This window comes from Maledivibacter halophilus (assembly GCF_900167445.1).
Taxonomy (GTDB): domain Bacteria; phylum Bacillota; class Clostridia; order Peptostreptococcales; family Caminicellaceae; genus Maledivibacter; species Maledivibacter halophilus.
Genome location: NZ_FUZT01000003.1, coordinates 173,014 through 230,684 on the forward strand (window position 1 = coordinate 173,014; position 57,671 = coordinate 230,684).

A 57,671-nucleotide genomic window follows, 5' to 3' on the forward strand; every position below is an offset into this window, starting at 1 on the left:
TTGTCGATTTATTCCCCGTAATATTATATGATATATCCCAGTTTTACTTTTCTTCCTTGCTGTTCTTGGCATATTAATCACCCTATTAATTATACTAAAATTCTGAAATTGGTTTGATACAGATTTTTAAAAGCAACAACCCCGTCCCCTTGCTTCTATGGTAACAAAAAATGAGTCGATACCCTATATATATTGCGTCCTGCAAATTATATAGATAATATCAACTCGTCCCTGAGTCAATTATATTTATTTTTTTCTTACTCATTATATTTATCGGAGCCCTTATGTAAATACTTTAATCTTTTTTGAACAATTTATTTAAATCTTTTAAATTCAATTTTCCTACTGCAGCCTTCCTATTTTCTTCCTGAATTTGTAAATATATTTCCTTCCGATGAATTTCAACATCTTTAGGGGCAGATATGCCTAGCCTTACTTTGCCTTCTTCTATATCTATAACTTTTATTTCTATTTTTTCATCTATCATAATGCTTTCATCTTTTTTTCGCGATAGTATAAGCACGGCTACCCCTCCTTATTTTGTTTTTTTAGATGTATCAAATATCTTATACTTTAAAGGATATTTATTACTTTCCAATACAATTTGTTTTGCCCTCTTATTCTCCCAGTTTATTATTATAGGTCCCCTTAAATTCAATGTCATTTCCTCAATACTTTCAGGAACTACAGCTATAGAATATATTATTAGTTCCTTATGGTCTTTTAATTCTAATTCCTTCACTATTTTATCGGGAATATCAAATTCATAATTATTTATAAATAGAAAGGGATTTGCTATAACAAAAGCTAAATCTGGCTTATCTACTGATTGAAGCCAACAAAAGGGAACTTCTGGGTCTGGATTATTAATAACAGCATATTTTTTTATTTTCTCAAAGCCTAAAAGACCTTCATTAAAATGTATTATTTTGCTTTCATCTATTTGAATTTCACCAAAATGGCGAGTATTTAGCTTCATTGTAGAACCCCCTTTTTTCTAATTATTCATTGCTTTTTATATTTTTCGGTCAACATTCTCTCCTATATATTGAATATCAATGCTGTTTTTTTGTCTTAGGTAAATTTCTACTTTTCCTCTGGTATAGTCAACCTGGGGTCTATTTATTTTTACATCCATGTTTGCTTTGCCTTCATGGACTTTTATATCTACATTTCCTTCTATTATATCTATTTTAGGTCTGCTTTTTGGTATTAGTCCAAAGTTAAATTCTCTATTGAATAGTTCGAAGGCATTGTAGTCTGCCATTTCTGCTATTGGATTATAATCCTTGTGAATATCTGCCATTTGGTTGCCCTGACTAACTCTTCTCTCTATCCCCTTAAGGGCAGCCTGCTTACTTATCTGGGCTGTTTCCCTGGTCAAGTCCAAAATGTTTTTAAGCCCTGCTTCTGCAAAGCATTGATACTGGTCTATGATAACCTTAGGATTTTCACTATTTATTTCAACCTTTGCATGCTCCGTATGCATGTTTAAATCAGCCTTAGGCTGGGATATATCAAGTTTTGCATTTATTGTATTGATTCCTATTAATGCAGGGGTTGTAGTTATTTTCAGCATGGGAATCACCTCAGATATATATAGTTAAAAGTTAAGAATTTTTTATTAATTCTTAACTTTTAACTCTTAATTCTTAACTAGATTTTCTTCGACTTTATCGAAGAAAATCTAAAAGTGTTGGCTGTATAACTCTAGCTCCTACCGATAGTGAAGCTCGATATACATTTTCCTGGTTTTTGAGGTTCATAATAACTTCTGCCATATCGACATCTTCATTTTGAGTCAAAAGCTTTGTGAAGCTTAGGTTATCGTCTTCAATCCTGGATTTTACTAATTCCATTCTATTAACCCTTGCTCCTATATCGGCTCTTATAGACAATACTCTATCAATATGGGCATCGGCTTTTTCTAAAAAATCATCTATTTTATCTTCATCTCCGGCATTCATTGCATCTATAACATCCTGAAAATCCTCTAAAAGCGTGCTTTCCTCAGCTCTAACAACATCCACCTTTAAATTGGGCTTGGTCCCATCCAAAGGGGTATCTTTAGTAGTATATCTAATCGTATAGTCGGGTCCAGTTCCTTCCTTCGTAGCTACAATAGATTGATTTGGAGGTGGATATGCTGCATCAAAGGCTGTATTGATAGCAGTCACAAGACCATCCACATCGTCTGATGGCAAGGCTCCTATGGTTATTCTTTTAGACTCTCCATTTAAATCAACTAATATTTCAGCACCTTCAAAAATGGACCCTACAATATCCCCATCATTTAAAGTCCCTGTACTCTCTATATATGCTTCAGAGCCATTCACAATGGTTCCATCGCTAATGCCAAAGGCTCCTTCTAAATCTGCAACAGAAATGCCTGCTGATCCTGTAAAATCAACCTGAATCTCAGCATTCTCTCCATAGCTCTTACTTTCCAATTGTAAATTATTTGAGCTGTCAAAATAAACAGCTGCCCCATCTCTAAGCTTATTTCCAGAGCCGTCTTCTGCATCCTTTAATATCTCAAGTATTTCATTTTTATCAATGGGATCATTAGGAGCTTCTCCATTAAGGGCCCCTAGCTTAGCACTGTCGACTTTATAAACAGTTCCATCAACAGTTATTTGAACTGCATTGGGGTCAAGCCCAGTTGTAAAGTTAAAATTCAAATCAACGGGTGATGTAGCACTAAGATTAGCCCTCTTTGCCTCTTCAACGCCACTACCACTATAGGGAAGTTTACTTAATGAAAATCCTATATCCTCATATCCAAAAATATCCAGTCCATTTGTGCTGACCTGTATATCTTCACCAATGCTTATCTCATAGCTGCTTGAAGGTTTATTTTCCAATTTAAAGGAAGTAATATCTATATTGTATTTACCATCTTCGTCAAAAAGCTTTGTATCGGTATTATATCCGGAAAAAACATATCTTCCGGCATATGTAGTATTTCCCGAGGATATAAGCTGTTTTTTAAGCTGCTCCATCTCCGAAGATATCTTTTCCTTATCCTCAGTTGTTAAACTGCCTGTTGCTGCCCTTACTGTAAGTTCTCTAGCTCTTTGCAAGACATCTCCTATATCCGCCACTGCCGCTTCTGTAATCTCCAGCCATGACAAAGCGTCGTTGTTATTCTTCTCATATTGCTCAAGCTCAGCTAAATCAGTTTTAAGCTTTAAAACCCTTGAAGCAACTATAGGATCGTCAGAGGGAAACCTAATCTTCTTTCCAGTTGCATTTTGAGTCTGAAGCTTGTCTAAACGTCTTAAGTTATTATTTAAATTCCACATCATATTTCCAATAAGCATATTATTAGTAACACGCACAAAATCACCCACTCATTATTAATTATTCACCATTCATTATTAATTATCTCCCAACTAGTCCCATTCTGCTAATAATTGTATCTATCATTTCATCCATTGCCGTTATCATTCTAGAATTGGCATTAAAGGAATGTTGGAATTTTATCATATTTGACATTTCTTCATCTAAGGATACTCCTGATATGGACTGCCTGTTTGTTTCCACCTGATTTAGCAGAACCATTTGATTGTCCCGCATTCTAATGGCCTCCTGGCCATCTACACCAAGGTTAGAAATAAGGGACTTGACATAATCATCGGGACTTCCCCATTCATACATGTTTACATCATGCCTCATCTGGGACATCTTGAGTGCATTATCACCATCTCCTGGAACTCCATCTGGTGTGGCGGATGCTGCTATTTTATTCAATCCGTCTTCTCCCTCTAGGTCAGAGGCAATAGTTAGCTTATCTGCAGGTATCCTGTCCACTATATAAAATCCGCCATTTATTTCTTTAACGGTTTTATATTTATATTTTGATGGATCAGCAGAAATTTTATTTTTCAGCTCTTCTTTGGCCTCTTCCATATTGTCGGCTGCAACCATTTCGGCCTCACCATTATCCAATCCTCTGGTCAATAAATAATTTTCATATTCTGCTGTTGACATACCATTGATTGTAAATAAATTCGTTCCTAAATTGCCATCCAAATCGTATCCACTTTTATGCATGCTGTTTAAAGTTTCGCTTAAGACATCGGTGAAATTATTTAGTCTTTCCATATAATAGGGTATACCTTTATCACTGCCGGATATATTATCCCTCATATCTATAAGGCCCTTTATTTTCCCCCCTTTTGGAGTAAATGTAGACCCATCTTCCCATTTTATATCATGTAATTTCCCTGCATCAACATCATTGAGCTTATCTACTCTTTCTTCATATTTTAAGCTGCTATTTCTGAAGTGAGATACAAGGGGCTTCCCATTTATAAGTACATGAAATCTATTGTTATTATCTTCATAATAATCTATATTAGTGAGCTGAGAAAGCTTGTCTACAATCAAGTTTCTCTGATCTCTTAAATCATTGGCATTACTTCCATCGAGCTCCGCCTCATATATTTGTCTATTGAGCTTTTTAATCTGTTCTGAATATCCATTTATCTGGTCTACGGTTGTTCTCACTTCAAAATCTGTATCGCTTTGCATCTTTGTAAACTGCTCTGCCATATGATTGATATTCTTGGCTAAAGCGATACTTCTTTGTCTTACCAAGGCCCTTACAGTAAGGCTTTCAGGTGTTTTATTCAGCTCATGGAGGGAACTAAAAAATTCATCTAAAACTTTTCTAATTCCCGCATCAGAGGGTTCATTAAATATAGCTTCAATATTCTGAAGGGCATCAGCCTTTGTTTGCCACTCTCCCAAATCAGTATTTCCCCCTCTATATTTAAAATCCAAAAACTCATGTCTTATTTGAACTATACTGTCGGTATCTACTCCAGTTCCAAGCATACCTTGACCGTTTGGCAGAGTCATTGGACTTGACTGCAATATATTAAGCCTTTGTCTTGTATAGCCTGCAGTATTAACATTGGAAATATTATGTCCTGTTATATTCAAAGCTCTCTGACTAGCAAAAAGTCCAGAACGAGCTATATTGAATCCAAAAAACGTAGAAGTCATTTTTCATCCCACCCCTATATTTTAGCATCAAATAAATTTTTGTTTATATTTACATCTTTTTCCTTTGCACCACTTCCATAGGTGCTCCCCTGATTTTCTAAGCTTGTAAGTAAATTTTTATTGAATTCTATATACTCAAGGGACTGCTTTATAAGCTTATTGTTTAGTTCATTTTTATCTTTAATTGTTTCTAATATATCATTAAATTTATCCTTTATTGCCAATACCTTTTCTTTGTTTTCTTCATCTAAATGCTGTATAAGCTTAGAAATATTTTCAGCTTTATCAAGACTCAGCTCATGAGCTATATTTTTTAATATAGCTGTCCTTATATTTTCAAGCTTACCTATACTAATTATCATAGTCTGTTCTTTACTTGTGATATCATCTAAGTCCTTTATTTTGCCTTCGATAATAATTCGCTTTTTCTTTTCAGCAATTTCCAATACTCTTTCATAAATTTCATACTCTTTGTTTAAAGCTTGTATCAGCTGCTCTACAGACTTATTCATATTATTGACCCCCGTACTCTCCTTCAACCTATGGTTGAAGAGTAATGAATAATGAATAATTAATAATTTTTAAAACCTCTTATTCATTATTTACTATAAAATTATTCACCTTAATTTCTAAATTTTTTTGTCAAAACGTACCTTTTCGGACATTTTACTGACAATTTCTTCAGCTGATGGATTGTATGTTCCTGAGGTTATTGCATTATTTATTTCTTCAACCTTTTCTTTCCTGATTTCTGGCAATTTTTTAAAGGCATTAAGTGCCACTTGAAATTCTCTAGCCTTTGATGAAATTTCAATTTTATCCTTTGAAGCACCTACTTTATTAATTTTTTGTGGTTTTGTGACTTTACTCTTATAGGTTCCCAAAGCCTTTTGTATATTGGGATTATTAAATATCTTCATTAAAAACACCTCATCTTTACCGATATTACTAATTATATTATCGGCAAAGGTGAGGTGTTTATTAAGAAATTTTTTATTTTCTTTTATTTTTCATCTGTGCTATATGCATTCTTTCCCTTGTAGATCTTTCTTGAGGCTTTCTTTCTTTTTCTCTTTCGCCATCACCTTTAAAGCCTCTTTCTAGGGCGCGGGCACATTGTTCACAATACCTTCCTGTTCTAATGCTTTTCCCACAGCTTTCACAGTCCAGCAATATCCCCGGATTTTCTCCTACTATCTCCAGCTTTCCTTCTCTAAGATAGCGTAAAATTTTATCTTCAGGAACCTGAGTTTCTTCAGACACTACTGTTATTGTCTCTTTAGGATTTTCATACAAATATTCTTTAACTTTTCTAAAGTCCTCATCATCTTTCTTTCTGCATCTATAGCAAAGCTTGCTAATACCATCATACTGAAATAATTTACCACACTCTTTACAATTTCTTACTTTCAAACAAATCGCTCCTTTACGTTTTATTCCTATAATTATATAAAATAACTACCAACAATCATTCCGTCCTGTGGCAAAGGTTGCAGCATATATATTTTGTGCTCCATTTTCAATCAATACTCTGCTGCATTGATTTATAGTTGCTCCTGTTGTATAAATATCATCAATAATAAGTATATTCTTATTAATTATACCATTTCTCTTTGCTACCTTAAATGCATCTTCCAAATTTTTTCTTCGTTCCTCTTTTGTCAGCTTGTTTTGCGTTATTGTATGTTTTGACCTTATTAAAGTTTTGTTATCTAAATCTATATTGGCCATGCGGCTTAAATGCCTTCCAATAATATTGACCTGATTGAAGGATCTAGCCCTTTCCTTAGCAGGATGAAGGGGTACCGGTATAATCATATCAATGGAATTGATTTTCTCATCCACGAGTCTATCATAGATAATTTCAGCAATATGATATGCAATATATCTTTTTTTATTATACTTTAAATCATATATAATTTTTTTGGATAAGTCATCATATTCAATACATGAAATAGCCTTTGTGAAAAAATGTAAATTGCTGATGCATTCATGACATATCTCATCTATATAAAGATCATTTATGGGCTTTCCACATTTATTACAGGTTTTTCCACCGATAAACTTCAGCTTAAGTTTACATTTATGACAGATCGAATATTCCTCATCTCTATCTATGGGTCTACCGCATAATATACAATATATATTCCTTGGAAATATAAAATTTAATAGGGTGTCTATACATTCATATGAAATTTTTATATAATTCATAGGATACACCTCAATGGTTATTATTTGAAGAAATAAGCCGAAGAGAAAAAATAACCATTAAACAACTTCTGTATTCTCCATATAAACCACAGTATCTCCACCATTTTTTTTGCCCCAGTACATTCGTATATCCGCTTCCTTTATTAAATTCATAATTCCCTTTGCACAATATGGATATGAAGATATTCCTATACTAACTGTAATCTTAACATCTTCCGCTTTAAGTTCATCGATATAATTTTTTGCACCCTTTATTTTTTCCTTTATCCTTTCAGCAATTTTACAAGCTGAAGTTAAGTCTGAATTTGGTATAATTATAGCAAACTCTTCTCCTCCATATCTAAAGGCTATATCCGATTCTCTGATATTATCCTTAATTATTTTTGAAATGGTAATAAGCACCTTATCTCCAACTATATGACCATATATATCATTGAATTTCTTAAATTTATCTATATCGATTAAAAGCAAAAATAAATTATTATTAAGTTCATTGACATTTTCGACCTTTTCTTTCAACGTCTTATAAAAACACCTATAATTATAGAGTTTTGTTAGTCCATCGGTAAATGAATTGATCTTCATTCTATTGTATAAATTACTATTTTCCAGCACACTACAAATCCTCGATGCAATCATATATAACAGTTCCACAGTATTTTCACAAAATTTATATTTTTCCTTAGAACAAACTGCAATAACCCCTATACCCTTTTTATTAAAAATCAATGGTATTATTGCACATGCTTGTATTGGAAAATCGTATTTAAATGTTTCTTTTATATTATAATCTGATATCAAATCTGAACTCACAATACTATCTAGTGTTTTTAATACTTTGCCGGCAGCACCTTCTCCCATTGAAAAGATTATATCCCTTGGGTTAACATATATGCTGCCATAGTGGGCCTTTGTAGAAAGTATATCCCTATCTTTATCATAAAGCATTATTAAGCAATCATCTATACATAGGGTTTTAGCAACTATTTCAGCTATTCCTTCCAACACTACTTGATTATCTGGAAAAGAATCTATTAATTTACTTATTTTATATAGGGCTTCAAATTCTTTTACCTTTTTATCCAGCTCTTCACTTTTCATATTATGGAGCATTACAAATCTTCCAAATAGGACTGCTGCCAATGTTATGTACAAAAAAAACAGGTATTTATCCATAAAATTCAAATTATTAGCTGAAAATGAAATATAAAATATATTTGAAAGAGCAAATAGAACTATACCATAAGATCTCGATATATATATTGTTGCAGTTAAAATAATAAATGGGAAAAACACATGATAAGATATATTATTTACTCCATTTAAATACCAAAGTAGTATAGGTATCAGAAAAAAATTACCTAGAACCTTTATTTTAAGATTTTTATTTTTTAATGAAAATAATATATTGAATATGACTATAAATAAAGTAAGAGGAATAATTTTCATATAGCTCCATCTATGATAATTATTAATATTAGCTATTATTAATAAGACAAAAGTAACTACTTTAAACAATATATAATTTTGTTTAATACTTTTTCTTATTTTCATTTGTCTCCTCACCATTCGAGCTATGGTAAAACAAATTAAAAGGTCAATCTATACATATGGATAAATCCTAGTTGCATAAATATCTTAAAGATGTATAAATTGAAATCTGACATTGTTTCACCATAATAATTTTGGAAATATTGTTACTTTTGTAAAAATTATATCATATTTATAAGGCTTAACATAGAATATTTATAGGTTAAATTTGTTCTAATAGCTTTTCATCTATAATTCTCTTTAATCTAAAGCTAAGACCAGAATTTCTATTTGAATTCTTCTCGTTTTTTATCATCATATGTAAATATTTCTCCATACCAACTAAAACCACCAGCTCCTTTGCCCGGGTCACAGCAGTATATAGCAGGTTCCTATTCAAAAGCATTGGAGGTCCCCAGCACATGGGAATTACAATTACAGGAAATTCACTGCCCTGGCTTTTATGAATAGTTATGGAATATGCAAGCTCTATTTCATCTAGGGAGGAAAAATCATAATCTACATATTTTTCATCATCAAAGCAAACCGATAAAAGTTTTTCTTCATCGTCTATATCAGTAACATATCCAATGTCTCCATTAAAAACTCCTTCTCCTTCCTTAAAACCGTTTTTACTCTTCCATTTAATATTGTAATTGTTTTTTATCTGCATTATCTTGTCTCCAACCCTAAAAAGCTTGTCTCCAAAAACCCTCTCCCTCTTTTCCTTACTCTTAGGATTTAGTATGCTTTGCAGTTCTCTATTCATATTGATTGTCCCAACCTTACTATTTTTCATGGGAGTTAGAACCTGAATATCCTTCCTTGAATCATAATCCTTAAATTTTGGTAATCTTCTTATACACAATTCCTTAATAGTATGAAGTATCTCATTTGGATTTCTCTTGGACAAGAAAAAGAAGTCTTTTTCCTTTATATTAACTCTTGGCTTTAGACCTTCATTTATCCTATGGGCATTAACTACTATCATGCTTTCCCTTGCCTGTCTAAATATTTCAGTTAGTCTCACAACTGTTACAAGGCCGCTTTCTATTATATCCTGAAGAACATTTCCAGGTCCTACAGAAGGAAGCTGATCAGCGTCTCCCACTAATATTAGTCTGGTTCCCGGTATTATAGCCTTGAGCAAATGATACATAAGAAGAATATCCACCATAGAAACCTCATCAATAATAATCACATCGAAGCTTAAGGGTTCTTCACCATTTTTCATAAAGGCCATACCTGTATTATCATCAGAAAATGAATATTCCAAAAGCCTGTGAATGGTTTTGGCTTCTCTTCCTGTTGTCTCTGTAAGCCTCTTTGCTGCCCTCCCTGTAGGCGCTGCTAATCCAATCTTAAGGCTCTGATCTTCAAATAGCTTTATAATACTGTTTACAATGGTAGTTTTCCCCGTTCCCGGTCCACCGGTTATAACCGTAACACCATTCTTGAAGGCTTCTTCTATGGCCTCTTTTTGCTTTTCCTCTAATATAATATCCTGTTCTTTTTCAATCCCATGAATTTCCTTTTTAAAGTCAAGCTTTGAATCACCAAAAGCTGTATGTGACAATTCGATTAGCTTTTTACAGACACCGGTTTCTGCATAAAAAAAAGCCATTGGAAATACTGCTATATCTCCATTAATATTTTCCTGGTGAATATCTCCATTGATTGTTAAAGTCGTAATACCGTCTTCAACCATATCTCTTTCGACTGCTAAAATTTCAGAAGCCCTTAAAATAAGTTCTTCCTTGATTGCATAGGTATGCCCCTCAAGATTATATCGGGTTAAAGCATATTTTATACCACACATTATCCTATAGGGTGATTTGGGATCTATTCCCATTTTTTTAGCAATGGTATCAGCCATTTTAAAACCGATTCCTATAATATCATCGGCTAATCTATAGGGATTTTCCCTTAAAAGCTCCACCGTCTTATCTCCATATTTTTTAAATATTTTAATTGCATAGGCCATAGATACACCAAATTCACTTAAAAAAAGCATTACTTCTTTAATTTCTCTTTGCTCTTCATAGGCCTGGGCAATTGCCTTAGCTTTCTTATCGCCTATTCCACTGATTTCTATTAGACGCTCAGGATTATACTGAATAATATCAAGGGAATCCTTTCCAAACTTTTCTACAATTCTTTCTGCCATTTTAGGCCCGATTCCCTTAATCAAACCAGAAGCCAGATATTTTATAATCCCCTCTAAATCCGCTGGGGGAATTTGCTTACTGCTTATAACATGAAGCTGCTCACCATATATTGGATGAACAGTTATACTGCCGGTAAAGGACATGGTTTCACCTACATTTATAATAGGTATATATCCTACAACTACCCTTTCTTCTTCTCCAGTATCTATTTCAGCCACCACATATCCGTTTTCTTCATTTCTAAATATAATTTCTCTTACTGTACCTTTAATTTCTATAGACATAAAATCACCACAATAAATAGTTTTTTAGCTCGAACCTAATTAACCCCTTTGCTAGTAAATCAAATTTTTTGTTCTAAAATATTAAAATTCCCGATATAGGAACTAGCACAACAAGTTAATGATTAATTCAATTATATCATAAATAAATATCAAGCTATTTACTCATAGTAATTTAAATAAAGATTATCGATTTCCATTTTTTGTATTTAGAGTTATATTTTTATATGTTTTTTTATATTTAAAATTGGAATAATAATACTTGAAACAAGTTAAAGTATATCAAAATATACTGTCTGATTAAAGATAAACAACTTCAAGGTTTAATAAATTTTGTTTATCTATAGATGTTCCAGTAAAACAATTAATTTATACATATGAAAAATCCCCTAGATGCATTGGATATTTTCATAGGAATATTCATAGGAATAAATTAAGTTTTACTATTGGAAATCTATATAGATACTGGTTTTGAATATACTTATAAAGGAGAGATGAATTTATGGACAGATTAGCTCTTGTATTAGTAATAATAGGTGCTCTTAACTGGTTATTAGTAGGTCTATTTGGATACGATTTAGTAGCAGCTTTATTAGGAGGTTCAGGTGCTATATCTGCAGGACAGGCTTCTGGAATTAGTCGAGTAGTCTATGCTTTGGTTGGTATAGCGGGCGCCTATGCAGTAAGCTTCCTATTTAGAAATAGAGAAGTAAGAGATTAAAAAAAGCGTCTTTACGACGCTTTTTTTGCTGTAATTAAAATCAGAAATCTTATCAGGCAGTTTTCTCTTTATTCTCCCAGAGCTTCCTTTCTTAAAAGATCAGCTTTGTCTGTTTTTTCCCAGGACAAATCTATATCTGTTCTACCAAAATGACCATATGCGGCAGTTTGTTTGAATATAGGTCTTCTTAGATTCAAATCCTTTATAATAGCTGCCGGTCTTAAATCAAAGTTTTTCTTAACAAGCTCTACAAGCTTTTCTTCACAGACCTTTCCTGTTCCAAAGGTTTCAACCAGTATAGAAACAGGCTGTGCTACTCCAATGGCATAGGCAAGCTCTATTTCACATTTATCTGCAAGACCTGCTGCAACTATATTTTTTGCCACATATCTTGCAGCATATGCAGCAGACCTGTCCACCTTAGTTGGATCTTTACCTGAAAAAGCTCCTCCACCATGTCTTGCATAGCCGCCGTATGTGTCAACTATGATTTTTCTTCCTGTCAAGCCTGTATCCCCCTGGGGTCCACCTATAACAAACCTACCTGTAGGGTTTATTAAATATCTCGTACTTCCATCCAATAAATTCTGAGGTGCAATTTTATTTATTACGTGTTGAATAATATCTCTTTGGATTTGTACCTGGTTAACCTCCGGGCTGTGCTGGGTAGAAATAACAACGGTGTCAATTCTAACGGGCTTATCATCCTTATATTCTACCGTAACTTGAGTCTTCCCATCGGGACGAAGGTAAGGTAGCATTCCGTTTTTTCTTACCTCTGAAAGTCTTCTTGCAAGCCTATGGGCAAGGGAAATTGGCAGTGGCATTAATTCTGGAGTCTCATTGCAGGCAAAACCAAACATAATACCTTGATCGCCAGCACCTATGGCCTCTATTCCATTTTCCATTTCTCCCATTTTGTGTTCCAATGCTTTATCTACTCCCATGGCTATATCTGGAGACTGTTCATCAATTGCAGTAAGCACAGCACATGTATCACAATCAAATCCATATTTTGCCCTTGTATATCCAATTTCTTCAATAGTTTTTCTAACTACCTTTGGTATATCAACATAACAGGAAGTAGAAATTTCTCCGGCAACTAATACCAGTCCTGTTGTAACGGTTGTTTCACATGCCACACGAGCATTTGGGTCATGGGCAAATATTTCATCTAAAATAGCATCTGAAACCTGGTCACATATTTTATCCGGATGTCCTTCAGTAACAGATTCTGATGTAAAAAGTCTTTTCAATATTATCTCCTCCTCTTTTAAGTTCCTATGATCAAAAGCGTTTTAGGCCGCGTTTGCAGTTATATATTCTATTATACCCTTACTAATAATGTCAGATACTAAGAAAACCTCTTCTGCAAAGAAGAGGTTTTTATCTTTATTCCTCATCTACCAGAATATATTATTCCGTAGGACTTGGCACCGTGTACTTTATACCGGTTGCCGGACTTCACAGGGCCTATTCCCTCCGTCGCTCTTGATAAGGTGAAACACATTATTGAATTTGTCATAGAAATAGTATCACATAAATCCAAAACAGTCAATATTTTTTATATATTCATTGCTGCCAATTGACTTAAAAATGTTATTATAGTAGCAGCTATTATATTACCAATAAATATGGCTAAAAAGGCATTTCTAATCCTAAAATTAAACAAGGCTGCTGCTACAGATCCAGTCCAAACACCGGTTGAAGGCAAGGGTATAGCAACAAATAAAATAAGTCCAAGAAGACTATATTTTTTTATATTCTTGGCCTTTCTCTCTGTTCTATTTATTAGCCAAACCTCAAGCCTTCTTATTATGGAAATTCTCCTCAGCTTTGCGAAAAAAGGTTTTAAAAAAAATAATAAAAATGGCACGGGAATCATACTTCCAATTATACATAAAACAGCAGCATGAATTGGATTCATTCCCATAGCAATGGCAAAAGGAATCCCTCCACGTAGTTCAACTACCGGTAAAGCTGAAATAAATAGTACTTTAAACTCCCTTGAAATAAAGTCCAAAAAATCCATTTCTCATATCCACCTACCACTTTATAAATATATAGCAAAATAATCTTAATAATGTTTATTATATATAACAAGCTTATGAAATACTTTATAGAATAATTCATAATAAAAAATAAAATAATTTCTTACCCAGTCCTTAATAGAATAATTAAATTAACTTACCAATATCTAACCCTTTAAAATGCAATTAAAGTATATATTTAAAGCTGGTCTTTGTCAATAATATACCAAGGCCTCATATATGTCGAAACATGGAATCTTAGCCCCTATATAAATTAACTCATTGTGCTAGTTCCTATATAGGGAGTTTTAATATTTCCTTTTGGTTTATGTTATAAATTGAAATGTATTTGTAACACTTTCTTAATTATGATAAGTATTATCAATGGAGTATAATGTACATTAGGAGGGGATATAGCTTGAGAAAAATTTTAGGATGCATTAAAAAAGCTGTAAATGATTTTAATATGATACAAGAGGGAGACATAATTGGTGTTGGAGTTTCTGGTGGAAAAGACAGCGTCACACTTTTATATGGATTAAAGCTTTTTCAAAATTTTTCACCGGTAAAATATAAACTCAAGGCCCTATCCTTAACACTTGGATTTGATGATTTTGATTTAAGCCCTATACAAAAGTTTTGTAATGAAATAGATGTGGAGTATATGATTAAACCCACGCAAATTGGAAAAATAGTATTTGAAGAAAGGGAGGAGAAAAATCCATGCTCACTTTGTTCCAGATTTAAAAGGGCCGCCCTTCATAACCTTTGTAAAGAAAACTCTATAACTAAATTAGCTTTGGGGCATCACATAGACGATGGTATAGAAACCCTATTTTTAAGTATGTTTTACGAAGGTAGGATTAGCACCTTCAATCCTGTAACATATCTTAGCAGAAAAGACCTTACAATGATAAGACCTATGATATATGTAGAAGAAAAAGATATAGAAAAGGCAGTGAAAAAGCACTCCCTTCCTATAGTTAAAAGTCCATGTCCAGCAGATGGCAATACAAAAAGGGAGTATATGAAGCAGGCACTTTTAAAATTTTATAGGGATATACCACCAGCCAAACAAAATCTTTTAAATTCTTTAATGGGTACTGATCAATTAAATATATGGGGTATGCAAAAATAAGATTGGAGGATACAAATGTTAAATAAGAAATCGAATAAGAAAAAAATTCTTACTGGACTATTGACTGCTGCTTTGGCATTCAATATTTTTATTACCTTTTCCGCAGCTGAGTTTATAGATATTTATGAGGAAAGGACATCGGAGAATATATCCAAGGGAGTAGTCCATGAAAATATAATGAGATTTACTAATGAGGGTTGGTTAAATATAAATGTTATGAGAATTGACCTTGAGGACAAATATACTTCACTTGAGGTTCTTACCCATGAAGATGGAATATCCAATAGAGATTCCTTGACCAATCTTGCTTCAAAAAATGAATTGGCCAATGAAATTATAGGGGCTATTAATGGTGATTTCTACGATACAAATGCCTTTGCAACAGTAGGACCCATAGTTAAAGATGGTAATCTCCTGACATCATCAAAAAATCATCCTGACTTTGCCACATTTAATATAGACTCAGATAATAATCCATTTATTGATTATTGGAGCAAGAACACCTTAAACATTAGTAATACTAGAAATAACGCTATAATTAACATAGGCCATAAAAATAAGTCCTACATAGACAACAGCGTTATACTTTTGGATAAAAACTGGGGAAATTTATCCTTTGGAATTGAGAAACATGAAAATATAGTAGAAATGATTATTTTAGAAAATAGAGTAGTGGAAATTCGCAACAATTTAGAAGCCATAGAAATTCCTGAAGATGGATTTGTTATAGCTGCAACTGGTCCTTCAAAGGAATATATATTAAATAATTTTTCAGTAAACGACATAGTGTTATTAAATACATCAACACAGCCAGACTTTGAAAAACTTTCTTTAGCAATAGGTGGGGGAGCTGTTATATTAAAAGATGGAAATATCCCCAATGAATTCTCCCTAAAAATCCCTGGGAGACATCCTAGAACCAGTATTGGAATCAGTAAAGATAGAGAAGAAATAATCCTGGTAACAATCGATGGAAGAACATCTTCCTATACCGGTGTAACCCAGAGAGAATTAGCTGAAATATTGCTTGAACTAGGAGCCCATGATGGAATCAATCTTGATGGCGGTGGATCCACTGAAATGGTAGTAAAACCCTTAGGTGAAAATGATATTAATATAGCAAATAATCCATCGGGAGGATTTGAAAGAAGAATAATGAATGGTCTTGCCGTGCTAAACAATAGTCCCAAGTCTTCCCTAAAGGATATTATTATTCAGTGTGAAGATAAAAACATATTCTTAGAATCCTCTAGAGTATTTGAATTAAAGGGATACGATAAAAATTACAACCCAATAGAAATAGATTTAGAAGATGCAAAATGGACGGTAGAAGGTATAGAGGGAGAATTTGATGATAATAAATTTTTCCCCAAAACTACAGGAAATGGAACAATTAAAGCATCCTATAAAGGAAAAACTGCATCTATGGATATAAAAGTAATAAGCAATCCAATAGATCTTTCAATATCTCCTTCAAAAATATTTGCACAGGAAAAAAAGGAAGTCCCCCTATATGCAGAAGCTGTAAACGATGAAGGTTATAGGGCAAAGGTTGAACTGGATGATCTAAATTGGTCTATTCCAGGCAATATTGGTAAAATCCAGGATAATGCTTTTATAGCCTCTGATAAGGTAAGTGCCGATATTATAAAAGCCTCCTTAAATAGAATTAACTCATATATCCAAGTATCAACAGGTTATCGAAAGGTTCAATTGGAAAATTTCGAGGGAAAAAATGGGAGCTTTTTACCATATCCCAATGAAGCAACAGGAAATTATGACATTTCTTCCAAGGAAAAGGAAGGGAACTCATCAGGTAAGCTGAGCTATGATTTTTCTAATATCATTGGCACTAAGGCAGCCTATATTGTTTTCAATAATGGAGGACTTTATATGGCAGAGAAACCTGAAAAATTGGGCTTATGGGTATATGGTGACAAGGGAAATAGTCATTGGCTTAGAGGACAATTAAAAGACTCAGCTGGCAGCTCCTTTAATATAAACTTTGCAAGAAATGTTGACTGGGAAGGATGGAGATTTGTAGAAGCTCCTATTCCCAATAACGCAGTTGCTCCACTAAATCTTGAAAGATTATATTTAGTTGAAACACAGCCAACCTTTGAAGACTCTGGATATATTTATGTAGATGATATGACTGCCTTTTATAAATCTAAGCTTGACAAAGAAATACCAAAGGATAATACCATTTTTACTGACAAAAGAAATATTCCCTCTGAGCTTAATAATGAAAATTCCTTTAGATTCTTAGCCCATGGAAATATTAGTGATATGGATACATTATTAGATAAACTTGTAATAAGGGATCTTTCAACTATTTCTAATGCTATGGATTTAAATGTCTTTACAAATCATATTGATAAAGAATTTGAAGATAAGCTGTCAGATAATTATATAGTTGGAGCTTCAGGTCCCTCACTTTTAACCCATAATAACAGCTCTTTTATTAGGCTTGACAATAGTAATAACGGTATTAGAGCCACAGATTATAAACAGTGGACATGGCTTTTAGATACCCTTAGAAACATAAAATCAGATAGTCTATTTGTAATATTACCGAATCCATTAAACTTCAATGATAAACTTGAAGAAAAATTATTTCTTGATACTTTTAAAAGTCTAAAGGAAGAAAAAAATATGGATATATGGATTCTTACTGGAGGTAATAACGATAACTTTGATATAAAAGTAATAGATGGCATAAGATTTGTCAAATTGAAATCATATCCTCAAAATAACAATATCGATGTATTTGACCAGCTTAAATATATGGTATTTACAGTTAATGATGGATATGTGACATATGAAATCAAAGATATGTACGAAAAAAATAATTAAGATAATTTTATGCTTTAACTTATTATACTAATTTCTATCTGGGGAGTTTTAATATTTTCTTTTTGTTCATTTCATATAAATAAACCTATTTTTATATGAAATGAGGGAAATAATGAAATATTAAAGCTCCCTTAAACATTTCAAAAACTATAAATTAGCAGCTATTTCTTACTCAACATTTCATTTAAAAGCGTAAGCTGCTCATCAAATAAGTTTTCTCTTAAAATTTTATAAATCTCCCTTTCTTTTTTAATGGAATTGTTCATAAGAAGTTTTTTCAATTTCTTTGTATTGTACTTCCCCATACTTTCCAATATATATCTTATTTCCTCTTTGTCATGAATTTCAAAATCACTTATGCTTTTATTGCTATAATATCTCAAAAAATTATCTAATACTTCATCATTAATTATATGAACATTAATCTCTTCATTTAAATCCTTAATTTTCACATTGGATATAAAACCTGCTAGCTGGGGATATCTTTCTGATACGGAAATCATATTTATAGAAGGATGAAAACTCATTATTAATGCTGTTGATCCAAGGGTTATTATAATTATTGATGTTAAATATATTTTTTTAATAGTTTCACCTCCAAAATATAAGAATTATATGTCTCTTTTTGATATTTTTCTCAAAATATTTTTTTCTATTCCTATAGATGACTACTATATATGTAATTCTGTTGAAATTGGTATAGCATTATCATATAATTTAATTAAGGTGATTTAATATATTTATATATTTATTTAATAGTCATAACCACGAAAAGAGGTTTTATTATGGATAATAAGGACAACTTAAGTTGTAAAATTGAAAAACTTAGAAATGAAATTTCAAAAAAAATAAATGAGAATCTAGATAATATAACCATCGATGATATCATTGATAAAAGCAATGAACTTAATAATTTAATAGTTGAGTATTATAGAGAAACAAATAAAAATCATTAATTAAAAACCTGACCCCTTCATATACATCATATGAGGGGGTGTTTTTTCTTTTGATCATAAAAAATATCGACTTAATAAGTGAAATTAAAATTAACTTTCAAGATAAACATGCAATTAAACTTTTATCTGAAAATTTATCTGAAAAATTAGAGGATAATACAGTAATAGTTTGTATTGGCACTGACAGATGTATTGGAGATACTTTAGGTCCATTAGTAGGAACATTTCTAGCAAAGTCAAACTTTAAGTACCCTTTTTATGGAACACTAAAAAATCCAATACATGCAGTTAATCTTAAAGAAGAAATTAGAAAAATAAATAATTTACATAAAGATCCAAGTATTATAGCTATTGATGCATGTCTGGGAGAAGAAAAGTATATTGGTAGTATTCAGATAAGGCATAGTCCTATCTTCCCAGGAAAGGGTGTAGGCAAAAACCTTCCTTCCGTTGGAGATATTTCTGTAGTTGGTATAGTAGACAAATTCACAATTGATGATTTCTTTCAAATTCGCAACATCAGACTTAATTTGGTAATGGAAATGGCTGAAGTGATTGGAAAAAGCTTGATAAAAGCTGCTAAATGCTATTAGCTAAAGGCAGCAGCCAGTGACTATCAAAACAATTAAAGGAATAGTAAATACCGAGAAAAATGTTGATAAAAATACCATCTTGGAGGCCAGATGATAATCATTATTAAATTTAGCTGCCATTATCGCTGCATTAGCAGCAACTGGCATAGAAATAATTATTGCCGGTATAGCCAGTAAATAATTACCAAGTCCTATGCTTTTTAAAATAACTATTACTAAAATTGGTAGTATTACCAACCTTATTCCACATATCATGAAATTTTTCCTTGTAGTAAATACATCTGTAATTTTTACATCTGCTAAAATTGAACCTATAAATATCATAGCCAATGGGGTGGTTAGGCTTCCAACAAGTTCTAAGGTTCTAAATATTGAATAAGGTAAATTTATAGAAAATAAAAAAAGAATAAATCCAATAATTACAGCAATCATACCTGGATTTATAAATTTTTTTACATCTAAACTTTTTTTGCTATCTAATTCATTTTGGATAGTTTTTTTGTTATTCCTTGTTAAAATATGTACCCCCAAAGTCCATATCAAAATATTAAAGGGGAGATTATAAAGAGCCGCATAGAATACCCCTTCATCCCCCATTAAAGCTCTAATTACTGGATAACCCATATATCCAACATTTGAAAATATTATAGCATATTGAAATATATCTCTATCTGTGCCCTTTATTCCCATAAATTTTGTTAATCCAAAAGAAGAAAGTATAACCAATATATAAACTCCCACTGAAATAATAATTAATTTACCGCTTTTAATCAAAACTTCAGGGGAAAAAGAAAAATTCATGGCTGTAATAATAAAAGCAGGCAGGGCCACATTCATTACTAGATTACTCAAGTCCTTATTCATATCATTAGATATTACTTTCATTTTTTTTATAACATAGCCTATAACAATTAGCAAGAATAGTACAATTACCTGATCCAATATAGCCATAATTTATCTCCTTTATATATAAAACCTGTTATCCTTCATCATCGAGAAAATCGAAAAAATCTTCATATCCACTATGAACAAATTCATATAAAAGGGGAGCATCTGTCTTAAACTCACCTTCAAAATCGATTAGCAGCTTAAAATCTTCTCCTCTAAAATATTCCTTAAGCTTTTTTAAATTTTCCTCACAAAAAGTACTTACAGCCAACTGTCCTGATGTGGTAACAAAATATACAGCAAAAATATCGCTATTGAGATAATATAATGGATTCTTTACATGATCATTGTTTGGATGAAATTCAGTATATAAAAACCCCGTTTGGTGAACATTTTGCATAGCATTGGGCTTATCTCTATCTAAAATTTCAACAAGCTCTATAAGTTCATCTGTTGAATATATCAAAATATATTCAGGTCTCTTGAGCTGAAAAGTGGCTTCTATAGAAGATATTTTCATTTTATCGTTAATACGAGCATCAACTACCTTAGGTATTCCATCAATTTCCTTAACTGCAATTTCAGAAATTATTAACTGATATCCTTTATCCAAATCTATCAAAGATTCTACATTATAGTAATTAACGTCATCATCGGAATGTGAGAAATTCACTACATTTTTAATTAAAGTCAAAGATTTATTGGTTGGATCAAACTCTTTCATTTGATCCTCTGCCCATAGAAATCTTTGTGCTTTTTTATCATTTCCAACAGCCCTCATTATGAAATAATTTACCATTTGATAATCATTAACTATTTCTTCGCAAACCTTATGCCATAATTTAGATTCAATATCTTCATCAATTTTGGCATCCTTATTCAGTAAAAATTCATATTCTTCTAAACTCTGGGGTAGTTCTTCATCATTTCTAATATTAAGCTTAAAGCTTTGATTAAGTATATATATGACTTCCCTTTTATATATACGTACAAATTTTCCCCCAAGACCGCCCATCATTTTGGATGAAATAAAGTTTATTTCTTCTTCACTTGCATTCATCATACTTTCATATCCGTCAATACCATACTCCTCAAAGTCAAGGTGAAAAAATTGAACATACTCGTTACCTTCTTCAGTTTCCCAATAAAGCTTCATTCCAACTACACCCATAAGTCTAGTATTTGTAACAAATCCCTTTTTAAATTTATATTTGGGCTTGGAGGTTTTTCCCCCTCCTCCCTTTATAACCTTAAATTTATCTTTTTTCATCTAATTACTCCTTATTTTTCAGTATCTACTTCATTATATTCTAACATATATTTTTGTGAATATATAGTGAAACAAATTAAAAGGTAAATTTATACACAATAAAGAAACCCAAAAGTATCAATATTTTAAGACAATATTTAAATTGTAGGATTCGAAATAAAGTCCTTAAACAACTCGTTTATTATTTCATCCAGAACATCATCCTTAACAGTTTTCATTAATAAATCGCTTTGCTTGAAAAACCTTGGTATTATTTTAGATACATTACTTGTTGATGGCTTAAATCTAGTCAGAACTTTACCCTTAAAATCTTCAAAATTATATATCTCAAATCTTTTAACACCATGTTTCTCTGCTATTCTTTCATATATTGCTAAAATAATGTCTTCATACTCCCCATCTCTTCCTATATTTAAAAATTCACTAAGCTTTGGAATTATATATTCAAATAACATTCTTCTATAGGGCATATCTTCTATTCCCAAGATCCTCCCAATCCTCAATACCTTCTCCTTATCTAGATTTATAAAATAATTTATAAAATAATCTTCATCTTTTTTAGGCTCAATATAATATTTATTTCCCTTTAGTTTATTAAAGGCTTTCAAAGTATCAAAATAGCCAAGCTTTAAATTTCTTCTTGCCCTCTCAGTAGTAAAATCCAAAGTCATGCCAAGATCATCGGAGGGAGTTATATAGGTAATATTAAATCCCTTCTCCCTAACCCGCCTCATCCTTCCAATTCCATAGAGCCTAACTGCTATCAAATTCCTATATCCCTTGGATAACAACAGCCTTATAGGTAAATTATCGTAAAATCCGCCATCCAAATAAAGCTTTCCTCTTATTTTTTCCATCTTAAATACAGGTAAATGTGCGCTGGCAATCAGATAATTTATTAACTGTCCATTAGGTATATCTTCTATATAAAGCTCTAGGGGCTTTAAATCTGTTAAAGAAACAGTTACCATTCCAAAATCTTTTTTTGAGCTCCTAATAATATCTTCATTAATATATTCCTTTAAAAGAGTCTTTAGTGGTGTTATATCAAGCCCTCTATTGCCCAATAATTTCTTTAGCTGATTTATAATATAATGGAAATTATCCGGTGTAATATCAAATTTTAAAAGCTTTTCTAAAAGCTCATCTTCTATATTTATAACCTTTGAAGGGGACATATTGTACCATATATCATAGCATCTTTCTAATTCATCCTGAGCAATTATAGCGCCATTTAATGCTCCAACAGATGTTCCAGATATGCCATCTATATCTATTCCCATCTCCTTAAGAGCCTTCCAGGCTCCTATTTGAAATGCTCCCTTTGCTCCTCCACCTTCTAATACTAATCCGTACATAGAATCACCTCACTTTTGGCCTACAGTTAATAGCCAGGAGTTAGTTTTACTGGAATATCTATCTCTCTATATAGTATAACTAAAACCTAATAAATTGACTACAATAATTATAAACCATTTTTCCCTTTATATAATTATATGCTCTTTCCATGATAATTGCTAAAAATATTAATGAAGCTATTTTCAGAGGGTATAAAGGGCAAAATTATAACGTGACAAAAGACCGATCCTTGTCACGTTATTAATAAGTTTAAATGGGCAAAGGGGATTTATTACCTTGCCCCTATTTATCAACTAAAGCAAACTTAATTACCGCTTTGCATGCCACCTTGTCCCCAACATAGGCCACAGCCTCTCCTTTTCCTATTCCCCTTCTTAAGCTCACCATTTCCACTTCCATTCTAAGTGTATCTCCAGGGACAACCTGTTCTCTAAATTTAACATTATCCATGCCTGTAAATAAAGCAAGCTTATCCTTATACTCCTCCATAGATAATACTGCCACTGCTCCCACCTGGGCCATTGCCTCCACCTGAAGCACTCCGGGCATTATTGGGTTACCTGGAAAATGCCCCTGGAAAAATGGTTCATTTACTGTAACACTCTTTATTCCAACAGCCTTTTTTCCCGGCTCCATTTCTATGATTTTATCTACCAGTAAAAAAGGATATCTATGGGGAATGATCTTTTGTATTTCTACACTATTTAACATTATTACTACTCCTTTTTCTCTTTTAAATTATTCTGCCTTGTTTTTATATACTATATTCTTCTATGAATAACTAACATTAGAATTTAATATAAATTTCTTAATCAAATATCCACAAACATCTTCCTATTTATTATTTTTAGATAATTGCTCATACATCAGATTTGATAATCCTATTCCCTGTCCTTTAGACACTTCCCTTGCTATTTCTTCATCAAGCTTTTCTTCAAATATTTCTCTCGCATAGCTTTTCTCCAAAAGTTCACCATCTATAACTGTTCTTCGCATGTTTTTCAAAAGAATATTTGTGAAGATTTCTTCAAAACTATTACATGCTTCTTTGAGCTTTTCAGTATCATTGGATTTTTCAACCGATTCAAGTATTTTTTTGAATTCGTCGGTTTTATTAGTATCAATGGTATTTTTAGCTTGATTTATAGGATTTATATTTAAATTTGATATTTTCATGGAGCTTACCTCCTAAGATTATTGGCCATTTGCAACATCTCATCAGCAGTTTGGATAGATTTGGAGTTGACTTCATAGGCCCTTTGGGCTGTTATTAATTTTATCATTTCCTCTACCACTTGAACATTTGAAGTTTCTAAAAATCCTTGTAAAACTTCTCCTGCATCACCCTCAAAGGATTCTACAAATTCTCCTGAAGCCGTTGTTTCCTTCAGCAGGTTCTTTCCTACGCTTTCAAGCCCTGCAGGATTTGCAAATTTTACTATTTCAAGCATTGCAATTTCTTCTATTTCTTCATCATCTGTTCTTTTAACACTTACCATCCCATCGGAACTTACATAAATATCAGATATATCTCCACCAAGCTCCACATCTCCCATGTCACTTTGAACATAATATCCATCTGCAGTAGTTATTCTTGCTTCTCCATCTTCTATACTGAGTTTAAAGCTCCCATCCTTTGTAAAGAATAAATTATCATTATTATCCCTTACCATAAAGAAGCCTTGTCCATCTATTGCAAGGTCTAAATCATTATCAGTTTGTTCAAAACTCCCGGATGTAAATGAACGTACTGAAGCAGCCGGCGTTACTCCATGGCCTACTTCGAGATTAACAGGCTTTCCATTTCCCTGATTAAAATCTGTTCTTCTTAATTTCTCATACATAAGATCCTTAAATTCTATTCTCTGCTTTTTATATCCCGTTGTATTTACATTGGAAAGGTTGTTTGAAATAGTATCTATATTCAATTGCTGTGCCTTCATACCAGAAGCTGCCGTCCAAAGAGCTCTCATAGTTATTAATTCCTCCAATACAATCTAATTATATATAGATATACGCCAATAAAACTTAAGAAAGGATTCTCAGTGGCTACAACCGCAAACTAAACTTTTAAAAGCATACATTTATAAATTTCCCATAGTAAAACTTAACTATCTACATTAATCATTCATTATTAATTTCCTAGACTTTCCCCACTTCATTCACTACTTTTCCTATTGTTTCATCATAGGTTTTTATAACCCTTTGACTTGATTCATAACCCCTATATAAAGTCATCATTTCTATCATTTCTTTAATTGGATTTACATTTGATTTTTCTAATCGTCCTTGAAATACCTGACCCTCAAAAATTTCTTCTTCTAATTCTATGTTTTCTTCTATTTTGTAAAGTCCTCTTTCTGTTTTTCTCAAATCCCTAAGATTTTCTATACTAACAATATCTAGCTTATCAATTATTTCTCCATCCATCATAATCTCTCCAGCTGGGGTTAAGGATATCTCTTCACCATCTAATATGATATTCCCATACATTCCCTGAACTCTATGACCCTCTGAGGTTACGAGTTCTTTATCACTATTGAGTTTAAATGATCCATCCCTAGTATATCTAATGCCTTCATCGGTTTCTACTGTGAAAAATCCACTTCCCTTTATAGCAAAATCTAATGGATTTTCAGTTTGTATAAGCTGCCCCTGCTGAAAATTAGTTTCTATTCTTTCTAATTTAACACCGGAATTCATCGTTCCTATTACAGATGGATGAGTAAATGTTATTAAACTATCTACCATTTCCCCATCTACAAAAACTCTTCCATTTTCATCTATATTTAATTCGCCTTCACCAACATAAATTGATCCACTATTACCTAATATTTCATACCCATAATCACTATTTATTCTTCCTTCTCTATCCTTATAAAATGTCCTTAAAAAGCCATCCTCCCCAACAGTAAATCTAGCCTTATCATGATAGCTTATTCCAGTTGGAGTCTTTACCCGCATATATCCAGTATCTGATTTCACTTCAAAATAACCATTTTTATCATTTACCTCTACCTCATGAAATTTCGTCAAATTTTCAGGTATAATATTTCCATCCATTTTGCTGATTAAGGCATCTTCAAATGACTCTAAAAGAACCAAATCCTTTTTAAACCCTGTTGTATTTACATTTGCAATATTATTACTCACTACATCTATTTTTCTGTTATTTGTTATGAGAGATGATGATCCCATATATAATCCACGAAACATGCTCTACCTCCTTGTGTTGACTATTCGACCATAACTAATAGCCACTTAACTCCTAGGTTTTTAGGCCTAATCTTTGTTAGTAAAATATAGTTCCGAATACAATATCCCTAAACATTTTATCGGTTATTTTGAGGATATTCTTTAAATTTTTATTTAATTTTTTAATTTTTATATGATAATTATGCAATTTGCTCATTTAATAAAAGTCTTTAAAAAATCTTAAAAAGATCGCTAATCATAAATTTAGCGATCTAGTGCATTATATAAAACACTTATCTCCTTCTTCTATTTCTTCTATTTGTCATCATGCTCTTTTCAAGTACATCAAGATGATTCAATGACATCCCCGTACCAGTTGCAACACATGATACCGGATCTTCTGCTATATAAGTTGGAATACCTGTTCTATTCTCAATAAGCTTGTTTAATCCATTAAGTAATGCTCCTCCACCTGTCATTACAATACCTCTTGTACTAATATCTGAAGCCAGTTCTGGAGGAGTCTTTTCAAGAACTGAGTGGACTGCATCTGCTATTACACTTACGGTTTCATTAAGGGCCTCAAGCATATCCTCAGTAGTAACCGTTATTGTCCTTGGAAGCCCTGTAATTAAATCTCTTCCTCTACAATCCATTTTTATTGCTTCTGTCTTTGGAAATGCCGTACCAATATTTATTTTTAATTCTTCAGCAGTTCTTTCTCCTATAAGTATATTTTTGGTCTTTCTCATATATTTAATAATAGATTCATCAAATTTATCCCCAGCTATTTTTATTGACTCACTAACTACTATACCTCCCAATGATATTACAGCTATATCTGAGGTTCCTCCTCCTACATCTAAAACCATATTCCCATCGGGCTTAGTTATATCCAGTCCCGCCCCAACTGCAGCAGCAATAGGCTCTTCTATAAGATAGGTCTTCCCACCACCTGCTTCAGTTGTGGCATCTATAACTGCTCTCTTTTCAACTTCTGTAACACCACTTGGAACACAAACTATTATTTTAGGCTTAATAAAGAATTTTCTGCCGCAGGTTTTATTAATAAAATATCTAAGCATTCTTTCAGTAACCTCATAATCGGAAATAACCCCATCTTTAAGGGGTCTGATAGCCACTATATTCCCGGGGGTTCTTCCTAGCATTTGTCTAGCCTCTGAGCCTACTGCAAGTATCTCATCTGTATTTCTATCTATTGCCACCACAGATGGTTCCTGTAGAACTATCCCTTTACCTTTAATGTATACCAATACGCTGGCTGTTCCTAAATCAATACCTATTTCTGTTCCAAACATTATTTCACACCTTTCATCTTTATCTAACTGCTTATCTTTAGCTTTTTCTTTTTTTCTTTTATAGTGAATCCAATATAATCTTGAAATTATTTTAATTTTAAAATAGAGCTAAAGTTCTAATTTGTTTTAAAAATACCCATAAATTTACCATTCTATACTTTTTTACAAATTCCTCTATATTTTTCATCATTTTTAGTATAAAAAATATTTGAATTTAAAACTGTCAAATTTAAGTAGACCTTTGTATTCTATACCTATTTATAACATAATATTGCCCTCTTTACAATGGCTATATAAAATAATAATATTTTATTATTAGACTTTTTTCTTCTTTAAAAAAATTACAAAATAAAACAAAGGTTTTACCTTTTTAAAGCCATATTTTCAAGTCATTATAAAGGCTTAATCTACATTTTAATTTTTTAATCTATATCGATTTTTAGGTCTGCCTAGTTTTCCATAAATATGAATAATCTCAAGTTGTTCCTGTTCTAGCATATATTGTAAATAACGATGGACAGTTTGATATGCTAAATGAAGACCCTTTGTAATATCACTTATGGTAACATCCCTATCCTGCTTTTTTATATAGTCCTTAATTAAATTTAATGTGGCCACACTAATACCTTTTTCCAGGTATACCCTCTCTCTTTTTTCATTGAGTTCCCTATGCATATCGTATATATGAAGATTTACTTTTATCCTTGCAATTAGGTCTGGGGCCTTTATGGGCTTAATTGCAAAGTCCGTTGCTCCAACAGCCATAAATTTATCGGATATCTCCTGCCTCTCATCTACTGTTAACACAAGTATAACCAATTCTGGCACTAATTCCTTAAGCCTTTTTACAGTAGTTAGACCATTGAGTCCCGGCATGTGATAATCCACAATAACCAACTTGGGTCTAATTTCTTTAACCAGTTTTATTCCTTCTTCGCCGCTATCAGCAGTATAAGCTTCATATCCGGAAAATTCACATATTTCCTTTATTGTAAATAGTATATCCTCCTCATCGTCAATAACAACAATTTTCACCTTATCATCCATTATCCTGCCCCCTGTCTTCTATATTTGCAATTGGTAATTTAACAATTACAGTGGTCCCAAATCCATATTGGCTTTCTATTGCTATTATTCCATTATTCTCCTCTATAATCTGCCTGGCAAATGGAAGTCCCAAACCGGAAGTGTTATTTGTTGAATGTCCGATTTTCCAAATATCATCCAGTTCATTTGGAGGAATGCCAATACCATTATCAATAATCTTTAAAACAATCTCATGCTCTTCCCTTTCTATCTTTAGCAGTATTCTCTTCTCCGGTTCTGTATTTTCTGCTATGATAGCATTTTGTATTAAATTTATTATAGCCCTTGACACTCTAATTTTATTTACAATAATCGGCGGAAGATCCTTCTCATATTGAATCTCAAACTTAAGAGATTCATCTTCTATTGGTATCTGGGATCGTATATAATTAATCAGTACAGAGATATCTATAACTTGTCTGGATTTTCCATAAAGAAAGCTGGAAATCATTTCACTCATCTTTTCTACAGCACTTTCAATTCTTTTACTGTAGGTAGATAATTTATCCAAATCCTTGGATAACAGAAGCAAAGAATTAAGTCCTCTTATAGTTACAAGTGGTGTTTTAAGATCATGGGCCAAAGCATTGATTTCATGATATATTTTGTTTTCCATCACCTTAGCCTGCATACTTTCCAATTCTCTAGCCTTTTGATAATTTTCCTCCACCACAATAATATGCCTATGATGAAAACTATATAGAAGCGCCGTCATGATAGATGAAAACAATAGGGGAATTAAAAAAGCAATACCTACAGTATTAAGTATAGATTCACTTTCTAAATAAAATCCAACAATCTTAATACTTACAGAAATATCACCGGCTCCAACTCCAAGACTCGATAAAGCTGGCATAATATTAATCCACTGCACAGCAAAAAAAACTTGAATACTAACGATTATATTAGAAACTAAATTCATTTCTTCTTTAGAAATTATCATTAAAAATGTGATAAATATCAGGGATAAAAAATCCGTCAAAGGTTCCCAGGGTAAAATCAGCCATCGATGATATATTCCTTTAATCAATAGAAATACAAGAATAAATAAGAGTCGGTTCTTGCCATGACTAAAGGACTTTAATGGTTTTAGTTGTCCTATGATAAGTAATATACTTATATATAATAATATATTATGTACAGTGAAAAAAATATTTGCAGAAGCAGATGCCAACACTAAATTCCCACTGTCTCCTGAATTAATGGCTTCACGGATCCATACTATAATATTAAATAAATAGGATTTTGACATCAAGGTAATAACAGTTAATATGACAAATAACATATACCCCATCATAATATTTAAATTGACATGATATTTTTTGTTTAACATAAATTCACCTCAACGATACAAGGAAGCAAAGGGCGCTTTTATTTCTTGAATATCCTTAACCAGTGACAATGGTGTATTATTTTTTGAAGATATACTACTGATAAATTCATCATAATCACCATCATGGGTACTAATAATAAATGAAGATGCCTCACCTACTATTTCCAATAAATAATCTGTTTTTGAATTTCTTCTTGCTTTGCCTCCTATATATACCATAACTATTGGCATATCTAATTTTTCAACACTATCGATAAATCTTTCAATACGATGAATTTCATCCTTGTATGAGGTATCATTTATCACTTCTCCAATTCTACTATAACCTACAACTATAACAACAGAACGTACAAGCTCTAAATCTACCCTTTCAGCCTTAGGCATGAAATAATTGTGCAGCATCAGTTCATTGGCTATATCTTTGATTATATAAGTATCTGTACTTTGACCTGCCGATGTGATTAAGATTTTTTCATCGGCAATAGGATTTGGAAGATAAATATTAGTTTTATGTTCTTTGTATGACGATGATTTAAACCAATTTAGAATTGTTAAAGTTATAATTGTCCCCAGAAAAATTAGTGCAATTCTTTTTATGATTATTTTTCTTTTCATATTATTCCCCATTCTCTATATAAACCTTATTTAATACTTCCTGACCACTAATACTTGGTATATAGCCAATAACATTTTTTCTCACTCCTATAAATGTCATTGTATGTACCAATGGTATTGCTGGGGTATCTTCATGAATCAACTCCTGCAGAGTTCTATATAAATTGGCACGAAAATCCCGGTCGGTTGCTTGTCTAGCTTGATTCAGAAGAATATCCACCTGTGAATCCCTATAATAGGAATAATTCCTTGATACTCCCTGCTTTAAATTTTCCGAGGCAAAAATTGTATACAGAAAATTATCAGGATCAAATATATCTCCATTCCATCCTGCCAGCACCATATCATAGTCTCCTTTATTTCTTCTTTTAATAACCTCTGCCCAAGGAACTATTGATAGCTTAACCTCTATATTAGCTTTAGAAAGACTGCTTTTAATGTATTCTGCTAATGCAATGGGTCTAGGAAAGTATTTTCTTGGTAAATCCATAACTAAAAGTTCCAACTCAAAACCATCAGATAACCCTACCGATTGCAGCATTTTTTTTGCTTTATACACATCATAATCTAAGGCCTTTATAGTTTCATTATGTCCCCAAATTACTGGCGGTAAAAAAGAATTTGCGGATTTTGCCAGCTCATCAAAGGCCTCAGTCATCATTTTATCACGATCGAATAAATGTCCAACAGCCCTACGTACTTCCCTTAGCTTGAAATAGTCTTTATTCATATTCATAGATAAGTATCCTATGTTAAAATAAGGGCGACTTATAAGTGATATATTTCTATCTTCTTCCAGTTTCTCAATCTCATTTTTAGTTAGCAAATCAACAACATGAATTTTTCCAGACTTAAGGGCTCTTAGCCTTTCCTCTTTATTAGCTATGGTCTTAAACATAACTTTATCTACCTTAGCTTTCTCTCCCCAATAATTATCATTTCTTTCTAATACTATAGTATCATCATCCCTCCATGATTGGAAAACAAAGGGACCGCTTCCTACTGGATGTTGCTTTAAATTTTCATTAAAGGTCATGATAGCATCAGGGCTAGCAATTCCAAAGGCTGGCATTGTTAATATATTTAAAAAAGGAGAATAAGGCTCTTTTAGTCTTATTTCTAAAACCTCATCGGATAATGCCGTCACTTGCTCCACAATTCCAGGAAAACCTCCAAAGCTCATATTCCAATAGGTAAAATAACCTGTATGATAAGGACTGCTTTCGTCCATCCATCGAGTAAAGTTAAAGGCTATAGCTTTTGCATTTAAAGGACTTCCATCATGGAAAAAAACATTTTTCCTTATTTTAAACTGCCAAATCAATCCATTCTCACTGATATTCCAGCTTTCTGCCAGTGAAGGTACAATTTTACTACTATTATCATCATATCGAACTAAATTGTCATAGATATTTACAGTCACCTTAAAGGAATCATGATCTGTCAAAACCGCTGGATCTAGCCCAAGGGAAGAATTAGCCCTTCCCATGACAAGAATTTTTTCTTCTTTATCATCACTAAGTAATTCCTTTCCCTTATCTATTAAACCATCTATTTGAAAGTGGAAGGCTGTAAGTAAAATCCACAAAACAATTGCTATTCCACTACCTATTAAAATCCATTTAAGCTCTCTCATATTTCCACACTCCTCGTACTTATTTTATCAGAAAAATAGTAATTTTGTATTTTTTTCAGAGAAATAAGTGATAAAAAAACAATTTATTCTATGTTTCACTTATACTTATATATGTAATATTTCAAAATTTAATAATTTTAATTTAAAAGGAGGATGCTAACACATGGAAACAAATTCAAAGCAACGCTCAGGAAAAGGTTTTTTCAACTTCTTTCTTGATGGAATTGAAAAAATAGGTAATAAACTACCTCATCCTGTAACATTATTTGCATTATTCGCCCTTGCAGTTATTATTATTTCAGAAATTTCTTCCCGTGCAGGATTAACAGTTGATTTTTACGATGCAAAGTCTAAGGCTCAAAAAACAGTAGAGGCTGTATCTCTGTTAAATGCTGAAGGTTTAAGGTACATGATCAACTCTGCAACACAAAACTTCACAAGTTTCCATCCATTGGGAACTGTATTGGTTGCAATGCTTGGAGTAGGTGTTGCTGAAGGAACAGGACTTATTAATGCTTCATTAAAAAAACTAGTACTTAGTACTCCAAAAAAGCTTATAACTGCCGTAGTTGTATTTGCTGGTGTAATGTCAAATATAGCTTCAGATGCAGGATATGTTGTATTAGTTCCCCTTGGAGCCATAGTATTCTTAAGCTTTAAACGTCATCCACTGGCAGGTTTAGCAGCTGCCTTTGCAGGGGTGTCCGGCGGTTTTTCTGCCAATTTACTATTGGGTACATTAGATCCTTTGCTAGCGGGTATTACAAATGAAGCCCTTTCTGCCGGTGGTATAGACGCATCAATATTACCAACTTCCAATTACTATTTTATGGTTGCATCTACAGTATTAATAACTTTCCTTGGAACCATAGTAACAGAAAAGATAGTAGAGCCACGACTGGGAGAGTACAAAGGTCAAAACGCTGATGAAACAATGGAAGTTACCAAAGAGGAGAAAAAGGGTTTAGTTGCAGCTGGTTTATCTATACTGGTATTTATTGGGGTATTTTTACTGTTAATGCTTCCTGAAAATGCAATATTAAAGGTAGATGGAAGCTTAAAGACATTTACTTCTAATGGACTGGTTCCAGTAATAATGCTATTCTTCTTAATTCCAGGCTTAGTATATGGTATAACTTCGGGAACAATTAAAAGTGATAAAGACGTAGTTAAGTTCATGGGAAAATCCATGTCCAACATGGGAGGTTATTTAGTTCTAGTATTCTTTGCTGCTCAATTCATTAAATATTTCTCCTATACAAATTTAGGTATTATATTGGCAGTAAGTGGAGCAAATTTCTTAGAATCCGTTGGTTTTGTAGGTCTACCTTTAATTATATCCTTTATAGTAGTTGCTGGATTTATCAACTTATTCATCGGTTCAGCATCGGCAAAATGGGGAATCATGGCACCGGTATTTGTTCCAATGATGTATAAATTAGGATTTACACCTGAATTCACTCAATTAGCTTATCGTATTGGGGATTCCTGTACAAATATAATTACTCCTCTTATGTCATATTTTGCAGTCATCGTTATATTTGCTAAAAAATATGATGAGGACACTGGAATTGGTACCTTGATATCTACAATGCTTCCTTATTCACTTATTTTCTTAGTGGGATGGACATTATTATTAACTGTATGGTATTTCCTTGGATTACCAATAGGACCAGAAGCATTTATAAATCTATAAAGAAACTAATAAAGCAGGGCTTTAGCCCTGCTCTTATCTTGTAGTTGATTTATGCTATTTTGCTAAGCCACTATATTTTATCTTTGTTGCTTTCCCACCTCTAATATGTCTTTCAGCTTTATTTTTATCAAGTATTCTTTTTACTTTGATAGCTAAAAGAGGGTTTATCTTGGGGAGTCGTTCGGTGACATCCTTGTGTACTGTACTTTTGCTTACTCCAAAGACTTTAGCTGTCTGTCTAACTGTAGATTGTTTGCTGATTATGTGTTCAGCGATTTCAACAGCCCTTTCCTCTATATAGTCCTTCACTGATGTACCCCCTTTAAAAAAATGGTTTGTTACATAATATGCAGTGAAATTACTATATAGAACATTAAACTTATAAGTTAAGGATTTTTAGCTTATTAGTTATTCTCTTCTTTATTCCTGGGCCAAATATTTCATTGGATCAACATTTTCACCATTAAGTAATACTTCAAAATGAAGGTGTGGAGCATCTGCTGACTCAAATATCGATGAAGTTCCAACTCCACTTATAGTCTGTCCTTTAGTTATTTTATCCCCTATATTAATCATTGCATCAGTACATAAATTACTATATCTTGTCATTAATCCATTTTCATGACTAATTGATACAGTTATTCCAAGCCTTGAATCCGTTAATATCTCCACTATTTCCCCTGCCAAAGCTGCTTTTACCGGGGTATTTTCTTCTGAAATTATATCTATACCATGATGAGTCGTATAATGCTCTAGGGTATTTGAATATGTCAAGGTTTCAACAGCATATTCCATACCTATCTCTCCCTTTACAGGCCACATCATTACCAGATTTTCATCATTTGAAGCTTCTATAGCTTCATCATTGGTATCCTCATTTTCAGCTATATTTAACACCGGTTCATACACTAGTTCCTCAACTAAAATTTTCCCTTTATTCTCTTCAGGATTTTTAGTTGAATCAGAATCTTCCTCAATTATGTCTAAACTATCTTGTTCTGTTATGGCTAACTCATCAAACTCATCTAATTCATCAAATTCGTTTTCATCTCCTATAATAATAATATCATCAGTTTGTTTTTCCATTTCTCTTTCTGTCATGTCTATAATTTCAGATTCGGCTATATTTATTTCATCATTTTGAGGGATTTTATCCTCTGCTATTCTATCAACATTTGATTTAGCCACCCAAACAGCCACTACTCCAACTATACAAACACATAAGAACATAATAATATAAAAACCCTCTTTTTCCAGCAATCTAAGACTCTTTTTTTCTTTATCAGTATTATTATTCCTTTTGAACTTTTTTCTAAAATTCATATCGTCCACCTCCATTTTTTATTATTACCAAAATATCAGTGGACGATACATAAAATTGTTATTTATATTCTTCTATTTCCACTCCCTGATAATAGTGCTTTAATATATCTATAAAATCATATCCTTCTTTAGCCATTCCATTGGCTCCGTATTGACTCATGCCTACTCCGTGACCATATCCCTTTGTTGTAAATGTCATTTTTTCTCCAGATATTTTTATCTTAAAATTAGCTGATTTTAAACCAAATAATTCCCTAATATTTCTACCTGATAATATTGCATTGCCTATCTTCATCTTAGTTATTCTTCCACCTTCGCTTCTTTCTAATACTTTTAGAGAATCTACAATATTATTTTCATTTAAACCACAATCCTTATATCTATTATTTACCTTAGTAATAAATTCATTTGTAGATATCACTGTTTCATCCTCCAGATGTCTGGAGTCTTTTTCATAGGGGCTATCTACACTTCTTAAATAGGGGGCCATAGATGTAAAGACATCCTCAGAGTTTTCTGTTTTTCCACCGCTTGTTGAATGATATAAAGGATCTATTAGTTTTGAATCATATGTTATTATTAAGCCCTTTGTTTCCTCTACAGCTTTTTCAATCTTACTCCAATAATTATTCATCCAATCCTGAGGCTTTGATTTTTCAAGTTCTGCTTTACTTTTATATACCTGACAATGTACTTGATTGCAAACCTCAGCCCCTGGATGAGCTGGATTTCCTTCATCTCCATATTTTATTTTTTGATGAATAACCTTAGTTCTTGCAGCCACTGCCTGAGCCTTAAGGGCATCTATTTCAAATTCAGCTGGCATCTCGCTGGCAACAACACCCTTCACATACTCTTCCAGTTCTATTTCTTCAATCCTTTGAGTTTCCTTTATATAAACCCTTATAATTGTTTCCTTTGAAATTTGTTCTTTATTTTCAGTATAGAGTGGATCTATATCACAGCTATATATTAGAACCATTGGCAATATTATTATTACTAATATTATTCCAATTACTATATAAAAAATCCCCTTCATATTTTCTCCCCCTTGTCCATATAAAGCTCTTTACATTTTATGTTATCAAAGGGTAAAATATGATAGATGAATTGTTTTTTATCCTCAAATGCAAAAAGAAACGACTAAAAGTCGTTTCCGTAAACATATCACATTTATCTGTAGTTAAACAATCTTAAAATTTACTTTTCAATTTGTTTCACTATGCAATTTGCTTAATTAGCTATATATTATTCCACTCTTTCAATGTCTGCACCTAAATTTCTTAATTTGTTTTCTATTGATACATAGCCTCTTTCAATATGATATATGTCATTTATTTCTGTTGTACCCTCAGCAACTAGTCCTGCTAGTATAAGCGCCGCTCCAGCTCTAAGATCAGTAGCTCTAACCTGGGCCCCTTGAAGTCCTTTTACACCTTGAACCACTGCACTATGTCCTTCTATTTTAATATTTGCACCCATCCTGTTTAATTCACTAACATGCATAAATCTATTTTCAAATACTGTTTCAATAATAACACTGGTTCCCTTTGCAATACTTAAAAGGGACATAAATTGAGACTGCATGTCAGTTGGAAAGCCTGGATATGGTAGAGTCTTTATATCTATAGCATTGATTCCATTTGAAGCATTAACCCTTATTTCATCTCCATTTTCATAAATTTCTACGCCACATTCCTTAAGTTTTGCTATCATTGGCTTTAAATGATCTGTAAGTGCATTTTTTATTGTAACATCTCCACCTGTTATTGCTGCTGCAACCATATATGTACCTGTTTCAATTCTATCTGGTATTACAGTATGCCTTACTCCACCTAGCTTTTTAACTCCCTGTATTTTTATAGTATCGGTTCCTGCACCTTTTATATTGGCACCTAAACCATTTAAAAAATTTGCTAGATCAACTATTTCAGGTTCCTCTGCCGAGTTCTGTATTATAGTCTGTCCCTCAGCCATGGTGGCAGCCATCATTATATTTTCAGTGGCACCTACGCTGGGAAAATCCAAGTATATTTTATCTCCTATCAATCGATCAGCTTTTGCCTCAACATAACCATGACCTAATTCTATTTTAGCACCTAATGCACTTAATCCCTTTAAATGCAAGTCAATGGGTCTAGCTCCTATAGCACAGCCCCCAGGCAAGGATACCCTAGCCCTTCCCATTCTAGCTAAAAGAGGCCCTATCACTAAAAATGATGCCCTCATCTTTTTTATTAAATCATAAGGAGCTTCTGAGTGATCTATCTTACTAGAATTTATCTCAATAATTCCATCGGAATGTTTCCTGACATTAGCCCCAAGAGAAGTTAAAACTTCACTTATTACTTCAACATCCCTAAGGGGGGGAATATCTTCTAAAATAACTTTATCCTGGGCTAGTAAAGATGCTGCCATTATTGGTAACACAGAGTTTTTTGCACCACTTATCTTTACTTCTCCCTTTAAAGGTCTGCTTTTTCTTACAATTATCTTTGGCAATTGTGGTCCTCCTTTTATTAAATTGTTGGTTAAATTAAGGACTTTCCAAAACTGAAATATTTTTAAAGTATATTTTTCATTTTATTGTATTAATATGGTAAAACGATCTGATAATAAACGCAAAATACTCCACCTTAATATTTCTACATGAATTAAATTTTTCCTTCTTGAATTTTAAAATAAATGTCATTTCCTAAAATTAACATAAATATACTTTTGAATCTAATATTCTAAAACAATTAATGGTGTTCCTATCCATATATAGGTCCTATTTTCATAGCTATTGAACCTAGAAGCAATATTTATATTCACTTTCTTACCACAATAGCCTATATGCTTCTCAATATTAGATGTATATCCTGTTATACTTATTAATTCATCTGACTCTATTCCCTCTATTTTTTCAGCATCAATTTTTTTAAATATATTTTTAATTTTCCCCTTAATTTCTTTCATATCAACAAGTCCATCATAGTATCCTATTAAATTAATATTTAGATTAACACTTCCATAATTACTTAGAACATCTCTAATTTTATCACATAATTCTTTTAAATCATATTCTTTATTAGTCTGAATTATATCTATTACTATACTACTTTCTTTAAAGTCCTCAAGTCTGGAGCTTTGTAGTATGACAGTACCATGTATTCCTTCACTAATAGTACCGTTAACAATAACCTGACTAAAATCGTCCCTATTTTCCTTTTCAAATTCAATCTCTTGCATATTTAGCTTTCCTGAAATATCATTACATATTTTATTGGCATTGTCAATAGTAATAAATTTGTCATTAAATACAACATAACTATTAATATTTATATGATCCAAATGTGCCTGGGACTCAAGAAAAGAAGTATTTACTATGTCTTCTGGTTTTAAATTTTCACTGGAATTGCCAAATACAATAGATACACTGAATATAAAAATTAAAATATACGTAAATAATTTCTTATACATTTCCCTCACCTCATTATTAATACCTAGAAGCTTTAAAATGATAAAAGGAAGAGATATAGCCACAAAATATGCAAAGGGGGACTTAAAATCATATTTTGTGCTATACTCTTTCCTCTTTCATTAAAAGTATTAACACATTACTTTTTTTATATACATGTTTTTTTATTTATGAAAATAATTTTTTGAGAACTAAAAAGGAATCCCAAGACAATAATTGTCTTGGGATTCCTTTTTATTCACCCTTTGAAACTCTTATTCTATTTATAGCTTTATTAAGAGCTATTTGAGCCCTTAAAGTATCTATGTTTTCAGAATTCTTTTTGAGCCTCTCTTCTGCCCTTTTCTTAGCAGCCTCTGCTCTCTCAACATCTATCTCCTCAGGCCACTCTGCCGAATCGGTAATTATAGTGGCTTTATCTTCATCAGTACTTATAAAGCCTCCAGAACATGTAGCCTCAAGAATTTTGTCATCCTTTTTTATTTTAATTACCCCTATAGATAAAGGCGATACAGTAGGAACATGATCCCTAAGAATTCCAACATCCCCTTCTAAAGTCCTAGCAATAACCATGCTTACCTCACCTTCAAAAAACTTTCTATCGGGAGTAACTATTTCAATTTGGAAAGTCGATGCCATTTATTCACCTCCGAAAAGTTCCAAGTCTAGAAACTTGTAACCTGCAACTTAAAACTTAACCCTAAGCTTTTACTCTTAAGATTGTTTAGCCTTTTCCACTGCTTCGTCAATTGTACCTACAAAGAGGAATGCCGATTCTGGAAGATCATCGTGCTTGCCTTCTAGTATTTCCTTAAATCCTCTTACGGTTTCTTTTATTGGTACATATTTACCTTCAAAGCCAGTAAACTGCTCAGCAACATGGAATGGCTGAGATAAAAATCTTTGAATCTTTCTTGCCCTGGAAACAACTAATTTATCTTCATCTGAAAGCTCATCCATACCAAGTATGGCGATTATATCCTGAAGTTCTTTATATCTTTGAAGTATTTCCTGAACATCACGGGCTACTTTATAATGCTCCTCTCCAACCACATCGGGAGCTAATATCCTTGATGTAGAATCTAATGGATCAACGGCTGGATATATACCAAGGTTAGATATATCCCTAGATAAAACCGTAGTTGCATCAAGGTGGGTAAAGGTTGTTGCCGGAGCAGGGTCAGTAAGGTCATCGGCAGGTACATATACAGCCTGCACTGATGTAATAGAACCCTTATTAGTTGATGTAATCCTTTCTTGAAGAGCTCCCATATCAGTAGCAAGTGTAGGCTGATAACCAACGGCACTAGGCATACGTCCAAGTAAAGCTGAAACCTCTGAACCCGCTTGAGTAAATCTAAATATATTGTCAATAAATAATAATACGTCTCTTCCCTCGGTATCCCTGAAATATTCTGCCATGGTAAGTCCTGTAAGACCTACACGCATCCTAGCTCCAGGTGGCTCATTCATCTGACCAAATACCATTGTAGTTTTATCTATAACTCCAGACTCAACCATTTCATAGTAAAGGTCATTACCCTCTCTAGTTCTTTCCCCAACACCAGCAAAAACAGAGAATCCACCGTGTTCCTTTGCTATATTATTGATTAGCTCTTGTATAAGAACTGTTTTACCAACACCAGCTCCACCAAAAAGACCTACCTTACCACCCTTTGAATAGGGAGCTATAAGGTCAACTACCTTAATACCTGTTTCAAGCATTTCAGTAGAAGTTTCCTGTTCCTCAAAGGTAGGAGCAGGCCTATGGATCGGCCAATTTTCCACTCCCTTTGGAGGCTCCTTTGAATCTATAGCCTCACCAAGCACATTAAATATACGACCTAATGTTGGAGTTCCTACAGGAACTGAAATTGGAGCTCCTTTATCAACAGCTTCTACTCCTCTTACCAATCCATCCGTTGATGACATAGCTATACATCTTACTGTATTGTCACCTATATGGTTGGCAACCTCAACAATTATTTTCTTATCATTGTGATTAATCTCTATAGCATTCAAAATATTAGGCAAATTTTCACTTTCAAACCTAACATCCACTACCGGACCTATTATCTGTACAACTTTTCCAACGTTTTGGGCCATAATAATTTCACATCCTTCCATAAAAGTTCTAAGCTCCAAGTTCTTAGAACAACAAATTATTTAAGGGCTTCTGCGCCACCAACTATTTCTGTAATTTCCTGAGTTATAGCAGCTTGACGGGCCTGGTTAAAGGATAATGTCAAGCTATCAATCATTTCTTCTGCATTGTCAGTTGCACTTTCCATAGCCACTCTTCTTGCAGCCTGCTCACTAGCAGCTGACTCAACTAAGGTACCATACATTGTACTTTCTATATATTTAGGAATCAAATAATCTAATACTGCTCCTGGAGAAGGCTCATAGGAAACATATTTAAATTCCTTTTCCTCAGCTTCTTCCTTTTCTTCCTTTGATACGGGCAAAAGTTTAACCATTTTAGGCACCTGGGATATAGTGCTTACAAATTGAGTATAAACAAGTTTTATCTCGTCTATTTCACCTTCTTTATATAATTTCAAGGCTAGCCTGCCTATATTTTTGGCATCGATGTATTCCGGTTTTTCAGAAATATTTAAATACTCACCTACTATATTGTAACCTCTTTTTGAAAAATAGCCCTTAGCCTTTTGTCCAATGACAATAAAACTAACCTTTTCTTTCTTTTCTATATCCTCTAAAGCCTTTTTTATGGCATTTATATTATATCCGCCACATAGACCCCTATCAGCTGTAATAACTATATATAAGCTTTTCTTAACTTCCCGTTCAATGGTATATGAATGATCTATATTACTGGAGCTTCCCAGTATTTCCTGCACTGTTTCATTAACAGTTTCAAAATATGGTCTTACTTTTTCAAGCCTGCCTCTTGCTCTCCTTAGCTTAGCAGTAGATACAAGCTCCATAGCCTTTGTAATTTGCTTTGTACTATTTACACTTCTGATTCTACGCTTTATATCGCGCATTCCCATTCCTGCCATCTACCTTCACCTCCTGCGGCAAGGGTTTTTAAAACATATTTATGCTCTATCTTTTTCTTTTTCCAAGAATAGCTTATTAAATTCTTCTATTGCTGCTTTAAGTTTATTTTCAGTTTCTTCATCAAGCTTTCCGGTTTCTTTTATAGCATCACCAATCTCAGGCTTGTTATTTGTCATAAATTCTATCAACTCTTCTTCATAACGTCCTAAAGCTTCCACCTCTATATCACTTAGGTATTTATTAACTGCCGCATAGATAATCATAACCTGGTCCTGTACCCTCATTGGACTGTACTGAGGCTGCTTTAGAATCTCCATAAGTCTTTGTCCTTGATCAAGTCTTTCCCGTGTATCCTTATCCAGTTCAGAACCGAATTGGGCAAAGGCAGCCAGCTCTCTATATTGGGCAAGCTCAAGCTTAATTTTACCTGCAACCTTTTTCATAGCTTTTATCTGGGCATCTCCACCAACACGGGATACAGATATACCTGCATTAACCGCCGGTCTTTGTCCTGAATAAAATAATTCTCCCTCAAGATATATCTGACCATCGGTAATAGATATAACATTTGTAGGTATATATGCTGAAACGTCACCGGCCTGGGTTTCAATAATCGGTAGGGCAGTTAAAGATCCTCCACCAAGTTTGTCACTCAGCTTTGCAGCCCTCTCAAGTAATCTACTATGCAAGTAGAATACATCACCAGGATATGCCTCACGTCCTGGAGGTCTACGAAGCAACAGTGACATAGCACGATATGCAACAGCATGCTTGGATAAATCATCATACATTATCAATACATCTTTTCCTTGATGCATAAATTCCTCTCCCATGGCACAACCAGCATAGGGAGCTATATATTGAAGTGGAGCTGGCTCACTGGCAGAAGCAGAAACAACTATAGTATAATCCATAGCACCACGCTCTTCTAAGTTCTTAACCAGTTGAACTACAGTAGATTTCTTTTGTCCTATGGCAACATATATACAAATTACATTTTCTTCTTTTTGATTTAAAATTGTATCAATACAGATAGCTGTTTTACCTGTTTGCTTGTCACCGATTATAAGCTCCCTCTGTCCTCTACCTATAGGTATCATTGAATCAATAGCCTTAATACCAGTCTGTACAGGCTGGTAAACTGATCTTCTATCTATAACACCAGGTGCATTTGATTCTATAGGTCTATATTTTTCAGATTTTATTGGTCCCTTTCCATCTATAGGCTGTCCCAGTGCATTAACTACCCTTCCTATCATTTGCTCTCCTACAGGAACCTCAACTATTCTTCCAGTACTCTTTACAGTATCTCCTTCTTTAATATTCTCATCGGACCCAAGTAAAACGGCACCAACATTGTCTTCCTCCAAGTTTAGCACCATACCGTAAACTTCACCAGGAAACTCAAGAAGCTCTCCTGCCATACACTTCTCCAGGCCATGGATTCTTGCAATACCGTCACCAACCTGAATTATTGTGCCTACGTCCTTGGCTTCCAGCTTGCTTTCATATCTTTTAATCTGTGCTTTTATCACAGAACTTATTTCTTCAGGTCTAAGATTCATGGTCTACTCACCCCTATCACTTACACTATGATTTGAGATAGACTTTCCTTCATTTCTTCAAGTCTACTCTTTATTGTTCCATCAATGACCTTGTCACCTATCTTAATTAAAATTCCGCCTACAACACTTTCTTCTATCTCATTTGAAAGATTAACAGTTTTTCCTGTTAAAGAAGATAGCTTATTTTGAAGTATCATTTTATCTTCTTTCTTTAGAGGAACAGCCGTTATTGCCACAGCCTTGACTATTCCCTTATGCTTATTAACCATATCTTCATATGACCATTTTATTTGCTCAATAAAATGGCCTCTTCTTTTATCAATTATTATTTTTAGAAAATTATTCATTTCCTTGCTCAATTTATCACCAAAAACTTTTTCTATTACTTCTTTCTTTTCATCTACTTTAACCAATGGAGTTTTAAATAACTCATAAAAATCTTCATGGATTTCAAATGTTTCCAATACAAAGCTAAGCTCATCTAAAAACAAATCCATCTTGTTTTCTTCTAATGCCACTTCAAATAAAGCCTCTGAATATGTTTTGGATACTAATTTTGCCATCTTGTTTCCCCTACCTCATCTATAAACTTTCTTACAAGGTTATTATGCTTTTTCTCATTTAAGTCCTCTTCAATGACTTTAGAAGCAGCTAGCATGGCAATAGAAGCTATTTCATCCTTAAGTGAATTTATAGCCTTTTCTCTTTCTCTCTCTATTTCTAGATTAGCTCTTTCCTTTATTTCCTTTGCTTCTTTTTCAGCTGCCTTTACGATTTCACTGGCCCTTTCTTCAGCCCTTTTAGCAGCATCCCTTACTATCTGTCTTCCTTCTTCCTGGGAAGCTTCAATTTTACTAATATATTCACTCTTATACTTTTCAGCTTCTTCATTTCTTGCTTCAGCCCTTTCTATAGACTCAGCAATTTCACTTTTTCTCTTTTCCATAAACTCGGAAACTGGTTTGAATAGAAGCTTTTTGAGGATAAGAAATAGTATAAATGTATTAATTAATTGAAACCAAAAAGTCGCACTCGGGTCAACTAATCCAAACTTCAACCCTTCCATTTAGACGCCTCCTTTACAAACCGAATTATATTAACAGCAAAATTTATTATAATTTAAATTCAGCTATTTAAAATCGGAGATTTTCAAAACTGGAGATGGTTTTCCATCTCCATTTAATCTAAAAATTTCTAGAAAAATGGGTTAGCAAATAACAGAATTAGTGCCACGATTAATCCATAAATACCAGTAGTCTCTGCTACTGCTGCACCAAGAAGCATAGTTCTAACAATATCACCCTGAGCTTCCGGCTGTCTCCCAACACCTTCTGCACCTTTACCAGCTGCATAACCCTGACCAATTCCAGGTCCAATACCAGCTATCATAGCTAAACCTGCTCCAATTGCTGAACACGCTTTTATTAAATCTACACCATTCATTCTACTTCCTCCTTTAAATATTCACTCTTAAAATTCGTTTTCAAATTTGTGGGAAATATTTTTTGATTTGTACACAAGTATCTAATTTGCAATAATATTAAACTTACCTGATAAATGGATTTGCAAACATTAATACCAATGCAATTATAAGTGCATAAATACCTGTAGTTTGGGCCACTGCCTGACCTAAGAACATAGTTCTTACAACGGTGGAATATAATTTTGGCCTTCTTCCCACTGCCTCAGTAGCCTTTCCAGCTGCATAACCTTGTCCTATTCCTGGTCCAATACCAGCTATCATGGAAAATCCTGCTCCAATTGCTGCAGCAGCTAAAATTATAGATGCTCCTGTAACATTAACTATTGGATTTCCATATAAAAGTATAACAGCAACTACTAAGGACAAAATACCAGATGTCTCTGCCACAGCTGCTCCTAAAAGCATAACCATAGTAGATTGTTTACTTGCCTTGGGATTAATCCCTACAGCCTCAGCACCCTTTCCGGCTGCGTAACCTTGCCCTATTCCTGGGCCAATACCAGCTATCATGGCAAGTCCAGCCCCAATAGCTGAGGCAGCATAGATCAAGGTCTCTTTGTCAAAGCTAAGCAGCCAAGCAAAGAACTTATCAATAAAATTCATGCTGCACTCCTCCTTCATGACTAAGCACTAATTTGAGGAAATCTCATAGCTTTTAATTTAGCTATAAAATAAAGCACTCAAACCTTTGAAATAATACTCAAACCTCTTTGTTATAAATAAAACTTTAATCCATAGCCATTGATATAAATACCATGGTAAGCATAGCAAAAATGAAAGATTGGAGTAATCCTGCAAATAAATCAAAATAAATATGAAGCACTGCAGGGATCCCTGCTTGCAGTATTGGTATTCCAATACCCAATGCACCACTCAAAAATCCTAATGCATTGTATAAAAGAGCCATAATAATTACTCCACCTACAATATTACCAAATAGACGAAAGGCTAAGGATACTGGGTTAGCAAGTTCTCCTATAATATTAATTGGTAATAAAATAGGTATAGGTTCCAAAAAGCCTTTGAAATAACCTTTAATTCCATTGGATTTAAGACCATTATACTGAACCATACAAAATGTAATTATAGAAAGGGCAAATGTAGTATTAACATCTGCTGTCGGTGGTCTAAGACCAAACAAACCAGAAATATTTGCTATTCCTATAAAAATTAAGAGAGTTCCTACATAGGGTGCAAAACCCATTTTGTCTTCACCCATAGTTTGTTTTGTTAGATTATAGATAGATTCTACCAAAACCTCAACTACATTTTGCAACTTACCTGGAACCTTATCAAATTTTTTAGTAGCAAAATATGCAAAAAGACCAAGAACTAAGATAATAAACCATGTGACAGTTACAGTTTGACTAACTGCTATACCACCTGGCAATTCTATAACTTTATAAGGTCCAAAGCCGCCATTCATTGGTTGTCCTCCCTTCTCTTAAAAATTCTTTTGTAATATTCCTTACTGTCAAACAAATGTGTTGAAAATACTGCTATTTTCACTAAAAGCAAACCAATAATTGTGGCAAATCCATTTAAATGATCTGCCCTTAGAGAAACTACTATAACAATTCCAGTGGTAATGTATCTTAACATATACCTAGAGGAAGTATAGCCCTGAGCTCTTCCTGGATTCATTGTAACTGCTTTCTCAATAGTTTTTCCCAAGTGAATAAAATTTAGTATTCCTATTAGTCCACCAAAAATATACCCTAGTATATGGGGCTTTGGGTTTTCAGATGCAAAGAAAGCTATTACAATTAAACCACAAAGTAAAACTAAAACTCTTTTAATAATCTTAACTTGTAATTCATAGGTTTTATTCAATTATGTATCACTTCCTTTTGTTTAATATCTTCATCATAATTTTGTAAAGATTTAAAAATGAAGAAGCAACTCCTAAACCTATAAATATAAATAGGAAAATATTACCTGTACCAAACTTATTATCTATATAATTACCAAGTAAAACACATATTACTATAGGTAGAGCCATCATTAAACCAATTTGAGTTAAAAATATTAGATTCTCATACATTGTATATTTATTTTTACTCATCTATTTTTTATCTCCCAAGTATAAAAGTATTGAACTGAAATAATTGCATAATATATATGTAGTGCTTTAGAAATATTAAAGCCATGTAGTGAAAGAATTTAACAATATTCTTCAAAAAATATAAAATATATAATTTATAATTATTATATATTATTAATATATAATTATAACATTAATATTACCACATATAAAATTTTATAATACAAAGAATATTTAGACAAGTATAATAATTTTTTTATATAATCATTATATGATCATCAGATGTTTGTTAAATTTTCATCAAACCTCGATTAAAATATAATCATGGTTTGCATACTATAATACTATTCGACAATCTTTTTTAATTTCCTTCTTATCTTTTATTATAAATTTAATATTTTATAGATGAAGGCTTTTAAAATCCACCTTCGTTCTTATAGTTTTATATACTTTAGGAATTTACATACCTCAAATTTGATAAAATTACATATGCGAATATTATCCTTAATTTGACTATTTAGAATAGAATATATTTTCATGATATGGCTTTAAGGATTTTAAACAATATATAGTAGTTAGATTTTTAAGGCAATTATGGGATTTACTAAAATAATTATAAAAATATGTATTTTTTATGAATTTATGTAAATACTATATATACGGATTTTAAGTAAAAACTTTAATTTATACAAATCAAAAACTCTCAAAATCGCAATGTATTTACACATGTATAAATTAAGTTTTTCTTGTAAATCCTATAGAGATTCAAGAAAAGAGAGAAGGTTCAATTATGTTTTTGGTCCCCCTTTACATAATTTTGAATAAACCTCTCTTTTCTTTTTTACAAATACATTCGAACCGTTAACTACTTATCTTTAAAATACTCCTTTATAGCCTTTACTATTCTCTCACTTGCTTTTCCGTCTCCATATGGATTAACGGCACTGGCCATTTTTTTATATTCTTCTTTATTATTTAGTAGTTTATCTGTCGTATTAAATATTTCTTCCTTCTCTACACCTACTATATTCACCGTTCCTGCCTCAACTGCTTCAGGTCTTTCTGTCTCTGTTCTTAGAACTAATACCGGTTTGCCAAGGGCAGGAGCCTCTTCTTGAATTCCTCCTGAATCCGTCAAAATTACATATGCTCTATTCATTAAATTTGCAAAAGGCTCATAGTCTAGGGGGTCTATTAAGTGAACTCTAGGTGTATTTTCCAATATGCTAAATGCTATTTCTCTAACCTTGGGATTGAGATGGATAGGAAATACCACCTCAGCATCTTCATTTTTCATTACTATTTCCTTTATTGCTGAAAAAATATTTTCCATAGGTTTTCCAAGATTCTCTCTTCTATGGGAAGTAAGAAGTATAACTTTTTTATTTTTATAATCTATATTATTAAGAATATCTAATTCAAATTTATACTCTTCATTGACAATCCCAAGCAAAGCATCAATTACTGTATTACCAGTTACTATTATATCATTTTTTTCTATATCTTCTCTAAGAAGATTTTTTTTATTTCCGTTTGTCGGGGCAAAATGAAGATTGGCAAGCCTTCCAGTAAGACTTCTATTCATTTCCTCAGGATAGGGAGAATACATATTTCCACTTCTAAGTCCAGCTTCAACATGACCTATATTTATCTGATTATAAAATCCAGCCAAAGCACCTACAAATGTAGTTGTAGTATCTCCATGGACTAATATCATATGGGGGTTTACTTCTTTAATTACTTTCTCTAACCCCATAAGAGCCCTACATGTTATTTCACTTAAGGTTTGTCCAGATTTCATTATATTCAAATCATACTGTGGGGAAATATTAAAAAGCTTCAAAACCTGATCAAGCATTTCTCTATGTTGGGCAGTAACACACACAATAGATTCTATACCATCAGTTTCTTCTAATCTTTTTACTACTGGAGCCATCTTTATTGCCTCAGGTCGTGTACCAAATATAGACATAATTCTTAAGGGATTAAAAACTGTTCCTTTTTTATTCAAATTATTCATCCTTTCAAAATTGAACTATATAGGGTTTATATAGTAAAACAATATTAAATTTAAAAGCCAGCTTTCTTTATAGAGGCCAAGCATTAATTAAAAAGCCAGGGAATCCTGGCTTTCTATTAAAAGTCATATAAAACTTAATAAAGGAAGAAGCCTCTGAGGTTTCCTTTTGAGCGATTTTTATAAACCTGTTTATCCTTTTTGATTATTCCATCTAAAACAGGTTTATTACATGAGCCAAAAGGATTCTCAGTGGCTGCGACCAATAAATTAAATTTTACAAGCGTACATTTATATAGGTTAAGGTTAACTTATGTATATTAAAATATTAGTGTCGTTTGTCTGCATTTGAAGCCTTATGCTTTTCAACCCATGTTTGATTTATAGGAATTGCCACAATAGCCACAGTTATGACTAACATTATAGCACTGTTTACATATTCCTGCTCTAGTAAAAATGCTCCACTAAAGCCCAAGAAGGAGCTTATTGTATATAGGATTAAAACCGCTCTTTTTTGACCCATTCCTATGGAAAGTAATCTATGATGTAAATGACCCTTATCAGCTTGCATAATAGGTTTCCCATTGAAAGCCCTTCTTAAAATTGCAAATGTAGTATCAAAAATAGGAAGCCCTAATGCAAATATAGGTATAATCATAGCTATAGCGGTAGGTCCCTTTATAAATCCATTTATAGATATGGCAGCTAGAATATATCCTAAAAATAAAGAACCTGTATCTCCCATAAAAATCTTTGCTGGATTAAAATTATAGGGTAAAAAGCCTATACAGCTCCCAGCTAAAGCTAATGTCAACATTAAAGTATCCTGGCTATTAGATAATTCTGGTTTGGCATACGCAACATAGGCTAAAGTTAGTGCTGCTATAGCTGATATTCCTGCTGCTAGCCCATCTAATCCATCAATCAAATTAACAGTATTTGTAATACCCACAACCCAGAATATTGTCAGAGGTATACTTAAAATACTAAGCTTAATTGTTTCTTGACTTAAAAATCCAATAGTATCGGATTTAAAGAAATTAGTTATGTACTCTATTTTAATTCCAAACTTAATAAGTATAATAGCTGCAGCTATTTGCACTAATAATTTCACTTTAGCCGGCAATGGCCTTATATCATCAACAAAACCCATTGCTGCTATAATAAGAGCTCCTAAAACCATACCAAATATTTCTCTATTGATTTCTAATAAGTTAATTTTAAATAGAATCAATATACTTACTATAAAGCCTAAAAAAATGGCTAGGCCACCTAGTCTTGGAATTGGAGTTTTGTGTACTCTTCTATCATCCTTTGGTATATCTATAGCCCCTACCTTGTGGGCCAGTTTCTTTACTATAGGAGTTGATAAAAAGCTTACTAAAGCTGCAATAGCCCCAGGCAAAATAAATCTGGTCATAATTCACACTCCTTGATATAACTTTCAGGTCAATTCTTAATAGTCAGGTTTAGACAACTTGTCTCACCAAAGATATTTTATAACAAATTCCTTATAATGTAAACGAAATTTCATATTTGTAATATTATTTTAATCATATTTTACCAGCTTTACTCCGGCTTCTTCAAGGATTTTTAGTGATAACTCATCAGGATACTTCCCTTTGTAATATATGGTTTTTATCCCTGCATTTATTGCCATTTTAGCACATAAAACACAGGGTTGAAGGGTTACATATAGTTCCGAATCCTTTATGCTTACGCCATGATAGGCAGCTTGAATTATGGCATTTTGTTCTGCATGGGTTCCTCTACAAAGCTCTGCTCTTTCTCCTGAGGGTATATTCATTTTCTCCCTGTAACATCCAATATCTATGCAATGGGGTGTATTAGCCGGTGCGCCATTATATCCCGTAGCAAGTATTCTTTTATCCTTAACTATAACAGCACCTACTTTTCGTCTAAGGCAAGTAGATCTGCTTTTTACAACCTCAGCCATTTCCATAAAATAGTCATTCCAATTTGGGCGCATGCATCCCCCTCCAATCGATACAAATGCGCCAAAGGACGCATTTGCAGTTTTTTAAGATCAATTTTTCCTAAAGAGTCTTAAAAAACAATGGTATAATCCATAAATAATAATTATATTAATACCTTCTACATTTTATTCACTCTTACTTTAAATTATTTCTAAATAGTACTTGCTGCTTTGTACATTTTTCTACTTTGTTCCAAATAGCCTGTCTCCTGCGTCTCCTAAACCTGGAACTATATATGCATGTTCATCTAATTTTTCGTCAACTGCTGCAACATATATATCTATATCAGGGTGGGCCTTATGAACTGCATCTATTCCTTCTGGTGCTGCAATAAGACATACCAATTTAATATTAGTTGCTCCTTTATCCTTAATAAATTTTATAGCAGCCTTTGCAGATCCCCCTGTAGCCAGCATTGGGTCAACAATTATAAGTTCTCTTTCATGTACATCTGTAGGCAATTTGCAATAGTATTCAACTGGATTTAAAGTTTCCGGATCTCTATATAGTCCAACATGTCCTACTTTGGCAGCTGGAAGCAAATTCAAAAATCCATCCACCATTCCAAGCCCTGCTCTTAATATTGGAACAATAGCTAATTTTCTGCCTGAAATAACCTTGGATTTAGTCTTGCAAACCGGTGTCTCAATTTCAATATCTTCCAAGGGCAAATCCCTGGTCACCTCATAGGCCATTAGCATTGAGAGTTCCTTAACCAATTCTTTAAATTCCTTTGTTCCAGTATTTTTATCTCTTATTAATGTTAATTTATGCTGTAGTAATGGATGATCCATAACAAAAACTTTACTCATTCTAAGCAGCTCCTTCCAGTTATTAAGTTTTAAATTTAAATAAAGATTATAATTTATAGGATTAAACCTTATATTATCCCTTGAAATATTTAGTTTCTATATCTGTAATTTTTCCTACTCTTCTTTCATGTCTTCCACCTTCAAATTCCTCTTTTAGCCACACATCTACAATTTTCAATGCAAGCCCTTGACCAACAACCCTTTCGCCTAATGCAAGGACATTGGCATTGTTATGGGCCCTTGACATTTCTGCTGAAAATGTATCGGATACAACGGCACATCTTATGCCAGTTACCTTATTAGCTGATATAGATATTCCTATTCCTGTACCACAGCATACTATTCCTCTATCATAGTCTCCTGATTTCACTGCCTCGGCAACCTTCATACCAAATTCAGGATAGTCTACTGATTCAGTAGAGCTTGTTCCAAAGTCTTTATATTCAATGCCCTTTTCCTCCAAATGATTTTTAATAGCTTCTTTTAAATTATAGCCACCATGGTCACTACCTATTGCTATTTTCAATTTCTTTTCCTCCTTGAGTTTTGTTAATAAAAAGACGCAAACCTTTTATATGTTCTACATATTATAAATATATTCCTTCTTTTTTTATTTGTAATATTTGCTAACTATTTTTTTTAAAGCTTTTTCTATTTCATCGGCACATGCTTTGTACACATCAATATTTTGTCCATATGGATCAGAAATATCAGCTGTTTCTCCATGGGAAAATTCTTTTAGCGTATATAGTTTTTCCTTTGCACTTGGCACAGCCCTTAGAATTTGTCTTTTATGGCTATTTGTCATAGTCAGTATAATATCAGATTCTTCAATCATCTCCTTGGTCAATTGTTTAGAAGCATGACTATTTAAATCAATATTTTTTTCCTTTAGAGCTTCAATTGCATTCACTGAAGCTTTTTGCCCTTCAGATGCCCAAATTCCTGCTGACAATACTTTTATATCCTTATCTTCATCCAGCTCTTTAATAAGATCCTTAAAAATAGCCTCGGCCATACTACTTCTACATGTATTTCCAGTACATACAAATAGAACAGTTTTCACCTATATCCCTCCTTAGTTACTTTATGGTCATATCTTTATTGTCAGTAGATAGTACGAATATTTTACATTTTGAGCCACTACACCCTCACCACATTATGTCCTGCAGCCTTCATCAGCCTGTTCATTATAGCTTGTCCTATGTTTCTTTCTTCAAAGGTTTCAGCTAATATAATATCCACACCTTTTTCATCAAACTCCCTCAACACTTTAAAAAGGTTGGCTGCAACAGTTTCTAAACTGCCTCTTTTGCCAACAGATATTATTGCTCCACCCTTATATTTATCCTTTGTTTCATCTGTAGCCATTATTCCAACCCTATATCCTTCACTCTCTTTAGCCAATCTTAACTCTTCTATCCCTCTAACCATATTGTCCAATTCTCCGCTTATAAGAATTACATCGGCATTTGGTGAATAATGTGTATATTTCATTCCCGGCGATTTCGGTATAAATTCACCAGCTCCACTATTTTTTACGGCAGGGTCAACTTCTACCTCTCCAATTACCTTCTCCAGCTCTTCCTTTGTAACTCCACCGGGTCTTAAAATCATGGGAGTATCTACGGTAATGTCTACTACTGTTGACTCCACTCCTACATCTACATCGCCACCACATATGATAGCATCTACCCTTCCCTTTAGATCCTTTAACACATGGGTTTCCTTTGTAGTGCTTGGCTTACCTGATATATTAGCACTTGGTGCAGCAATCGGAACACTGGATAGCTCTATTAAAGCCTTTGCAATTGGATGGGAAGGCATTCTAACAGCCACAGTATCTAAACCTCCTGTAACACTTTTAGGTACTAAAGAAGATTTCTTAAATATTAAGGTCAAAGGCCCTGGCCAAAATGCGTTAATAAGCTTTTCAGCCTTTTCAGGTAACTCTTTGATAAGCCTATGAATATCTTCATATCTGGCTATATGTACTATAAGGGGGTTATCGGAAGGTCTCCCCTTGGCCTGAAATATTTTCTTAACGGCATCTTCATCTAAAGCATTAGCTCCCAATCCATAAACAGTTTCAGTGGGGAACGCAACAGTTCCACCATTTTTTAATATTTTTGCACTTTTTTCCAGTCTATCAATATCTATATTCTCTTTATCAATGTAAATTATACTGGTTTTTATCATTTGTAATCAATCCTTTATTATCCTCTAGCTGAAAGTAAAAATTATTACAACTTATCAAATCCAAATTGTTTGTTTCTATTATACATAAAAATTTATATAAAGTTAAGGGTAAATTGAGCCTAATGCCCTTTTGTCATAAACAATCCTACTATAAAACCCAAAATAAGACCAATAGTAGATGTTCTTCCTCCATATAATTTGCTAGAATTTGGTATAAGCTCTCCACATGTTATATAAAGCATTGTTCCTCCTGCAAAGGATAAACAAAACGCTATAAAAGCTCCTGAAATTTCTCCTAATACTGCTCCTATAAAAGCTCCTATTCCCATAGGCAGTCCCACTAAAAAAGTAGATAATATTGACTTAAGCCTTGACATTCCTCCTACCCTCATTGGTGCAGCCATAGACATGCCCTCTGGTATATTATGTAACGCTATAACAATAGATATTCCTATTCCAAGCTCTTTTGTTGCCATAAATCCAGAACCGATTGCCAAGCCTTCGGGAAAATTATGCAATGCCACTCCTAGGCCTATTAATCTTCCCATTTTTAGCAAATTTGTATTACTGCTAATCTTGGCTGATCTTCGACTACGAACCAGTTCATCAATGAATATTGTAATTATGACACCTATAATTATTCCTGCCAGCCCTATTAAAAATTTAGCCCTTTCAAAAGCCTCCGGCAAAAGGTCAAAACAAACTATAGTGAGCATTATCCCTGCTGAAAATCCAAGAATAAGGCTGAGAATCCTGTTGCCCGGCTTTCCAAGGCTCAGGGCCAACATTCCTCCCAGTCCCGTGCCAATAACTCCAACCAGAAAGCCTGTAAGTGTTATGTGTACAATATTATCCATTAATCCCCACATCCCATATATTAGTTTATTATGCTATCTAATTTATATGAACAAAGGGTGGGATGTATGCTAAGGATGGATACAAGGGGACGGTTCTTCTATACCACTAAAAATGCCATAGAAGAACCGTCCCCTTATATCTTCACCTTTTATATTCTTATCTTGCAAAACTCCATTTAAGCAGTGATGGTGTTATTAAGGTCGTTATTAATACCATCATTATTACCGCTGCCAACTGCTGTCCATTTATTATATCTATAGCCACACCAAGATTTGCTATAATTATAGCCACCTCAGCTCTTGGAATCATGCCAATACCTATTTGTAATGCTTTAGTTCCATCAAATCCCGATATTCTAGCTCCAAATCCACAACCTATAATCTTACCTAAAGCCCCTAATATAACAAGTATAATTCCGATACCAAAGGCACTTATGGCAGATTTAAGGTCAACACCAAGACCTATAGCAACAAAAAATATAGGTGTAAAAATCAAATATGATATTTTATGAATTTCATGGGAAATTCTATGTCTATGGCTAGTCATTGAAAAAACTACTCCCGCAAAATAAGCTCCTGTTATAGCAGCCACACCTAGTTCTTCTGATAAATATGCCAGGATAAAACAAAATATTATAGCATATCCTACTATAGTATCTTCTATATTTATTTTGCTAGAGATTTTTGACAACAGCTTAATGAGTAGGTATCCTATTATAAATGTTATAACAAAAAATATTCCGATTTTAGCTACAACTACAAAAAGACTACTATTTGCTCCAGGCTTTACCAGTCCTATAATTACTGTTAATAGAATAATACCAACAACATCATCTATGATTGCTGCCCCCAATATACCTATACCCTGTTTACTTCTCATTTGATCTATTTCTCTTAGGGTTTGTACTGATATACTTACACTTGTTGCGGTAGATATTACTCCCATAAATAAACTAGCTAATAAATTGTCTGTAATAAAATAAATACCTGTAGATACCAACAGAAATGGAGTTATAACTCCTCCCAAGGCTATTAGGGATGAAGATTTTCCAGAAGCCTTTAGCTCATTTACATCAGTTTCAAGCCCTGCAAGAAACATCAAAAAGATTACTCCAATTTCTGCAAGATGACTTATGGTCTCAGTTTTTTCTATTATTCCCATTCCTAAAATAAGCCCTGCTAAAATTTGTCCCAAAACGGCTGGCTGCTTAAACTTTTTGCTTATAATGCCTCCTATATTTGCTGCTAAAAGTATTACTCCTATATGAAGTAAAAAAGCTAATTTGGATTCCATCTTAAAAACTCCCTTCAATTAATTTTAATTAATTAGAAAGGAGCATTTATGTTTTACATTCATCGCACTTAAGCATTTTCACACCTTCTTTTTAGTCAAGGTTCATTTTCTTAGTATACTCCTATTAAATAATTTTTTCAATAAATTTCACAAAAATTTAAAGTGTTTTTCTAATTTATAATAGTATACCAGTGTCCAGGGATACTAATACATTTATACTTGTATTTTATAACTTTAATCTTAGAATTTTTTTAAGCAAACGAGACAATTCTCCTCTATTTTAAAAGTCCTCGTATTTATGCCAGAAGGTGATTTTCCTTATATAAAAGCTGCGCTAAAGATTCAACTTCAACGCAGCTTATCTATCCCTATATCAATCCAGATTTTTGCAATAATCTTCTTATAATCACTGCCACCTCAGCTCGGGTAATCTTATCCTTAGGAGCAAGAATACTTATACTTTTTCCCGATAGGATGCCTTGATTTACACAGGTATTAATACTGCTTTTTGCCCATGGTGCAGATTGTGCAAAATCAGCATATCCTTCCAACTGGGTAAATTCATCTTTTTGTGATTTTCCTTTGAGCCCAGTGATATTCATTGCTCTGGTCACCATGGCCATGGCTTCTTCACGGGTAATAAAGTCCAGTGGCTTGAATCTGCTATTCTCATAACCGTTAATGATATCATACCCATAAGCAGTCTTAATATAATCACAATACCAAGAATCTTCTGATACATCTATAAATGGATTAGTTCCTATTCCTGGTTTTAGCCCTAACCCTCTTACCATAATGGCAACAAATTCAGCCCGGGTAATACTACGATCAGGCTCAAACCGATTGTTTCCCACACCGCCAACAATCATTCTCGAACCCATATCGTTAATAGCCTCCTGAGCCCAGTGGGCTTTAACATCCTTGAATTTTTGTGGATGATAGATGAGTACATAAGTACTGTCTGTAAAGCTGTTGATTTGAGCATAATATTTGCCATCAGCTTTAATTACTTTAGTCGGTACATGTCTCACACTGCCATTAGGTTCAACAATTACACCAGTGGTGATCCTATCAATATCTAAGTCTTTTGGAATAGTTATGCTTCTTTTGACATAATCGCTATAATTACTAACTTTTATTGTTTTTTTATTATGGCTGCATTGAACTATGAAATCAACTGGAGAAGCAGCAATTGTAAAATCATTACCTTTAGCTGCCTTTTCTACTGTATTTAACGTATCTCCCTGGAGCTTAGCTATGCTTATTTCTACATCAATATCTTTTAACTTTACATTTTTGCCCAATTGATTGGCCGCAGTCTCCATATCAATTTGCGCTGCAGGCAGTGTATAAGCCCCATATTCAGTTTTAACTTCAATAACCGCCTGCTCCTTGGCCATATCGTCTAACAACTCACCATTGAGGATTGCTGTAGAGCAATCGGCTGTTTTATTAAATAAAATGGCGACAACTGTATGCTGTCCTTCTTTTTTAAGTTTTTTCTCTAGCTTTTGTTTATCAATGGTAATCTTTTGTATTCTCTTCCCATTGTCCCTATCGGTTGTTAGTATACCTGCTTTTTCCTTTTCACCATTTACATAAATTGTCACATAGTCATCTTTACTTAAACCCCTGCTGCTGTGGCTGGAATGATGATCATCATCACTACTGTCTTCTTCATAAAAGTTTAACAGCTGGA

Annotated in this window: 59 protein-coding genes and 1 riboswitch (2 of these 60 only partly in view); of the genes, 6 read left to right on the forward strand and 53 right to left on the reverse strand. The window is 33.1% G+C overall.

The window, feature by feature from the left end:
• The 12 genes from B5X81_RS06805 to recD2 form a co-directional block, all read right to left on the reverse strand.
• Positions 1 to 72, reverse strand: the 5' portion of a protein-coding gene (locus B5X81_RS06805; protein WP_079490418.1) for a transposase. The gene continues 690 nt to the left of window position 1, outside the view; only the first 72 of its 762 coding nucleotides appear in the window; its start codon is at positions 70 to 72; the stop codon falls past the left edge of the window.
• A 223-nt stretch (positions 73 to 295) separates the two neighbouring features.
• Positions 296 to 523, reverse strand: coding sequence for a carbon storage regulator CsrA (gene csrA, locus B5X81_RS06810; protein ID WP_079490420.1), 228 nt, complete (start codon positions 521 to 523; stop codon positions 296 to 298).
• Positions 524 to 535: 12 nt separating this feature from the next.
• Complete coding sequence (fliW, locus tag B5X81_RS06815; protein ID WP_079490421.1) at positions 536 to 979, reverse strand: flagellar assembly protein FliW; 444 nt, start codon at positions 977 to 979, stop codon at positions 536 to 538.
• Positions 980 to 1,015: 36 nt separating this feature from the next.
• Positions 1,016 to 1,579 carry a DUF6470 family protein gene (locus B5X81_RS06820; protein ID WP_079490423.1) on the reverse strand — a complete coding sequence of 188 codons (564 nt, stop codon included), beginning with the start codon at positions 1,577 to 1,579 and terminating at the stop codon, positions 1,016 to 1,018.
• Positions 1,580 to 1,673: 94 nt separating this feature from the next.
• On the reverse strand, positions 1,674 to 3,353 hold the full coding sequence (flgL, locus tag B5X81_RS06825) for a flagellar hook-associated protein FlgL (RefSeq protein ID WP_079490424.1): 1,680 nt from the start codon (positions 3,351 to 3,353) through the stop codon (positions 1,674 to 1,676).
• A 31-nt stretch (positions 3,354 to 3,384) separates the two neighbouring features.
• Positions 3,385 to 5,013 (reverse strand): flagellar hook-associated protein FlgK, encoded by a 1,629-nt coding sequence (flgK, locus tag B5X81_RS06830; protein ID WP_079490426.1) that lies wholly within the window; start codon positions 5,011 to 5,013, stop codon positions 3,385 to 3,387.
• Positions 5,014 to 5,027: 14 nt separating this feature from the next.
• Entirely contained in the window at positions 5,028 to 5,525 is a 498-nt protein-coding gene (locus B5X81_RS06835) for a flagellar protein FlgN (protein WP_079490427.1), read from the reverse strand.
• A 117-nt stretch (positions 5,526 to 5,642) separates the two neighbouring features.
• Complete coding sequence (gene flgM / locus B5X81_RS06840; protein ID WP_079490429.1) at positions 5,643 to 5,933, reverse strand: flagellar biosynthesis anti-sigma factor FlgM; 291 nt, start codon at positions 5,931 to 5,933, stop codon at positions 5,643 to 5,645.
• A 73-nt stretch (positions 5,934 to 6,006) separates the two neighbouring features.
• Positions 6,007 to 6,426, reverse strand: a complete 420-nt coding sequence (locus tag B5X81_RS06845) for a MerR family transcriptional regulator (RefSeq protein WP_079490431.1) — start codon at positions 6,424 to 6,426, stop codon at positions 6,007 to 6,009.
• A 45-nt stretch (positions 6,427 to 6,471) separates the two neighbouring features.
• Positions 6,472 to 7,224 (reverse strand): ComF family protein, encoded by a 753-nt coding sequence (locus B5X81_RS06850; RefSeq protein WP_079490432.1) that lies wholly within the window; start codon positions 7,222 to 7,224, stop codon positions 6,472 to 6,474.
• A 57-nt stretch (positions 7,225 to 7,281) separates the two neighbouring features.
• Complete coding sequence (locus tag B5X81_RS06855; protein WP_170917311.1) at positions 7,282 to 8,778, reverse strand: sensor domain-containing diguanylate cyclase; 1,497 nt, start codon at positions 8,776 to 8,778, stop codon at positions 7,282 to 7,284.
• Positions 8,779 to 8,977: 199 nt separating this feature from the next.
• On the reverse strand, positions 8,978 to 11,206 hold the full coding sequence (gene recD2 / locus B5X81_RS06860) for an SF1B family DNA helicase RecD2 (protein ID WP_079490435.1): 2,229 nt from the start codon (positions 11,204 to 11,206) through the stop codon (positions 8,978 to 8,980).
• A gap of 499 nt (positions 11,207 to 11,705) precedes the next feature.
• On the opposite strand from recD2, the gene B5X81_RS06865 reads away from it, so the two are divergent.
• Positions 11,706 to 11,924, forward strand: coding sequence for a DUF378 domain-containing protein (locus B5X81_RS06865; RefSeq protein WP_079490437.1), 219 nt, complete (start codon positions 11,706 to 11,708; stop codon positions 11,922 to 11,924).
• A 68-nt stretch (positions 11,925 to 11,992) separates the two neighbouring features.
• Here B5X81_RS06865 and metK read toward each other — a convergent pair whose 3' ends face one another.
• Positions 11,993 to 13,183: a methionine adenosyltransferase gene (gene metK, locus B5X81_RS06870; protein ID WP_079490438.1), complete on the reverse strand. Its 1,191-nt coding sequence runs from the start codon at positions 13,181 to 13,183 to the stop codon at positions 11,993 to 11,995.
• Between the two features lie 137 nt (positions 13,184 to 13,320).
• Positions 13,321 to 13,425: riboswitch (SAM riboswitch) on the reverse strand.
• A gap of 63 nt (positions 13,426 to 13,488) precedes the next feature.
• On the reverse strand, positions 13,489 to 13,956 hold the full coding sequence (locus B5X81_RS06875; RefSeq protein ID WP_079490440.1) for a COG2426 family protein: 468 nt from the start codon (positions 13,954 to 13,956) through the stop codon (positions 13,489 to 13,491).
• A gap of 416 nt (positions 13,957 to 14,372) precedes the next feature.
• Here B5X81_RS06875 and B5X81_RS06880 point away from each other — a divergent pair, with 416 nt between their 5' ends.
• Positions 14,373 to 15,092: a tRNA 2-thiocytidine biosynthesis TtcA family protein gene (locus tag B5X81_RS06880; protein WP_139380267.1), complete on the forward strand. Its 720-nt coding sequence runs from the start codon at positions 14,373 to 14,375 to the stop codon at positions 15,090 to 15,092.
• A 15-nt stretch (positions 15,093 to 15,107) separates the two neighbouring features.
• Complete coding sequence (locus B5X81_RS06885) at positions 15,108 to 17,948, forward strand: phosphodiester glycosidase family protein (RefSeq protein WP_079490443.1); 2,841 nt, start codon at positions 15,108 to 15,110, stop codon at positions 17,946 to 17,948.
• Between the two features lie 161 nt (positions 17,949 to 18,109).
• On the opposite strand, the gene B5X81_RS06890 is transcribed toward B5X81_RS06885, so the two are convergent.
• Positions 18,110 to 18,451, reverse strand: coding sequence for a hypothetical protein (locus tag B5X81_RS06890; RefSeq protein WP_079490444.1), 342 nt, complete (start codon positions 18,449 to 18,451; stop codon positions 18,110 to 18,112).
• A gap of 282 nt (positions 18,452 to 18,733) precedes the next feature.
• Between B5X81_RS06890 and B5X81_RS06895 the strand changes: the two genes are divergently transcribed.
• Together B5X81_RS06895 and yyaC are read left to right on the forward strand one after the other, a co-directional pair.
• Entirely contained in the window at positions 18,734 to 18,904 is a 171-nt protein-coding gene (locus B5X81_RS06895) for a Spo0E family sporulation regulatory protein-aspartic acid phosphatase (protein ID WP_079490446.1), read from the forward strand.
• 50 nt (positions 18,905 to 18,954) lie between these two features.
• Positions 18,955 to 19,497, forward strand: coding sequence for a spore protease YyaC (gene yyaC, locus B5X81_RS06900; protein WP_330397346.1), 543 nt, complete (start codon positions 18,955 to 18,957; stop codon positions 19,495 to 19,497).
• Here the strand turns inward: yyaC and B5X81_RS06905 are convergent, their stop codons facing one another.
• The 12 genes from B5X81_RS06905 to B5X81_RS06960 all read right to left on the reverse strand — a co-directional run bounded on the left by B5X81_RS06905 (position 19,498) and on the right by B5X81_RS06960 (position 32,198).
• Positions 19,498 to 20,448 (reverse strand): AEC family transporter, encoded by a 951-nt coding sequence (locus B5X81_RS06905; RefSeq protein ID WP_079490447.1) that lies wholly within the window; start codon positions 20,446 to 20,448, stop codon positions 19,498 to 19,500.
• 28 nt (positions 20,449 to 20,476) lie between these two features.
• Positions 20,477 to 21,655, reverse strand: a complete 1,179-nt coding sequence (locus B5X81_RS06910) for a hypothetical protein (RefSeq protein WP_079490449.1) — start codon at positions 21,653 to 21,655, stop codon at positions 20,477 to 20,479.
• A 137-nt stretch (positions 21,656 to 21,792) separates the two neighbouring features.
• Complete coding sequence (locus B5X81_RS06915; RefSeq protein WP_079490450.1) at positions 21,793 to 23,013, reverse strand: patatin-like phospholipase family protein; 1,221 nt, start codon at positions 23,011 to 23,013, stop codon at positions 21,793 to 21,795.
• A gap of 283 nt (positions 23,014 to 23,296) precedes the next feature.
• A complete protein-coding gene (gene fabZ, locus B5X81_RS06920; RefSeq protein WP_079490452.1) occupies positions 23,297 to 23,725 on the reverse strand; it encodes a 3-hydroxyacyl-ACP dehydratase FabZ in 429 nt (142 codons plus the stop codon).
• A 123-nt stretch (positions 23,726 to 23,848) separates the two neighbouring features.
• Entirely contained in the window at positions 23,849 to 24,190 is a 342-nt protein-coding gene (locus B5X81_RS06925; protein WP_079490453.1) for a rod-binding protein, read from the reverse strand.
• Positions 24,191 to 24,195: 5 nt separating this feature from the next.
• Positions 24,196 to 24,987 (reverse strand): flagellar basal-body rod protein FlgG, encoded by a 792-nt coding sequence (gene flgG / locus B5X81_RS06930; RefSeq protein ID WP_079490455.1) that lies wholly within the window; start codon positions 24,985 to 24,987, stop codon positions 24,196 to 24,198.
• A gap of 169 nt (positions 24,988 to 25,156) precedes the next feature.
• Complete coding sequence (locus B5X81_RS06935; RefSeq protein ID WP_079490456.1) at positions 25,157 to 26,230, reverse strand: flagellar hook-basal body protein; 1,074 nt, start codon at positions 26,228 to 26,230, stop codon at positions 25,157 to 25,159.
• Positions 26,231 to 26,502: 272 nt separating this feature from the next.
• On the reverse strand, positions 26,503 to 27,528 hold the full coding sequence (gene mreB / locus B5X81_RS06940; RefSeq protein WP_079490458.1) for a rod shape-determining protein: 1,026 nt from the start codon (positions 27,526 to 27,528) through the stop codon (positions 26,503 to 26,505).
• 414 nt (positions 27,529 to 27,942) lie between these two features.
• Positions 27,943 to 28,575, reverse strand: a complete 633-nt coding sequence (locus B5X81_RS06945) for a response regulator (protein WP_244282025.1) — start codon at positions 28,573 to 28,575, stop codon at positions 27,943 to 27,945.
• Positions 28,568 to 29,947, reverse strand: a complete 1,380-nt coding sequence (locus B5X81_RS06950) for a sensor histidine kinase (RefSeq protein ID WP_079490459.1) — start codon at positions 29,945 to 29,947, stop codon at positions 28,568 to 28,570. Before B5X81_RS06950 ends, B5X81_RS06945 begins: the two co-directional genes overlap by 8 nt.
• Positions 29,948 to 29,956: 9 nt before the next feature.
• Positions 29,957 to 30,562 (reverse strand): DUF6305 family protein, encoded by a 606-nt coding sequence (locus tag B5X81_RS06955; protein ID WP_079490461.1) that lies wholly within the window; start codon positions 30,560 to 30,562, stop codon positions 29,957 to 29,959.
• Position 30,563: 1 nt separating this feature from the next.
• Positions 30,564 to 32,198: an ABC transporter substrate-binding protein gene (locus tag B5X81_RS06960; protein ID WP_079490462.1), complete on the reverse strand. Its 1,635-nt coding sequence runs from the start codon at positions 32,196 to 32,198 to the stop codon at positions 30,564 to 30,566.
• 163 nt (positions 32,199 to 32,361) lie between these two features.
• Between B5X81_RS06960 and B5X81_RS06965 the strand changes: the two genes are divergently transcribed.
• Positions 32,362 to 33,894 carry an AbgT family transporter gene (locus B5X81_RS06965; protein WP_079490464.1) on the forward strand — a complete coding sequence of 511 codons (1,533 nt, stop codon included), beginning with the start codon at positions 32,362 to 32,364 and terminating at the stop codon, positions 33,892 to 33,894.
• Between the two features lie 54 nt (positions 33,895 to 33,948).
• Here B5X81_RS06965 and spoIIID read toward each other — a convergent pair whose 3' ends face one another.
• The 26 genes from spoIIID to B5X81_RS07095 all read right to left on the reverse strand — a co-directional run.
• Positions 33,949 to 34,203: a sporulation transcriptional regulator SpoIIID gene (gene spoIIID / locus B5X81_RS06970; RefSeq protein ID WP_079490465.1), complete on the reverse strand. Its 255-nt coding sequence runs from the start codon at positions 34,201 to 34,203 to the stop codon at positions 33,949 to 33,951.
• A 111-nt stretch (positions 34,204 to 34,314) separates the two neighbouring features.
• Positions 34,315 to 35,217 carry a M23 family metallopeptidase gene (locus B5X81_RS06975; RefSeq protein ID WP_170917312.1) on the reverse strand — a complete coding sequence of 301 codons (903 nt, stop codon included), beginning with the start codon at positions 35,215 to 35,217 and terminating at the stop codon, positions 34,315 to 34,317.
• A gap of 58 nt (positions 35,218 to 35,275) precedes the next feature.
• Positions 35,276 to 36,256 carry a stage II sporulation protein D gene (spoIID, locus tag B5X81_RS06980; RefSeq protein ID WP_079490468.1) on the reverse strand — a complete coding sequence of 327 codons (981 nt, stop codon included), beginning with the start codon at positions 36,254 to 36,256 and terminating at the stop codon, positions 35,276 to 35,278.
• Positions 36,257 to 36,465: 209 nt separating this feature from the next.
• Entirely contained in the window at positions 36,466 to 37,719 is a 1,254-nt protein-coding gene (gene murA, locus B5X81_RS06985) for a UDP-N-acetylglucosamine 1-carboxyvinyltransferase (protein WP_079490470.1), read from the reverse strand.
• A 222-nt stretch (positions 37,720 to 37,941) separates the two neighbouring features.
• On the reverse strand, positions 37,942 to 38,679 hold the full coding sequence (locus tag B5X81_RS06990) for a YwmB family TATA-box binding protein (protein WP_079490471.1): 738 nt from the start codon (positions 38,677 to 38,679) through the stop codon (positions 37,942 to 37,944).
• A gap of 232 nt (positions 38,680 to 38,911) precedes the next feature.
• The gene (locus tag B5X81_RS06995; RefSeq protein ID WP_079490473.1) at positions 38,912 to 39,316 is read right to left on the reverse strand and encodes a F0F1 ATP synthase subunit epsilon; all 405 of its coding nucleotides are present in this window, start codon (positions 39,314 to 39,316) and stop codon (positions 38,912 to 38,914) included.
• A gap of 75 nt (positions 39,317 to 39,391) precedes the next feature.
• Positions 39,392 to 40,783 (reverse strand): F0F1 ATP synthase subunit beta, encoded by a 1,392-nt coding sequence (gene atpD / locus B5X81_RS07000; protein ID WP_079490821.1) that lies wholly within the window; start codon positions 40,781 to 40,783, stop codon positions 39,392 to 39,394.
• Positions 40,784 to 40,839: 56 nt separating this feature from the next.
• Positions 40,840 to 41,703, reverse strand: a complete 864-nt coding sequence (gene atpG, locus B5X81_RS07005; protein ID WP_079490474.1) for an ATP synthase F1 subunit gamma — start codon at positions 41,701 to 41,703, stop codon at positions 40,840 to 40,842.
• Positions 41,704 to 41,742: 39 nt separating this feature from the next.
• Positions 41,743 to 43,269, reverse strand: coding sequence for a F0F1 ATP synthase subunit alpha (atpA, locus tag B5X81_RS07010; protein WP_079490476.1), 1,527 nt, complete (start codon positions 43,267 to 43,269; stop codon positions 41,743 to 41,745).
• Between the two features lie 20 nt (positions 43,270 to 43,289).
• Positions 43,290 to 43,832, reverse strand: coding sequence for a F0F1 ATP synthase subunit delta (locus tag B5X81_RS07015; RefSeq protein WP_079490477.1), 543 nt, complete (start codon positions 43,830 to 43,832; stop codon positions 43,290 to 43,292).
• Positions 43,820 to 44,335, reverse strand: coding sequence for a F0F1 ATP synthase subunit B (gene atpF / locus B5X81_RS07020; RefSeq protein WP_079490479.1), 516 nt, complete (start codon positions 44,333 to 44,335; stop codon positions 43,820 to 43,822). Before atpF ends, B5X81_RS07015 begins: the two co-directional genes overlap by 13 nt.
• A gap of 128 nt (positions 44,336 to 44,463) precedes the next feature.
• Complete coding sequence (gene atpE / locus B5X81_RS07025) at positions 44,464 to 44,712, reverse strand: ATP synthase F0 subunit C (protein ID WP_073146919.1); 249 nt, start codon at positions 44,710 to 44,712, stop codon at positions 44,464 to 44,466.
• 103 nt (positions 44,713 to 44,815) lie between these two features.
• Complete coding sequence (gene atpE / locus B5X81_RS07030; RefSeq protein WP_079490480.1) at positions 44,816 to 45,355, reverse strand: ATP synthase F0 subunit C; 540 nt, start codon at positions 45,353 to 45,355, stop codon at positions 44,816 to 44,818.
• Positions 45,356 to 45,479: 124 nt separating this feature from the next.
• The gene (gene atpB, locus B5X81_RS07035) at positions 45,480 to 46,178 is read right to left on the reverse strand and encodes a F0F1 ATP synthase subunit A (RefSeq protein WP_079490482.1); all 699 of its coding nucleotides are present in this window, start codon (positions 46,176 to 46,178) and stop codon (positions 45,480 to 45,482) included.
• Positions 46,175 to 46,585, reverse strand: coding sequence for an ATP synthase subunit I (locus B5X81_RS07040; protein ID WP_079490483.1), 411 nt, complete (start codon positions 46,583 to 46,585; stop codon positions 46,175 to 46,177). The genes atpB and B5X81_RS07040 overlap by 4 nt, the downstream gene beginning before the upstream one ends.
• 7 nt (positions 46,586 to 46,592) lie before the next feature.
• On the reverse strand, positions 46,593 to 46,817 hold the full coding sequence (locus tag B5X81_RS07045) for an AtpZ/AtpI family protein (RefSeq protein WP_139380269.1): 225 nt from the start codon (positions 46,815 to 46,817) through the stop codon (positions 46,593 to 46,595).
• Positions 46,818 to 47,661: 844 nt separating this feature from the next.
• A complete protein-coding gene (gene wecB / locus B5X81_RS07050; RefSeq protein ID WP_244282030.1) occupies positions 47,662 to 48,768 on the reverse strand; it encodes a non-hydrolyzing UDP-N-acetylglucosamine 2-epimerase in 1,107 nt (368 codons plus the stop codon).
• A 373-nt stretch (positions 48,769 to 49,141) separates the two neighbouring features.
• Positions 49,142 to 50,233, reverse strand: a complete 1,092-nt coding sequence (locus B5X81_RS07055) for a glycosyltransferase family 4 protein (RefSeq protein ID WP_079490486.1) — start codon at positions 50,231 to 50,233, stop codon at positions 49,142 to 49,144.
• Positions 50,234 to 50,362: 129 nt separating this feature from the next.
• Positions 50,363 to 50,803: a deoxycytidylate deaminase gene (locus B5X81_RS07060; protein ID WP_079490488.1), complete on the reverse strand. Its 441-nt coding sequence runs from the start codon at positions 50,801 to 50,803 to the stop codon at positions 50,363 to 50,365.
• A 189-nt stretch (positions 50,804 to 50,992) separates the two neighbouring features.
• Positions 50,993 to 51,622 (reverse strand): uracil phosphoribosyltransferase, encoded by a 630-nt coding sequence (gene upp / locus B5X81_RS07065; protein WP_079490489.1) that lies wholly within the window; start codon positions 51,620 to 51,622, stop codon positions 50,993 to 50,995.
• Positions 51,623 to 51,695: 73 nt separating this feature from the next.
• A complete protein-coding gene (rpiB, locus tag B5X81_RS27730) occupies positions 51,696 to 52,148 on the reverse strand; it encodes a ribose 5-phosphate isomerase B (RefSeq protein WP_079490491.1) in 453 nt (150 codons plus the stop codon).
• A gap of 84 nt (positions 52,149 to 52,232) precedes the next feature.
• Positions 52,233 to 52,688, reverse strand: coding sequence for a low molecular weight protein arginine phosphatase (locus tag B5X81_RS27735; RefSeq protein WP_079490492.1), 456 nt, complete (start codon positions 52,686 to 52,688; stop codon positions 52,233 to 52,235).
• A 77-nt stretch (positions 52,689 to 52,765) separates the two neighbouring features.
• The gene (locus B5X81_RS07080) at positions 52,766 to 53,821 is read right to left on the reverse strand and encodes an L-threonylcarbamoyladenylate synthase (RefSeq protein ID WP_079490494.1); all 1,056 of its coding nucleotides are present in this window, start codon (positions 53,819 to 53,821) and stop codon (positions 52,766 to 52,768) included.
• A gap of 119 nt (positions 53,822 to 53,940) precedes the next feature.
• Positions 53,941 to 54,678, reverse strand: a complete 738-nt coding sequence (locus tag B5X81_RS07085; protein ID WP_079490495.1) for a ZIP family metal transporter — start codon at positions 54,676 to 54,678, stop codon at positions 53,941 to 53,943.
• A 157-nt stretch (positions 54,679 to 54,835) separates the two neighbouring features.
• Positions 54,836 to 55,972 (reverse strand): cation:proton antiporter, encoded by a 1,137-nt coding sequence (locus B5X81_RS07090; protein WP_079490497.1) that lies wholly within the window; start codon positions 55,970 to 55,972, stop codon positions 54,836 to 54,838.
• 368 nt (positions 55,973 to 56,340) lie between these two features.
• Positions 56,341 to 57,671 carry the 3' end of an immunoglobulin-like domain-containing protein gene (locus tag B5X81_RS07095; protein ID WP_079490498.1) on the reverse strand. It continues 4,684 nt past the right edge of the window, so the window shows 1,331 of its 6,015 coding nt (coding positions 4,685–6,015); its start codon lies beyond the right edge, outside the window — the gene reads right to left on this strand; the stop codon is at positions 56,341 to 56,343.

Excerpts from the sequence above, each read along its gene's own strand:
- B5X81_RS06955 (WP_079490461.1), bottom strand. The coding sequence starts at position 30,562 with ATGAAAAGAAAAATAATCATAAAAAGAATTGCACTAATTTTTCTGGGG.
- B5X81_RS06915 (WP_079490450.1), bottom strand. The coding sequence starts at position 23,013 with ATGTACGGATTAGTATTAGAAGGTGGAGGAGCAAAGGGAGCATTTCAA.
- B5X81_RS06885 (WP_079490443.1), top strand. The coding sequence starts at position 15,108 with ATGTTAAATAAGAAATCGAATAAGAAAAAAATTCTTACTGGACTATTG.
- B5X81_RS07055 (WP_079490486.1), bottom strand. The coding sequence starts at position 50,233 with ATGACCAGATTTATTTTGCCTGGGGCTATTGCAGCTTTAGTAAGCTTT.
- flgM (WP_079490429.1), bottom strand. The coding sequence starts at position 5,933 with ATGAAGATATTTAATAATCCCAATATACAAAAGGCTTTGGGAACCTAT.
- B5X81_RS06950 (WP_079490459.1), bottom strand. The coding sequence starts at position 29,947 with ATGTTAAACAAAAAATATCATGTCAATTTAAATATTATGATGGGGTAT.
- B5X81_RS06960 (WP_079490462.1), bottom strand. The coding sequence starts at position 32,198 with ATGAGAGAGCTTAAATGGATTTTAATAGGTAGTGGAATAGCAATTGTT.
- B5X81_RS06910 (WP_079490449.1), bottom strand. The coding sequence starts at position 21,655 with ATGAAAAAAGATAAATTTAAGGTTATAAAGGGAGGAGGGGGAAAAACC.
- spoIID (WP_079490468.1), bottom strand. The coding sequence starts at position 36,256 with ATGAAGGGGATTTTTTATATAGTAATTGGAATAATATTAGTAATAATA.
- B5X81_RS06890 (WP_079490444.1), bottom strand. The coding sequence starts at position 18,451 with ATGATTTCCGTATCAGAAAGATATCCCCAGCTAGCAGGTTTTATATCC.
- atpE (WP_073146919.1), bottom strand. The coding sequence starts at position 44,712 with ATGAATGGTGTAGATTTAATAAAAGCGTGTTCAGCAATTGGAGCAGGT.
- atpD (WP_079490821.1), bottom strand. The coding sequence starts at position 40,783 with ATGGCCCAAAACGTTGGAAAAGTTGTACAGATAATAGGTCCGGTAGTG.
- B5X81_RS06935 (WP_079490456.1), bottom strand. The coding sequence starts at position 26,230 with ATGTTTCGTGGATTATATATGGGATCATCATCTCTCATAACAAATAAC.
- B5X81_RS06895 (WP_079490446.1), top strand. The coding sequence starts at position 18,734 with ATGGATAATAAGGACAACTTAAGTTGTAAAATTGAAAAACTTAGAAAT.
- B5X81_RS07060 (WP_079490488.1), bottom strand. The coding sequence starts at position 50,803 with ATGCGCCCAAATTGGAATGACTATTTTATGGAAATGGCTGAGGTTGTA.
- B5X81_RS06820 (WP_079490423.1), bottom strand. The coding sequence starts at position 1,579 with ATGCTGAAAATAACTACAACCCCTGCATTAATAGGAATCAATACAATA.
- B5X81_RS07090 (WP_079490497.1), bottom strand. The coding sequence starts at position 55,972 with ATGGAATCCAAATTAGCTTTTTTACTTCATATAGGAGTAATACTTTTA.
- B5X81_RS06865 (WP_079490437.1), top strand. The coding sequence starts at position 11,706 with ATGGACAGATTAGCTCTTGTATTAGTAATAATAGGTGCTCTTAACTGG.
- flgG (WP_079490455.1), bottom strand. The coding sequence starts at position 24,987 with ATGAGAGCTCTTTGGACGGCAGCTTCTGGTATGAAGGCACAGCAATTG.
- fliW (WP_079490421.1), bottom strand. The coding sequence starts at position 979 with ATGAAGCTAAATACTCGCCATTTTGGTGAAATTCAAATAGATGAAAGC.
- atpF (WP_079490479.1), bottom strand. The coding sequence starts at position 44,335 with ATGGAAGGGTTGAAGTTTGGATTAGTTGACCCGAGTGCGACTTTTTGG.
- B5X81_RS06855 (WP_170917311.1), bottom strand. The coding sequence starts at position 8,778 with ATGAAAATAAGAAAAAGTATTAAACAAAATTATATATTGTTTAAAGTA.
- B5X81_RS06995 (WP_079490473.1), bottom strand. The coding sequence starts at position 39,316 with ATGGCATCGACTTTCCAAATTGAAATAGTTACTCCCGATAGAAAGTTT.
- atpG (WP_079490474.1), bottom strand. The coding sequence starts at position 41,703 with ATGGCAGGAATGGGAATGCGCGATATAAAGCGTAGAATCAGAAGTGTA.
- B5X81_RS07080 (WP_079490494.1), bottom strand. The coding sequence starts at position 53,821 with ATGATAAAAACCAGTATAATTTACATTGATAAAGAGAATATAGATATT.
- B5X81_RS07045 (WP_139380269.1), bottom strand. The coding sequence starts at position 46,817 with ATGAGTAAAAATAAATATACAATGTATGAGAATCTAATATTTTTAACT.
- B5X81_RS06965 (WP_079490464.1), top strand. The coding sequence starts at position 32,362 with ATGGAAACAAATTCAAAGCAACGCTCAGGAAAAGGTTTTTTCAACTTC.
- B5X81_RS06875 (WP_079490440.1), bottom strand. The coding sequence starts at position 13,956 with ATGGATTTTTTGGACTTTATTTCAAGGGAGTTTAAAGTACTATTTATT.
- B5X81_RS07015 (WP_079490477.1), bottom strand. The coding sequence starts at position 43,832 with ATGGCAAAATTAGTATCCAAAACATATTCAGAGGCTTTATTTGAAGTG.
- B5X81_RS06835 (WP_079490427.1), bottom strand. The coding sequence starts at position 5,525 with ATGAATAAGTCTGTAGAGCAGCTGATACAAGCTTTAAACAAAGAGTAT.
- wecB (WP_244282030.1), bottom strand. The coding sequence starts at position 48,768 with ATGTCTATATTTGGTACACGACCTGAGGCAATAAAGATGGCTCCAGTA.
- B5X81_RS06945 (WP_244282025.1), bottom strand. The coding sequence starts at position 28,575 with ATGGATGATAAGGTGAAAATTGTTGTTATTGACGATGAGGAGGATATA.
- flgK (WP_079490426.1), bottom strand. The coding sequence starts at position 5,013 with ATGACTTCTACGTTTTTTGGATTCAATATAGCTCGTTCTGGACTTTTT.
- B5X81_RS06905 (WP_079490447.1), bottom strand. The coding sequence starts at position 20,448 with ATGGCTATATTGGATCAGGTAATTGTACTATTCTTGCTAATTGTTATA.
- recD2 (WP_079490435.1), bottom strand. The coding sequence starts at position 11,206 with ATGTCTATAGAAATTAAAGGTACAGTAAGAGAAATTATATTTAGAAAT.
- upp (WP_079490489.1), bottom strand. The coding sequence starts at position 51,622 with ATGAGTAAAGTTTTTGTTATGGATCATCCATTACTACAGCATAAATTA.
- B5X81_RS06975 (WP_170917312.1), bottom strand. The coding sequence starts at position 35,217 with ATGAATTTTAGAAAAAAGTTCAAAAGGAATAATAATACTGATAAAGAA.
- atpB (WP_079490482.1), bottom strand. The coding sequence starts at position 46,178 with ATGAATGGCGGCTTTGGACCTTATAAAGTTATAGAATTGCCAGGTGGT.
- mreB (WP_079490458.1), bottom strand. The coding sequence starts at position 27,528 with ATGTTTGGAACAGAAATAGGTATTGATTTAGGAACAGCCAGCGTATTG.
- B5X81_RS07085 (WP_079490495.1), bottom strand. The coding sequence starts at position 54,678 with ATGGATAATATTGTACACATAACACTTACAGGCTTTCTGGTTGGAGTT.
- B5X81_RS06850 (WP_079490432.1), bottom strand. The coding sequence starts at position 7,224 with ATGAATTATATAAAAATTTCATATGAATGTATAGACACCCTATTAAAT.
- atpA (WP_079490476.1), bottom strand. The coding sequence starts at position 43,269 with ATGAATCTTAGACCTGAAGAAATAAGTTCTGTGATAAAAGCACAGATT.
- B5X81_RS06990 (WP_079490471.1), bottom strand. The coding sequence starts at position 38,679 with ATGTATAAGAAATTATTTACGTATATTTTAATTTTTATATTCAGTGTA.
- atpE (WP_079490480.1), bottom strand. The coding sequence starts at position 45,355 with ATGAATTTTATTGATAAGTTCTTTGCTTGGCTGCTTAGCTTTGACAAA.
- B5X81_RS06925 (WP_079490453.1), bottom strand. The coding sequence starts at position 24,190 with ATGAAAATATCAAATTTAAATATAAATCCTATAAATCAAGCTAAAAAT.
- fabZ (WP_079490452.1), bottom strand. The coding sequence starts at position 23,725 with ATGTTAAATAGTGTAGAAATACAAAAGATCATTCCCCATAGATATCCT.